50 protein-coding genes and 4 tRNA genes (2 of these 54 running past the window's edge) are annotated in these 57,671 nt (G+C 57.2%); 40 read left to right on the forward strand and 14 right to left on the reverse strand.

The annotated features are described in order from the left end of the window. Positions 1 to 456: the 5' portion of a 2-dehydro-3-deoxygluconokinase gene (gene kdgK / locus AC6I8V_RS00735; protein ID WP_497844050.1), read on the reverse strand. Its footprint begins 477 nt before the window's first position; only the first 456 of its 933 coding nucleotides appear in the window; its start codon is at positions 454 to 456; the stop codon falls past the left edge of the window. 282 nt (positions 457 to 738) lie between these two features. Here kdgK and pdeH point away from each other — a divergent pair, with 282 nt between their 5' ends. Beyond that, entirely contained in the window at positions 739 to 1,512 is a 774-nt protein-coding gene (pdeH, locus tag AC6I8V_RS00740) for a cyclic-guanylate-specific phosphodiesterase (protein ID WP_497844051.1), read from the forward strand. 62 nt (positions 1,513 to 1,574) lie between these two features. Further along, on the forward strand, positions 1,575 to 3,635 hold the full coding sequence (locus tag AC6I8V_RS00745) for an AsmA family protein (protein WP_497844052.1): 2,061 nt from the start codon (positions 1,575 to 1,577) through the stop codon (positions 3,633 to 3,635). Here the strand turns inward: AC6I8V_RS00745 and ppiC are convergent, their stop codons facing one another. After that, on the reverse strand, positions 3,636 to 3,917 hold the full coding sequence (gene ppiC, locus AC6I8V_RS00750; RefSeq protein ID WP_497844053.1) for a peptidylprolyl isomerase PpiC: 282 nt from the start codon (positions 3,915 to 3,917) through the stop codon (positions 3,636 to 3,638). It abuts the gene before it with no gap. Between the two features lie 146 nt (positions 3,918 to 4,063). Here ppiC and rep point away from each other — a divergent pair, with 146 nt between their 5' ends. Next, entirely contained in the window at positions 4,064 to 6,088 is a 2,025-nt protein-coding gene (rep, locus tag AC6I8V_RS00755) for a DNA helicase Rep (RefSeq protein WP_497844054.1), read from the forward strand. Positions 6,089 to 6,140: 52 nt separating this feature from the next. Here rep and ppx read toward each other — a convergent pair whose 3' ends face one another. Together ppx and rhlB are read right to left on the reverse strand one after the other, a co-directional pair. Next, positions 6,141 to 7,625 (reverse strand): exopolyphosphatase, encoded by a 1,485-nt coding sequence (gene ppx / locus AC6I8V_RS00760; RefSeq protein ID WP_497845738.1) that lies wholly within the window; start codon positions 7,623 to 7,625, stop codon positions 6,141 to 6,143. A 7-nt stretch (positions 7,626 to 7,632) separates the two neighbouring features. After that, positions 7,633 to 8,928: an ATP-dependent RNA helicase RhlB gene (rhlB, locus tag AC6I8V_RS00765; protein WP_497844055.1), complete on the reverse strand. Its 1,296-nt coding sequence runs from the start codon at positions 8,926 to 8,928 to the stop codon at positions 7,633 to 7,635. A 117-nt stretch (positions 8,929 to 9,045) separates the two neighbouring features. Between rhlB and trxA the strand changes: the two genes are divergently transcribed. The 18 genes from trxA to AC6I8V_RS00855 all read left to right on the forward strand — a co-directional run bounded on the left by trxA (position 9,046) and on the right by AC6I8V_RS00855 (position 24,636). Then, on the forward strand, positions 9,046 to 9,378 hold the full coding sequence (gene trxA, locus AC6I8V_RS00770) for a thioredoxin TrxA (RefSeq protein WP_021183775.1): 333 nt from the start codon (positions 9,046 to 9,048) through the stop codon (positions 9,376 to 9,378). A gap of 344 nt (positions 9,379 to 9,722) precedes the next feature. Continuing rightward, complete coding sequence (rho, locus tag AC6I8V_RS00775; RefSeq protein ID WP_497844056.1) at positions 9,723 to 10,982, forward strand: transcription termination factor Rho; 1,260 nt, start codon at positions 9,723 to 9,725, stop codon at positions 10,980 to 10,982. 275 nt (positions 10,983 to 11,257) lie between these two features. Then, positions 11,258 to 12,334: a UDP-N-acetylglucosamine--undecaprenyl-phosphate N-acetylglucosaminephosphotransferase gene (gene wecA, locus AC6I8V_RS00780; RefSeq protein WP_497844057.1), complete on the forward strand. Its 1,077-nt coding sequence runs from the start codon at positions 11,258 to 11,260 to the stop codon at positions 12,332 to 12,334. Positions 12,335 to 12,372: 38 nt separating this feature from the next. Further along, positions 12,373 to 13,422 carry an ECA polysaccharide chain length modulation protein gene (gene wzzE / locus AC6I8V_RS00785; protein WP_497844058.1) on the forward strand — a complete coding sequence of 350 codons (1,050 nt, stop codon included), beginning with the start codon at positions 12,373 to 12,375 and terminating at the stop codon, positions 13,420 to 13,422. Positions 13,423 to 13,432: 10 nt separating this feature from the next. After that, positions 13,433 to 14,557 carry a non-hydrolyzing UDP-N-acetylglucosamine 2-epimerase gene (gene wecB / locus AC6I8V_RS00790; protein WP_497844059.1) on the forward strand — a complete coding sequence of 375 codons (1,125 nt, stop codon included), beginning with the start codon at positions 13,433 to 13,435 and terminating at the stop codon, positions 14,555 to 14,557. 2 nt (positions 14,558 to 14,559) lie between these two features. Further along, positions 14,560 to 15,819 (forward strand): UDP-N-acetyl-D-mannosamine dehydrogenase, encoded by a 1,260-nt coding sequence (wecC, locus tag AC6I8V_RS00795; protein ID WP_497844060.1) that lies wholly within the window; start codon positions 14,560 to 14,562, stop codon positions 15,817 to 15,819. After that, a complete protein-coding gene (rffG, locus tag AC6I8V_RS00800; protein ID WP_497844061.1) occupies positions 15,816 to 16,892 on the forward strand; it encodes a dTDP-glucose 4,6-dehydratase in 1,077 nt (358 codons plus the stop codon). Before wecC ends, rffG begins: the two co-directional genes overlap by 4 nt. 19 nt (positions 16,893 to 16,911) lie before the next feature. Then, on the forward strand, positions 16,912 to 17,793 hold the full coding sequence (rfbA, locus tag AC6I8V_RS00805) for a glucose-1-phosphate thymidylyltransferase RfbA (protein WP_497844062.1): 882 nt from the start codon (positions 16,912 to 16,914) through the stop codon (positions 17,791 to 17,793). Continuing rightward, positions 17,771 to 18,478 carry a dTDP-4-amino-4,6-dideoxy-D-galactose acyltransferase gene (gene rffC, locus AC6I8V_RS00810; RefSeq protein WP_497844063.1) on the forward strand — a complete coding sequence of 236 codons (708 nt, stop codon included), beginning with the start codon at positions 17,771 to 17,773 and terminating at the stop codon, positions 18,476 to 18,478. The genes rfbA and rffC overlap by 23 nt, the downstream gene beginning before the upstream one ends. Beyond that, complete coding sequence (rffA, locus tag AC6I8V_RS00815; RefSeq protein ID WP_497844064.1) at positions 18,465 to 19,595, forward strand: dTDP-4-amino-4,6-dideoxygalactose transaminase; 1,131 nt, start codon at positions 18,465 to 18,467, stop codon at positions 19,593 to 19,595. The genes rffC and rffA overlap by 14 nt, the downstream gene beginning before the upstream one ends. Further along, complete coding sequence (gene wzxE / locus AC6I8V_RS00820) at positions 19,595 to 20,848, forward strand: lipid III flippase WzxE (protein WP_497844065.1); 1,254 nt, start codon at positions 19,595 to 19,597, stop codon at positions 20,846 to 20,848. The genes rffA and wzxE overlap by 1 nt, the downstream gene beginning before the upstream one ends. Next, entirely contained in the window at positions 20,845 to 21,912 is a 1,068-nt protein-coding gene (gene wecF / locus AC6I8V_RS00825) for a TDP-N-acetylfucosamine:lipid II N-acetylfucosaminyltransferase (RefSeq protein ID WP_497844066.1), read from the forward strand. The genes wzxE and wecF overlap by 4 nt, the downstream gene beginning before the upstream one ends. Then, positions 21,909 to 23,276, forward strand: coding sequence for an ECA oligosaccharide polymerase (wzyE, locus tag AC6I8V_RS00830; RefSeq protein ID WP_497844067.1), 1,368 nt, complete (start codon positions 21,909 to 21,911; stop codon positions 23,274 to 23,276). The genes wecF and wzyE overlap by 4 nt, the downstream gene beginning before the upstream one ends. Further along, entirely contained in the window at positions 23,273 to 24,022 is a 750-nt protein-coding gene (wecG, locus tag AC6I8V_RS00835; protein WP_497844068.1) for a lipopolysaccharide N-acetylmannosaminouronosyltransferase, read from the forward strand. Before wzyE ends, wecG begins: the two co-directional genes overlap by 4 nt. Positions 24,023 to 24,180: 158 nt before the next feature. Then, positions 24,181 to 24,257: transfer RNA gene (locus AC6I8V_RS00840), tRNA-Arg, on the forward strand. Between the two features lie 97 nt (positions 24,258 to 24,354). Beyond that, positions 24,355 to 24,430: transfer RNA gene (locus tag AC6I8V_RS00845), tRNA-His, on the forward strand. Between the two features lie 16 nt (positions 24,431 to 24,446). Continuing rightward, a tRNA-Leu gene (locus AC6I8V_RS00850) sits at positions 24,447 to 24,533 on the forward strand. Positions 24,534 to 24,559: 26 nt separating this feature from the next. Next, positions 24,560 to 24,636 (forward strand) — tRNA-Pro (locus AC6I8V_RS00855). Between the two features lie 559 nt (positions 24,637 to 25,195). Here AC6I8V_RS00855 and hemY read toward each other — a convergent pair. Genes hemY through hemC form a run of 4 tightly spaced genes read right to left on the reverse strand, consistent with a single transcriptional unit; the run spans position 25,196 to position 29,230 of the window. Further along, the gene (gene hemY / locus AC6I8V_RS00860) at positions 25,196 to 26,392 is read right to left on the reverse strand and encodes a protoheme IX biogenesis protein HemY (protein ID WP_497844069.1); all 1,197 of its coding nucleotides are present in this window, start codon (positions 26,390 to 26,392) and stop codon (positions 25,196 to 25,198) included. 2 nt (positions 26,393 to 26,394) lie between these two features. Further along, positions 26,395 to 27,528 (reverse strand): uroporphyrinogen-III C-methyltransferase, encoded by a 1,134-nt coding sequence (gene hemX, locus AC6I8V_RS00865; RefSeq protein WP_497844070.1) that lies wholly within the window; start codon positions 27,526 to 27,528, stop codon positions 26,395 to 26,397. 23 nt (positions 27,529 to 27,551) lie between these two features. Then, positions 27,552 to 28,292, reverse strand: coding sequence for a uroporphyrinogen-III synthase (gene hemD / locus AC6I8V_RS00870; RefSeq protein WP_497844071.1), 741 nt, complete (start codon positions 28,290 to 28,292; stop codon positions 27,552 to 27,554). Further along, positions 28,289 to 29,230, reverse strand: coding sequence for a hydroxymethylbilane synthase (hemC, locus tag AC6I8V_RS00875; RefSeq protein WP_497844072.1), 942 nt, complete (start codon positions 29,228 to 29,230; stop codon positions 28,289 to 28,291). Before hemC ends, hemD begins: the two co-directional genes overlap by 4 nt. Before the next feature lie 313 nt (positions 29,231 to 29,543). Between hemC and AC6I8V_RS00880 the strand changes: the two genes are divergently transcribed. From AC6I8V_RS00880 to AC6I8V_RS00920, 9 genes are all read left to right on the forward strand, one after another. Beyond that, positions 29,544 to 32,102: a class I adenylate cyclase gene (locus AC6I8V_RS00880; protein WP_497844073.1), complete on the forward strand. Its 2,559-nt coding sequence runs from the start codon at positions 29,544 to 29,546 to the stop codon at positions 32,100 to 32,102. Between the two features lie 121 nt (positions 32,103 to 32,223). Further along, positions 32,224 to 32,427, forward strand: a complete 204-nt coding sequence (gene lptM / locus AC6I8V_RS00885) for an LPS translocon maturation chaperone LptM (RefSeq protein WP_497844074.1) — start codon at positions 32,224 to 32,226, stop codon at positions 32,425 to 32,427. A gap of 30 nt (positions 32,428 to 32,457) precedes the next feature. After that, a complete protein-coding gene (dapF, locus tag AC6I8V_RS00890) occupies positions 32,458 to 33,282 on the forward strand; it encodes a diaminopimelate epimerase (protein WP_497844075.1) in 825 nt (274 codons plus the stop codon). After that, complete coding sequence (locus AC6I8V_RS00895; protein WP_497844076.1) at positions 33,279 to 33,983, forward strand: DUF484 domain-containing protein; 705 nt, start codon at positions 33,279 to 33,281, stop codon at positions 33,981 to 33,983. The genes dapF and AC6I8V_RS00895 overlap by 4 nt, the downstream gene beginning before the upstream one ends. Beyond that, positions 33,980 to 34,888, forward strand: a complete 909-nt coding sequence (gene xerC / locus AC6I8V_RS00900) for a tyrosine recombinase XerC (protein WP_497844077.1) — start codon at positions 33,980 to 33,982, stop codon at positions 34,886 to 34,888. Before AC6I8V_RS00895 ends, xerC begins: the two co-directional genes overlap by 4 nt. After that, the gene (yigB, locus tag AC6I8V_RS00905; RefSeq protein WP_497844078.1) at positions 34,888 to 35,604 is read left to right on the forward strand and encodes a 5-amino-6-(5-phospho-D-ribitylamino)uracil phosphatase YigB; all 717 of its coding nucleotides are present in this window, start codon (positions 34,888 to 34,890) and stop codon (positions 35,602 to 35,604) included. The genes xerC and yigB overlap by 1 nt, the downstream gene beginning before the upstream one ends. A gap of 53 nt (positions 35,605 to 35,657) precedes the next feature. Continuing rightward, positions 35,658 to 37,820, forward strand: a complete 2,163-nt coding sequence (gene uvrD / locus AC6I8V_RS00910; RefSeq protein WP_497844079.1) for a DNA helicase II — start codon at positions 35,658 to 35,660, stop codon at positions 37,818 to 37,820. A 314-nt stretch (positions 37,821 to 38,134) separates the two neighbouring features. Further along, positions 38,135 to 39,088: a magnesium/cobalt transporter CorA gene (corA, locus tag AC6I8V_RS00915; protein ID WP_497844080.1), complete on the forward strand. Its 954-nt coding sequence runs from the start codon at positions 38,135 to 38,137 to the stop codon at positions 39,086 to 39,088. A gap of 215 nt (positions 39,089 to 39,303) precedes the next feature. Beyond that, positions 39,304 to 40,356, forward strand: coding sequence for an AbrB family transcriptional regulator (locus AC6I8V_RS00920; protein ID WP_497844081.1), 1,053 nt, complete (start codon positions 39,304 to 39,306; stop codon positions 40,354 to 40,356). On the opposite strand, the gene rarD is transcribed toward AC6I8V_RS00920, so the two are convergent. Continuing rightward, the gene (gene rarD / locus AC6I8V_RS00925; RefSeq protein ID WP_497844082.1) at positions 40,327 to 41,226 is read right to left on the reverse strand and encodes an EamA family transporter RarD; all 900 of its coding nucleotides are present in this window, start codon (positions 41,224 to 41,226) and stop codon (positions 40,327 to 40,329) included. The genes AC6I8V_RS00920 and rarD overlap by 30 nt on opposite strands. Positions 41,227 to 41,235: 9 nt before the next feature. Then, positions 41,236 to 41,706, reverse strand: a complete 471-nt coding sequence (locus AC6I8V_RS00930; RefSeq protein ID WP_497844083.1) for a thioesterase family protein — start codon at positions 41,704 to 41,706, stop codon at positions 41,236 to 41,238. A 190-nt stretch (positions 41,707 to 41,896) separates the two neighbouring features. Between AC6I8V_RS00930 and pldA the strand changes: the two genes are divergently transcribed. The 3 genes from pldA to rhtC are packed head-to-tail and all read left to right on the forward strand — an operon-like array spanning position 41,897 to position 45,256. Further along, entirely contained in the window at positions 41,897 to 42,775 is an 879-nt protein-coding gene (pldA, locus tag AC6I8V_RS00935) for a phospholipase A (RefSeq protein WP_497844084.1), read from the forward strand. Between the two features lie 21 nt (positions 42,776 to 42,796). Then, positions 42,797 to 44,620: an ATP-dependent DNA helicase RecQ gene (gene recQ / locus AC6I8V_RS00940; RefSeq protein ID WP_497844085.1), complete on the forward strand. Its 1,824-nt coding sequence runs from the start codon at positions 42,797 to 42,799 to the stop codon at positions 44,618 to 44,620. A 12-nt stretch (positions 44,621 to 44,632) separates the two neighbouring features. Next, positions 44,633 to 45,256 carry a threonine export protein RhtC gene (gene rhtC, locus AC6I8V_RS00945; protein WP_497844086.1) on the forward strand — a complete coding sequence of 208 codons (624 nt, stop codon included), beginning with the start codon at positions 44,633 to 44,635 and terminating at the stop codon, positions 45,254 to 45,256. Positions 45,257 to 45,292: 36 nt separating this feature from the next. Here rhtC and rhtB read toward each other — a convergent pair whose 3' ends face one another. Continuing rightward, positions 45,293 to 45,916: a homoserine/homoserine lactone efflux protein gene (gene rhtB / locus AC6I8V_RS00950; RefSeq protein WP_497844087.1), complete on the reverse strand. Its 624-nt coding sequence runs from the start codon at positions 45,914 to 45,916 to the stop codon at positions 45,293 to 45,295. 104 nt (positions 45,917 to 46,020) lie between these two features. Here rhtB and pldB point away from each other — a divergent pair, with 104 nt between their 5' ends. From pldB to AC6I8V_RS00965, 3 genes are all read left to right on the forward strand, one after another. Then, positions 46,021 to 47,013, forward strand: a complete 993-nt coding sequence (pldB, locus tag AC6I8V_RS00955) for a lysophospholipase L2 (RefSeq protein ID WP_497844088.1) — start codon at positions 46,021 to 46,023, stop codon at positions 47,011 to 47,013. Between the two features lie 38 nt (positions 47,014 to 47,051). Beyond that, complete coding sequence (gene yigL, locus AC6I8V_RS00960; protein WP_497844089.1) at positions 47,052 to 47,852, forward strand: sugar/pyridoxal phosphate phosphatase YigL; 801 nt, start codon at positions 47,052 to 47,054, stop codon at positions 47,850 to 47,852. 199 nt (positions 47,853 to 48,051) lie between these two features. Continuing rightward, the gene (locus tag AC6I8V_RS00965) at positions 48,052 to 48,921 is read left to right on the forward strand and encodes a carboxylate/amino acid/amine transporter (RefSeq protein WP_497844090.1); all 870 of its coding nucleotides are present in this window, start codon (positions 48,052 to 48,054) and stop codon (positions 48,919 to 48,921) included. A gap of 70 nt (positions 48,922 to 48,991) precedes the next feature. Here AC6I8V_RS00965 and AC6I8V_RS00970 read toward each other — a convergent pair whose 3' ends face one another. Together AC6I8V_RS00970 and metR are read right to left on the reverse strand one after the other, a co-directional pair. Beyond that, a complete protein-coding gene (locus tag AC6I8V_RS00970; RefSeq protein ID WP_497844091.1) occupies positions 48,992 to 49,471 on the reverse strand; it encodes a YehS family protein in 480 nt (159 codons plus the stop codon). A 94-nt stretch (positions 49,472 to 49,565) separates the two neighbouring features. Further along, entirely contained in the window at positions 49,566 to 50,498 is a 933-nt protein-coding gene (metR, locus tag AC6I8V_RS00975; protein WP_497844092.1) for an HTH-type transcriptional regulator MetR, read from the reverse strand. Positions 50,499 to 50,723: 225 nt separating this feature from the next. Here metR and metE point away from each other — a divergent pair, with 225 nt between their 5' ends. Further along, a complete protein-coding gene (gene metE / locus AC6I8V_RS00980; RefSeq protein ID WP_497844093.1) occupies positions 50,724 to 52,994 on the forward strand; it encodes a 5-methyltetrahydropteroyltriglutamate--homocysteine S-methyltransferase in 2,271 nt (756 codons plus the stop codon). Positions 52,995 to 53,051: 57 nt separating this feature from the next. Here the strand turns inward: metE and AC6I8V_RS00985 are convergent, their stop codons facing one another. Next, positions 53,052 to 53,888, reverse strand: coding sequence for a dienelactone hydrolase family protein (locus AC6I8V_RS00985; RefSeq protein WP_497844094.1), 837 nt, complete (start codon positions 53,886 to 53,888; stop codon positions 53,052 to 53,054). 300 nt (positions 53,889 to 54,188) lie between these two features. Between AC6I8V_RS00985 and udp the strand changes: the two genes are divergently transcribed. From udp to rmuC, 3 genes are all read left to right on the forward strand, one after another. Next, the gene (gene udp / locus AC6I8V_RS00990; RefSeq protein WP_497844095.1) at positions 54,189 to 54,950 is read left to right on the forward strand and encodes a uridine phosphorylase; all 762 of its coding nucleotides are present in this window, start codon (positions 54,189 to 54,191) and stop codon (positions 54,948 to 54,950) included. 76 nt (positions 54,951 to 55,026) lie between these two features. Then, on the forward strand, positions 55,027 to 56,295 hold the full coding sequence (locus AC6I8V_RS00995) for a tetratricopeptide repeat protein (protein ID WP_497844096.1): 1,269 nt from the start codon (positions 55,027 to 55,029) through the stop codon (positions 56,293 to 56,295). A gap of 81 nt (positions 56,296 to 56,376) precedes the next feature. Continuing rightward, on the forward strand, positions 56,377 to 57,671 hold the 5' portion of the coding sequence (gene rmuC, locus AC6I8V_RS01000) for a DNA recombination protein RmuC (protein WP_497844097.1). 220 nt of this gene lie beyond the right edge of the window; only the first 1,295 of its 1,515 coding nucleotides appear in the window; its start codon is at positions 56,377 to 56,379; its stop codon lies beyond the right edge, outside the window.

Here is a 57,671-nt window from a genome sequence, read left to right on the forward strand (position 1 = left end):
CGCCATGAGTTTCTCGCGGCTGGCGGCGGGTAAAATCGCCAGGCTGATGCCGCTGAGATAGAGATAATCGTAGTGCGCCAGCTGCTGGCAAATGGCGTCCGACTGCGGGCTGTCCAGCCAGTAACGCGCCGCCGCGTCGCTGCGCCAGTACCAGAACGTACGCTCGCCGTGTTTGTCGGTTTCGATGAAGTACAGGCCGGGCATTTTATTGTCGAGCCGCTGGATTAAATCCGTCTGCACCTGTTCCTGCTGCCAGGCGGCGATCATCTGGTCACTGAAGCTGTCGGTGCCGAGTGCGGTAACGTAATCCACGCGCAGCTGCGATGCAGAGGACTGGCGCGCCAGATACACGGCGGTGTTTAGCGTATCGCCGCCAAAACCGCGTTTGATGTTCTCACCTTTTTCGGACAGCTCAATCATGCATTCGCCAATGATGGCGATTTTCTTCTGCGTCATGGTCTTCGGCCTGTAGTGAATTCTGCCCCTAGTCTCGCGTCTGGTATGGCAGTCGTCAATGTTTTTTAAAACGGTGTTTTAATTCGACTTAAGGCGCTAAAGTGGCCTTTCAGCGGCGATTTAGCGGCCAAACCCTGGCTTGTTTTGCCGATTAAGTGTGACATCCGCTGTTACACTCAAGGCCTCTTGTGGCTGCTCAGGTTATAAAGTTATCCAGGTGATAGCCGATACTTGCCGCTGAGATGCTATTTGCAGGCACTCACCACCAACCAGGAAAAAACCATGGTGATGAAGAATTTGAGTCATCGGCTGCCTTCTTCAATTGAACTGGAACAACAACAGGAAACGCGTCTCTTCTGGCAGCAGTGCCAACGATTCTATACTTTCCAGCCGATCTACCAGGTCTCGGGCCGCCTACTGGCTATTGAATTACTGACTGCGGTGACGCATCCGTCCGCACCAGAGAAACGACTTTCGCCGGAAATTTATTTTGACGCGCTGGAAATCCCGCAGCGTCTTGATGTGGTGCAGGAGCAGCTGGAGCTGCTGATGCAGTGGTCAGCGGTTTTTTGTCAGCGTCAGCTGGTGGCCTCAGTCAATATTGATGGTCCCACGCTGCTGGCGATCCAGCAGCATCCACAAATCCGCAGCCTGATTGCTCAGCTGCCCTGGGTGCGTTTTGAACTCACTGAACATCATGCATTGCCGCAGGAAGAGATGATTGCGCAGATGCCGGAACTCGGGCCGCTGTGGCTGGATGATTTTGGCTCCGGCATGGCAAACTTCTCCGCCCTGACCGAACTGCGCTACGACTACATCAAGCTATCGCGTGAATTGTTTATCCTGCTGCGTTCCAGCGATGAAGGCCGCACCCTGTTCTCCATGCTGCTGGCGCTGATTAACCGTTATTGCAACGGCGTGATTGTCGAAGGCGTGGAAACGGAAGAGGAGTGGCTACAGGTGCGCAGCTCGCCTGCGATGGCCGCGCAAGGCTACTTCTTCTCCCGCCCGGTCCCCTTTACCGAACTGGAAAACATGGCGCTGGCGCTTCCCTGATGCCGTTCCTGACCGTCTCGACTATCTTTAAGTGAGACGTGGAAGGGCAAGGAGGAAGCAGCATGTCACGTACAGGAAAAATCCTGAGTTGGGTAATTGGGATTTTTTTGTTGCTGGTTGTGGTGGTGGTGGTCCTGATTGCGACCTTTGACTGGAACCGCCTGAAACCAACCATCAACCAGAAAGTCTCGGCAGAATTGAATCGACCTTTCGCCATTCGTGGCGATCTTGGCGTGGCCTGGGTACGCAATCGTGCCGAACCTGGCTGGCGCAGTTGGGTGCCCTGGCCGCAGGTACATGCCGACGATGTGATGCTGGGTAACCCTCCGGCTATTCCTGATGTCACTATGGTGCACCTGCAGCGTGTGGAAGCGACTTTGTCGCCGCTGGCGCTGCTGCATAAGCAGGTTTATCTGCCGTGGATCAAGCTGCAACGCCCGGATGCCCGGCTGGTGCAGACCGCCGACAAACACAACAACTGGACCTTCAATCTCGCCAACAGCGGGAGCAGCGACGCCAGCGCGCCGCCGTCGGCCTGGTCTTTCCGCCTTGATAACATCCTGTTTGATCAGGGACAGATTCGCTATCGCGATGCCATCAACAAAGCTGACGTCAGCGTCACCATCAATCCGCTGGGCAAACCGGTACCCTATGCGCAGGTGGCGGGCGGCGATGATCAGCAGAAAGGGGCCGGTGACTTTGTGTTCGGCTGGCAGGCGAGCGGCACTTATAACAACCAGCGCTTAGACGGCGATGGCAAAATCGGCGGCATGTTGTCGCTGCGCAGCCAGACCACACCGTTCCCGCTGGCGCTGGATGTCCGCAACGGCACCACCCGGGTGCGCGTTAGCGGCACCCTACAGGACCCGCTGAATCTCGGCGGCCTGGATGTACGGCTGCGCTTCTCCGGCAACACGCTGGCCGATCTGTACGGCTTAACCGGCGTGCTGCTGCCAGATACGCCGCCGTATGAAACCGACGGGCATCTGATTGCGCGCTTTAACGACGGCAAAGGGCCGCTGTTTAACTACGAAAACTTTAACGGCCATATCGGCGACAGCGATATTCACGGTTCGCTCAGCTATCGGCAGGGTAAACCGCGTCCGACGCTGACCGGCGACCTTAGCTCGAATCAGCTGCGCATGGCCGATCTCGGGCCGTTAATCGGCGTCAATTCCGGCAAGGGCAGCGAGAAAACCCAGCAGGCGAAAGCGCAGCGGGGAGATGCCTCGACGCAGCCCGCCGATCGCGTGTTGCCGCATGACAAGTTCGATACCAAAAGCTGGAACGTGATGGATGCCGACGTGAAGTTCAGCGGCAAACGCATCGAACACAGCAATTCGCTGCCGTTAAGCGATCTTTATACCCATTTACAGCTGAATAATGGCGATCTGCGCCTCGACCCGCTGCGTTTTGGTATGGCGGGCGGCACGCTGAACTCCACCATCCATCTCGAAGGCGATCACAACCCGATGCGTGGCCGCGCTGATTTGCATGTGCGTAAGCTGAAGCTGCGCCAGCTGTTCCCCAATGTGCAGGCGATGCAGAACAGCCTCGGCCAGCTGAATGGCGACGCGACGCTGAGCGGCACCGGCAATTCGGTGGCGGATTTGCTCGCCACCAGCAACGGTGAGCTGAAGTTGCTGATGAACGACGGGTTGATCAGCCGCAGCCTGATGGAGATCGCCGGGCTGAATGTCGGAAATTATGTGGTGGGTAAGCTGTTTGGTGATGATGAGGTGCGTATCAACTGCGCTGCGACCGATCTCAACATTCGTCAGGGGCTGGCTACGCCGCAGCTGTTTGTGTTCGATACCGAGAATGCGGTGATTAACATCTCCGGCAGCGCCAACTTCGCCAATGAGCGGCTCGATTTGTCGATCGACCCTGAGAGCAAGGGGATTCGCATTATCACCCTGCGCTCGCCGCTTTACGTACGCGGCACCTTTAAGAACCCGGATGCCGGGGTGAAAGCCGGGCCGCTGATTGCCCGTGGTGCCGCTGCCGTGGCGCTGGGCGCGGTGGTCGCGCCAGCCGCAGCCCTGCTGGCGCTGATTTCGCCCAGCGATAACGAAAGCAATCAATGCAGCAACGTGTTGCAGCAGATGAAAAAGCAGAAGTGATCAGTTACGCCACAGCACCTTGATGATGTGGTAACCAAAGGCGGTTTTCACCGGTCCATAGGGTTGCAGTAACGGACAGCTGAAGACCGCCTTATCAAACGCCGGCACCATCTGGCCTTTGCGAAACTCGCCCAAATCGCCGCCGTTGCGCCCGGACGGGCAGGTGGAGTGTTTTTTTGCCAGCTGCTGGAAGCTCGCGCCTTTTTCCAGCTGCGCCAGCAGCGCTTTTGCCTTTGCTTCATCCTTCACCAGGATGTGTAAAGCCGCCGCGGTTTTCGCCATGATTCGGTCTCAATTGTGTATAATCGCCACGCATTATAGCCTGATACCTGCCTGCACGGATTCGTAGCGGCGCGTTTTATCGCGCTCTTTTCAAGTTAATCAAACACGCTGCTACAAACTGTGCCTTAACTGAGTGAAATCCCGTTATGCGTTTAAACCCCGGCCAACAACGTGCTGTCGAATTTGTCACCGGTCCCTGCCTGGTGCTGGCCGGTGCTGGCTCGGGTAAAACCCGTGTGATCACCAATAAAATTGCTCACCTGATCCGCGACTGCGGTTATCAGGCGCGCCATATCGCCGCCGTGACCTTTACCAACAAAGCCTCGCGTGAAATGAAAGAGCGCGTGGCGCAGACGCTGGGACGCAAAGAGGCGCGCGGCCTGATGATCTCGACGTTCCACACGCTGGGACTGGAGATTATCAAGCGGGAATATGCGGCGCTGGGGATGAAATCTACCTTTTCCCTGTTCGACGATCAGGATCAGCTGGCGCTGCTGAAAGACCTGACCAAGCAGTGGCTGGAAGAAGATAAGACGCTGGTGCAGCAGCTGATCTCCACCATATCCAACTGGAAAAACGACCTGATCGATCCGCAGGGCGCGGCAGGGCTGGCGAAATCGCAGCGTGACCAGATTTTCGCCCATTGCTACCAGTTGTACGATCAGCACCTTAAAGCCTGCAACGTGCTGGATTTTGACGATCTGATCCTGCTGCCGACCCTGTTGCTGAAACGCAACGAAGAGGTACGTGAACGCTGGCAACACCGTATCCGTTACCTGCTGGTGGATGAATATCAGGACACCAACACCAGCCAGTACGAGCTGGTAAAACTGCTGGTGGGCGCGCGGGCGCGCTTTACCGTGGTGGGTGATGATGACCAGTCGATCTACTCGTGGCGTGGCGCCCGGCCGCAAAACCTGGTGTTGCTGAAAGAGGATTTCCCGGCGCTGGAGGTGGTCAAGCTGGAGCAGAATTACCGTTCCTCGCAGCGTATCCTGAAAGCCGCCAACATTCTGATCGCCAATAACCCGCACGTATTTGAGAAGCGTCTGTTTTCTGAACTGGGCCTCGGCAGTGAACTCAAAGTGCTGACCGCGAACCATGAAGAGCATGAGGCGGAGCGCGTGGCCGGTGAACTGATTGCGCATCACTTTATCAATAAGACGCAGTACAAGGATTACGCCATTCTCTATCGCGGCAACCATCAGTCGCGCGTGTTTGAGAAGCTGCTGATGCAGAACCGTATCCCGTATCGTATCTCTGGCGGCACCTCGTTTTTCTCGCGGCCGGAGATTAAAGACCTGCTCGCCTATCTGCGCGTACTGACCAATCCGGCCGATGACAGCGCGTTCCTGCGCATTGTGAACACCCCGCGCCGCGAGATTGGCCCGGCCACGCTGCAAAAACTGGGTGAGTGGGCCAATGTGCGCAACAAGAGTTTGTTCAACGCCAGTTTTGATATGGGGCTGGGGCAAACCCTGACCGGACGCGGGCTGGAGCATCTGCAACGTTTTACCGGCTGGCTGAATGAGGTGATCCAGCTGGCTGAGCGCGAACCGATCAATGCGGTGCGCGATCTGATCCGCGGCATCGATTACGAAAGCTGGCTGTTTGAAACCTCACCCAGCCCGAAAGCGGCTGAAATGCGGATGAAAAACGTCAATTTGCTGTTCCAGTGGATGACCGAGATGCTGGAAGGGAGCGAGCTGGATGAGCCAATGACGCTGGCGCAGGTGGTGACGCGCTTTACCCTGCGCGACATGATGGAGCGCGGTGAAAGCGATGAAGACACGGACCAGGTACAGCTGATGACGCTGCACGCCTCGAAAGGACTGGAGTTCCCGTACGTTTATCTGGTGGGCATGGAAGAAGGTTTGTTGCCGCATCAGAGCAGCATCGATGAGAACAATATCGAGGAGGAGCGCCGTCTGGCATACGTGGGGATTACCCGTGCGCAGAAGGAGCTGACCTTCACGCTGTGTCGCGAACGTCGTCAGTATGGCGAGCTGGTGCGCCCGGAGCCGAGCCGTTTCCTGCTGGAGTTGCCGCAGGATGATGTGGTGTGGGAGCGCGAGAAAAAGGTGGTCAGCGCCGAAGAACGCATGAAAACCGGACAGACGCGCGTCGCCGGACTGCGCGCCATGCTGGAGAAGGCAAAAAAAGAGTCGTAGCGGCGCGATCTGCCGGGCGACAAATCGCGCTGTTAAAGGAGATAGGCGTCAATCAGGAGATGGTCAGCAACCAATGCACATACGACTGGTAATGGCTCTCCTGCTCCAGCAGCTCCGCGCGCAGCGGATGCGCCTCCAGCCAGCCGGCTGGCAACGTCAGATGCAGCGCATCATCGTCCGCCTGCAAACGCACTGCCGGTAAGGTGTCATCACGACGGCGGCTGGAGAAGATAATCGCCAGACGCAGCAGACGGCACAGACGCTCAGCCAGACGCGGCGGCACTGCATTTTGCTGGGTCAGTAACGCGAGATCGATGCTGCCGCTCTGGTTCTGCAACAGGCAGGCCAGCAGTTTTTTCTGGGCGGGGGTATAGCCGGGAAGATCGAGATGGCGAATCAGATAAGCGGCGTGCTGCGAGGCCTGACGAAAATCAACGCTCAGGCCAATTTCGTGAATCGAACAGGCGCTGAGCAGCAGATCGCGACATCGATGGTCCAGCTTCCAGCTGGCGCTTACCTGACGAAAAAAGCTTTCCGCCAGCTGACGAACGCGTCCCGCCTGATCGACATCGATGGTAAAACGACGCTGTACGTTTTGCAGCGTGCGGCTGCGAATATCGCGATCGATCGGCAGATGCAGCATACCGTAGACCAGTCCTTCGCGCAGTGCGCCGCCGGCCAGCGTCATGCTTTCGATATTGAGTTCCTGGAAAATCGCGATCAGGATCGACAGGCCGCTGGGGAAAACCAGCGCACGCTCTAAAGTCAGTCCTTCAATTTCCAGTTCTTCCAGTTTGCCGCACTGAATGGCGCGCTGTTTCAGCTGTTGCAGTTTGCTCAGGGTGATGCGTTCATCCATCCCCTGCGCCACCATAATTTCCTGTAGCGCCTGCACGGTGCCAGACGCACCGACACAAATCTGCCAGCCTTTTTCCTGCAAAGCCGCGACAACCGGACGGATCATTTCGCGCGCGGCCAGTTCGGCCTGAGCAAAATTCTCTTTCGCCAGATGGCGATCGCTGAAGTAACGCTCCAGCCAGGTAACGCAACCCATCGACAGGCTAAACAACGCGGTGGCATGGGAGCCTTCGCCCGTCACCAGCTCGGTGCTGCCGCCGCCAATATCCACCACCAGACGCTGATCGGAACCGCCCGTGGTGTGGGCCACGCCCTGATAAATCAGGCGCGCTTCTTCTTCGCCACTGATCACATTGATCGGGCAACCCAGAATCTGTTCAGCGGTGGCGAGGAAATCCTGCGCGTTTGCGGCAAGACGCAGAGTGGCAGTGGCAACCACGCGAATCTGCTCGGGGGGAATATCCTGTAACTGTTCGGAGAAAAGTTTCAGACACTGCCAGCCGCGCTGCATCGCTTCGGCTGAGAGCTGGCTTTCTTTATCCAGACCGGCAGCCAGGCGCACCTTACGTTTTATGCGCGCGACCGTCTGAATGCTGCCGGAGACTTCGCGCACCACCAACATATGGAAGCTGTTGGAACCCAGATCAATCGCAGCATAAAGTGACGATGCGCTCAGCATGGTGTGCTTAACCCGAACGTTTACGGTTGTTGTTACGTGGTGCGCCACTGCGACGGTTGGCATTGTTGCCACCACGACGCGGGCCATTACCGGAACGGTTACGGGTCAGACGTTTCGGCGGTGGCAGGTTATCCAGCAGCGCTTCGCTGTTGTATTTGCTCACCGGAATGCCGTGGCCGATATACTCTTCGATTGCAGGCAGATTCAGTGCGTACTCTTCACAGGCCAGGCTGATGGAGTGACCGCTGGCACCGGCGCGGCCGGTACGGCCAATACGGTGGACGTAATCTTCGCGATCGTCGGGCAGGTCGTAGTTGAATACGTGCGTTACCGCAGGAATATGCAGACCACGCGCGGCGACATCGGTTGCCACCAGGATATCCACATCACCTTTGGTGAAGTCGTCGAGAATACGCAGACGCTTCTTCTGCGCCACATCACCCGTCAGCAGACCCACGCGATGACCATCGGCAGCCAGGTGGCCCCAGATATCTTCACAACGATGCTTGGTGTTAGCGAAGACGATGGCGCGATCCGGCCACTCTTCTTCCAGCAGGGTTTGCAGCAGACGCATCTTCTCTTCGTTTGACGGATAGAAAAGTTCTTCTTTGATGCGGTGGCCGGTTTTCTGTTCCGGTTCCACTTCGACGTATTCGGCGTTGTTCATATGTTCGAACGCCAGTTCACGAACGCGGTAAGACAGCGTCGCGGAGAACAGCATACTCAGACGCTGTGTCGCAGGGGGAATACGGCGGAAGACCCAGCGAATATCTTTGATAAAGCCAAGGTCGAACATGCGGTCGGCTTCATCCAGCACCACCACCTGAATTGCGCCCAGGTTGATGTGGTTCTGTTTGGCGTAGTCGATCAGGCGTCCGGTGGTGCCCACCAGAATATCGACGCCTTGTTCCAGCACTTTCAGCTGTTTATCGTAGCCGTCGCCGCCGTAGGCCAGACCCAGCTTCAGGCCGGTGGCACGCGCCAGCGGTTCTGCATCGGCATGGATCTGCACCGCCAGCTCACGCGTTGGTGCCATGATTAAGGCGCGCGGCTGATTCACCTGACGGCCTTCAGCCGCAGGATGAGTAAGAAGATGATGAAACGTTGACGTCAGGAACGCCATCGTTTTGCCGGTACCGGTTTGCGCCTGACCCGCAACGTCACGCCCTGAAAGCGTAAGAGGTAACGCGAGCGCCTGAATCGGCGTGCAGTTATGAAAACCTTTAGTATCAAGGGCTTCCACTACCTGAGGGTGCAGGGCGAAGTCGGAAAACTTCTGTTCTGTTAAGTGTGTTTTGCTCATAGTGTGGTAGAATATCAGCTTACTATCGCTTTACGAAAGCGTATCCGATGAAATAAAGTCAACCTACGTTGGTAAATTTTACGCCAATTCGCCAGGCATAATCTTGTGGAGTAAAACATGAGCAGCGATAAAATCGTTCACCTGACCGATGACAGTTTCGACACCGATGTGCTGAAAGCAGACGGTGTGACACTGGTAGATTTCTGGGCTGAATGGTGTGGTCCTTGCAAAATGATCGCGCCGATCCTTGATGAAGTCGCAGAAGAGTACGACGGTAAGCTCACCATCGCCAAGTTGAACATTGACGACAACCCGGGCACCGCGCCGAAGTATGGCATTCGCGGCATTCCGACCCTGCTGCTGTTTAAGAACGGCGAGGTGGCGGCTACCAAAGTTGGCGCACTGTCAAAAGGCCAGCTGAAAGAGTTCCTGAACGCTAACCTGGGCTAAGCCCGGCGCGGTGTTTCGTCCGCAGTGGCGAATTTTTTCTCCACTGCTGGACGTCTCCGATTTAGCGTGATAAGTTGTCGATACTGCATTACGCACTTACCTTGTAGTTTGCATCTAAGATTTCCCTTGTCAGACCCTATTCGATTTGAACGTTTTCGTGGTTTGGCAATCTGACGGCTAGTACCCCTGGCATCATTCTCGACCGTCTCCTCGCTTCCTATCGCCATCCCTGACGATATTCGTCGAGCAGAGTCGAAAAGAGCCATTAAACAGGCATGGAATATTCGCCATACCATTCACGACAAACATTTCGAGAATTACCCCGAGTTTAAGAACCCATCACTATGAATCTTACCGAATTAAAGAATACGCCGGTTTCTGAGCTGATTACTCTCGGCGAAAATATGGGACTGGAAAACCTGGCGCGCTTGCGCAAACAGGACATTATTTTCGCCATTCTGAAGCAGCATGCGAAGAGTGGTGAAGACATCTTCGGTGATGGTGTGCTGGAGATTCTGCAGGATGGATTTGGTTTCCTCCGTTCTTCAGATAGCTCCTACCTCGCCGGTCCTGACGACATCTACGTTTCTCCCAGCCAAATCCGCCGCTTCAACCTCCGCACTGGTGATACCATCTCCGGTAAAATTCGTCCGCCGAAAGAAGGTGAGCGTTATTTTGCCCTGCTGAAGGTTAATGAAGTTAACTACGATAAGCCGGAAAACGCCCGTAGTAAGATTCTGTTCGAAAACCTCACGCCGCTGCACGCTAACAGTCGTCTGCGTATGGAGCGGGGTAATGGCTCAACTGAAGACCTGACTGCACGCGTGCTGGATCTGGCTTCACCGATTGGCCGTGGTCAGCGTGGTCTGATTGTCGCACCGCCGAAAGCCGGTAAAACCATGCTGCTGCAGAACATCGCGCAGAGCATTGCGTACAATCACCCGGATTGCGTGCTGATGGTGCTGCTGATCGACGAACGTCCGGAAGAAGTTACCGAGATGCAGCGTCTGGTCAAAGGTGAAGTTATCGCTTCTACCTTCGACGAACCGGCTTCCCGTCACGTACAGGTTGCTGAGATGGTGATCGAGAAGGCCAAGCGCCTGGTCGAGCACAAAAAAGACGTGATCATTCTGCTCGACTCCATCACCCGTCTGGCGCGTGCTTACAACACCGTGGTTCCGGCCTCAGGTAAAGTCCTGACCGGTGGTGTGGACGCCAACGCCCTGCATCGTCCGAAGCGTTTCTTCGGTGCGGCACGTAACGTGGAAGAGGGCGGCAGCCTGACCATCATCGCTACCGCGCTGGTTGATACCGGTTCGAAGATGGACGAAGTGATCTACGAAGAATTTAAAGGTACCGGCAACATGGAACTGCACCTTTCCCGTAAAATTGCGGAAAAACGTGTGTTCCCGGCGATTGACTACAACCGCTCTGGTACCCGTAAAGAAGAACTGCTCACCTCTTCTGAAGAGTTGCAGAAGATGTGGATCCTGCGCAAAATCATCCATCCGATGGGTGAAATCGATGCGATGGAGTTCCTCATCAACAAACTGGCCATGACCAAAACCAACGACGAATTCTTCGATATGATGAAGCGTTCCTGACGCGTTGGGTGCGAAAAGTTCCTCAGCAGCTCTTTTCGCACAAATTGCCAGGATTTCTTGCTAACGCCACGTCTTAACGTGGCGTTTTTCATTTGCGGGCATTAGGATTATGCCAGTCGGGAGTATTTATAATGACTGTGGCAGATGTGCTGATTTTTTCATCAATCGCGCACCTCTAAGGCAGAATTCGGACTCGGGATGAACGGCAAAGGCGGGAAATTTGCTTATTGTTATCCACGATTTTAGCTGAGAGCGTTAACGTGAATTTACTCACTATGAGTACTGAGCTTGGTTTAGTTTTTCTTTTTTCCTTAGCGTTCCTGTTTTTTGCTCGTAAAGCGGCTAAAAAAATCGGGTTGGTTGACACGCCTAATTCCAGAAAACGCCATCATGGCGCGATTCCGCTGGTAGGCGGTATTTCCGTCTACGCGGGTATCTGCTTCGCTTTTGCTATCTCCAATTACTATCTTCCCCATGCTCTGCTGTATATCTGCTGCGCCGGTGTGCTGGTGCTGGTGGGGGCGCTTGACGATCGTTTCGACATCAGCGTGAAGATTCGCGCCTCGGTACAGGCCGCGATTGCCGTGGTGATGATGGTTGGCGCCAAACTCTATTTGCTCAGCCTCGGTTTTATTATTGGCCCGGTCGAACTGATTGTTGGCCCGTTTGGTTACGTGCTGACGCTGTTTGCCGTCTGGGCGGCAATTAACGCCTTTAATATGGTCGACGGCATTGATGGCCTGCTCGGCGGCCTGTCCTGCGTCACCTTCGGTGCGATGGGCATCATCCTCTATTTTGACGGGCAAACCAGCCTGGCGATGTGGTGCTTCGCGATGATTGCCGCCACCATTCCTTATATTCTGCTCAACCTCGGTTTCCTTGGCCGTCGCTACAAAGTGTTTATGGGCGATGCCGGCAGCACCATGATCGGGTTCACCATTATCTGGATACTGCTGGAAACCACGCAGGGTCTGAGCCATCCGATTACGCCAGTCACCGCGCTGTGGCTGATTGCCATCCCGCTGATGGACATGGTTGCCATCATGTATCGTCGTCTGCGCAAAGGGATGAGTCCGTTTTCTGCCGATCGCCAGCACATTCATCATCTGATTATGCGTGCCGGTTTCACCTCACGGCAGGCGTTCCTGCTGATCACCATTGCCGCTGCGATCCTCGCGGGTATCGGCGTGTTGGGCGAATATCTGGCGTTCATCCCGGAGTGGGTGATGCTGATCCTGTTTATGGCGGCGTTTTCTCTTTATGGCTATTGCCTGAAGCACGCCTGGCGCGTTGCGCGCAAAGTCCGTCGTATCAAACGTCGCTGGCAAAGTGCTGGCGATGATAAAAAATAAATTACCCAGATAAGTACCCGGATAAGGACACTTTTGTTATGACCTCTGTCGTTGTGGAGAATGAACTGGATATACGCGGCCTGTGCTGTGCGTTATGGCGGGGTAAACGCTGGGTGGTCGGTCTGGCCTTGCTGTTCGCGCTGCTGGCATGGCTGGCGTCGATGCTGATGAAGCAGGCATGGAGCACCACGGCGATCACCGATCGGCCCACGGTTAACATGCTGGGGGACTATTTCGTCCAGCAGCAATTCCTGAATAATCTGGATGTGCGCAACAATACGCTGAGCCTGAACACCCCCGCGCCGACGGTGATGGATGAGGTCTATCAGGAGTTCACCATGCAGCTGGCCTCCTGGGATACGCGGCGGGATTTCTGGTTGCAGACCGACTACTACAAAAGTCGTAAAACCGGTAACGCACACAACGATGCGGCCTTGCTTGACGATATGATTACCAATATCCAGTTCACACCGGCTGACCCGGCGCACAACACGCTGGATAACATCAAGCTGGTGGCGGAAAGCGCCAGCGATGCCAACAACCTGCTGCGTCAGTATATCGCTTACGCCAGCCAGCGTGCGGCCAGCCATCTGAATGCTGAACTGAAAGGGGCCTGGCAGGCGCGAAGCGAGCAGTTGCAGGCCCAGGTGCAGCGTCAGGAGAACGTGGCGCAGGCGGTGTTTGAACGTCAGCGTCAGCGTATTCAGCAGGCGCTGAAAGTGGCCAGCCAGCAGGGAATCAAAGAGAACCGCGCACCGGCCAATAGCGAAGCGCTGCCGGACAGCGACCGTTTCCTGCTCGGGCAGCAAATGTTACAGGCCCAGCTCGATACCTTGCAGGCCAGCGGACCTGCGTACGATTTAAGCTATGATCAAAACAAAGCGATGCTGACTTCGCTGCAGGCGGGACCGCGTCTGGATAAACAGTTCCAGACTTATCGCTATCTGCGTACCCCGGAAGAACCGGTGACGCGCGATAGCCCACGTCGCCTGTTTATGATGATCATGTGGGGCGTCATCGGCGCGCTGGTGGGTGCGGGGGTAGCATTGGTGCGGCGCCCGCGTCCGACGTTACCAACGACTCATTAAGAGAAGCCGCGTGAAAGTTCTGACCGTATTTGGTACTCGTCCCGAGGCGATCAAAATGGCACCGCTGGTGCAGGCGCTGGCGCAGGACGCTGCGTTTGAGTCGCGTCTGTGCGTCACGGCACAGCATCGGGAAATGCTCGATCAGGTACTGCGTCTGTTCAACCTGCAACCTGATTATGATCTCAATATTATGCGTCCCGAGCAGGGACTGACTGAAATCACCTGCCGTATTTTGCAGGGCATGAAAACCGTACTGGCCGATTTCCAGCCCGATGTGGTGCTGGTGCACGGCGATACCACCACCACGCTGGCCGCCAGCCTGGCCGCGTTCTACCACCAGATCCCGGTCGGCCATGTCGAAGCGGGTCTGCGCACCGGCAACCTGATGTCGCCGTGGCCGGAGGAGGCGAACCGCACGCTGACCGGCCATCTGGCGAGTTATCACTTCACTCCCACCGAGAATTCGCGCCAGAATCTGTTGCGTGAAAATCTGCCGGAGTCGCGCATTTTCGTCACCGGCAACACGGTGATTGATGCGTTGCTGTGGGTACGCGATCGCGTGCTGGATGATGCCGATCTTAACGCCCGGCTGGCCGCACGCTATCCGTTCCTGGAAACGGATAAAAAGCTGATTCTGGTCACCGGCCATCGCCGCGAGAGTTTTGGCGGCGGTTTCGAGCGCATTTGCAGCGCCCTGGCGCAGATTGCGCGCCAGCATCCGCAGGTGCAAATTGTCTATCCGGTGCACCTTAATCCCAACGTCAGCGAGCCGGTGAACCGCATCCTGAGCGGCATCGAAAATATCGTGCTGATCGAACCGCAGGAGTATCTGCCGTTTGTCTGGCTGATGAACCGCGCCTGGCTGATCCTCACCGATTCCGGCGGCATCCAGGAAGAGGCGCCGTCGCTGGGCAAACCGGTGCTGGTGATGCGCGACACCACCGAGCGGCCTGAAGCGGTTGAAGCGGGCACGGTGAAGCTGGTGGGGACCGATATCGCCAAAATTCTTGCCGAAGTCAGCCTGCTGTTGCAGGACGATGATGCCTGGCACGCCATGAGCCATGCGCACAATCCTTATGGCGACGGCCAGGCCTGCGCGCGCATTTTGCAGGCCCTTAAAAATCACAGAGCATAATTATGAGTTTTCACACCATTTCCGTCATTGGACTGGGCTACATTGGGCTGCCAACGGCGGCCGTTTTTGCTTCTCGGGGAATTAACGTGGTGGGCGTCGATATCAACGCCCGCGCCGTCGACACCATTAATCGTGGTGAAATCCATATTGTCGAGCCGGAACTGGGCGACGTGGTGCGGGACGCGGTCAGCAGCGGCCATCTGCGCGCCACCACCCAGGCGGAAGCGGCCGATGCCTTTCTGATCGCCGTGCCGACGCCGTTTATTGACGATCATCAGCCAGACCTCAGTTATGTGCAGGCGGCCGCCAGCGCCATCGCCCCGGTATTAAAGACGGGCGACCTGGTGATCCTTGAATCGACCTCGCCGGTAGGAACCACGGAGCAGCTGGCGTCATGGCTGGCGACGGCGCGCCCGGATCTGCGCTTTCCGCAGCACGGCGATGCGGTGGATGTGGCTATCGCCTACTGCCCGGAACGCGTACTGCCCGGCAAAGTGATGGTGGAGCTGATTGAAAACGACCGCGTGATTGGCGGCATGACGCCAGCCTGTTCCGCGCGCGCCAGCGCGTTATATCGAATTTTCCTGCGCGGCGCCTGTGTGGAAACCAACGCGCGCACCGCCGAGATGTGCAAGCTGACGGAAAACAGCTTCCGTGACGTCAATATCGCGTTTGCCAATGAACTGTCGCTGATCTGCGCGGAACAGGGGATCAACGTCTGGGAACTGATCGCCCTCGCCAACCGTCATCCGCGCGTCAATATTCTGCAACCCGGTCCGGGCGTGGGCGGCCACTGCATCGCCGTCGATCCCTGGTTTATCGTGGCGCAAAATCCGCAGCAGGCGCGTCTGATCCGCACCGCGCGGGAAGTCAACGACGCCAAACCGCACTGGGTGCTGGATCAGGTGAAACAGGCGCTGGCCGAATGTCTGACCGCCAGCGGCAAGCGCGCCAGCGAGGTGACCATCGCCTGCTTTGGTCTGGCGTTTAAACCCAACATTGACGATCTGCGTGAAAGCCCGGCGATGACGGTCGCCCATCTGATTGCCGACTGGCACAGCGGCGCCACCTGGGTGGTGGAACCGCATATCAACGACATCCCTGCACGCCTCGCTCAGGTTGCCACGCTGGTTGACACTACAGAAGCGCTGCAACACGCCGATATCCTGGTGATGCTGGTCGATCACACACCGTTCCGCGCCATTGATGCCGCGCAGGTAACGCAGCCGTGGATCGTCGATACTAAAGGAGTCTGGCGATGAAACAATTTCTGGTTACCGGCGGCGCCGGTTTTATCGGGTCAGCGCTGGTGCGCTTCCTGATCCAACATACCGACCATCGCGTGGTGGTGGTGGATAAACTCAGCTATGCCGGCAATCTGGCATCGCTGGCCGCAGTGCAGCAGGATGCGCGTTTCGCCTTTGAACAGGTGGATATCTGCGATCGTGCGGCGCTGGATCGGGTACTGGCGCAGTATCAGCCGGATTGCATCATGCATCTGGCGGCGGAAAGCCATGTTGACCGCTCGATTGACGGGCCGATCGCGTTTATCGAGACCAATATCGTTGGCACCTATCAACTGCTGGAAGCGGCGCGTCATTACTGGAACGGCATGGCGGATGAGCGCAAGAAAGCCTTTATTCTGCACCATATCTCCACCGATGAAGTGTTTGGCGACCTGCACGGCAGCGACGATTTCTTTACCGAAACCACCCCATACGCGCCGAGCAGCCCCTATTCGGCCACCAAGGCCAGCAGCGATCACCTGGTGCGTGCCTGGCTGCGCACCTACGGCCTGCCGATTATCATTACCAACTGCTCCAACAACTATGGTCCCTGCCACTTCCCGGAGAAGCTGATCCCGCTCACCATCATCAATGCGCTGGCGGGGAAAGCGTTGCCGGTGTATGGCAACGGCAGCCAGATTCGTGACTGGCTCTACGTTGAAGACCATGCGCGTGCGCTTTATACCGTAGTGAGCAGCGGCAAAGTGGGGGAAACCTACAATATCGGCGGCCATAACGAGCGACGTAACCTCGACGTGGTGGAGACGTTGTGCGATCTGCTGGACGAACTGGCTCCGCAGCATAAAGCTGAGGGGCTGGCGCGCTATCGTGATCTGATCACCTTTGTTACCGATCGTCCCGGCCATGACCAGCGCTATGCTATCGACGCCAGTAAAATCGCGCGCGAGCTGGGCTGGACGCCGCAGGAAACCTTTGAGAGCGGCATTCGTAAAACCGTGCAGTGGTATCTCGACAACCCGCAATGGTGGCAGGCGATTCTCAATGGCAGCTATCGCGGTGAGCGACTGGGTTTAGCCACACCGCGTTAACCCCGCAGGAGGAGCAGCGATGAAAGGCATCATATTAGCCGGTGGATCGGGCACGCGTTTGCATCCGATTACCCGGGCGATCTCCAAGCAACTGTTGCCGATCTATGACAAGCCGATGATCTACTATCCGCTGTCGGTGCTGATGCTGGCCGGTATTCGCGAAATCCTGATTATCACCACCCCGGAAGATCGCAGCCACTTTGAGCGCCTGCTCGGTGACGGCAGCGAGTTTGGTCTGCAACTGCATTACGCCGAGCAGCCCAGCCCCGACGGTCTGGCGCAGGCGTTTATCATCGGTGAACGTTTTATTGGCGATGATAGTTGTTGTCTGGTGCTGGGCGATAACCTCTATTTCGGCCAGGGATTCAGTCCCAAGCTGAAAAAAGTGGCGGCCCGCCGCCAGGGCGCAACGGTATTCGCCTATCAGGTCATGGACCCGGAACGTTTCGGCGTGGTGGAGTTTGATGACGACTTCAATGCGCTGTCGATTGAGGAAAAACCGCAGCAGCCAAAATCGCGCTGGGCGGTGACCGGGTTGTATTTCTACGACAACCGGGTCGTGGAGTTTGCGAAGCAGGTGCAGCCTTCGGCGCGCGGCGAGCTGGAAATCACCGCCATCAACCAGATGTACCTCGACCAGGGAGAGCTGGCGGTAGAACTGCTCGGTCGTGGTTTTGCCTGGCTGGATACTGGCACCCACGACAGCCTGATTGAAGCCAGTATGTTCGTGCAAACGGTGGAGAAACGTCAGGGCTTTAAGATTGCCTGTCTGGAAGAGATTGCCTGGCGTAACGGCTGGCTGAGCGATGATCAGTTGCTGGCGGCCGCTCAGGCGTTAACCAAAACTGGCTACGGCCAGTATCTGCTGGATGTTCTGCATGCCCGTCCGCGTCAGTATTAACCCGTTGCCGTGGGAAAGCGGCTTCTTCGCCCGGCAAACTGCGCGTCTCGATGTGGATGGCGACACGCCGCTGACGCAGGCGTTGCAGCAACCCCTGGCGCTGTGGCAGATGAAGGTCGCGGCCGATCGCAATGACGTGATTGATGTCATCAGCCAGCACGGCTTTCAGCTGGTGGAAGGGGAAGCTGACCTCGCCATCAACATCAAACGCACCGAGCGGCAAACCGGCGTGCGTATCGCGCGCGAAGCGCAAATTCCGCAACTGCGGGCGGCGGCGGCGCAGGCCTTCCGGTTGAGTCGTTTCCGTGCCCCCTGGTTTGATGCCGATGACAGCAGCCGTTTCTATGCGCAGTGGATTGAAAACGCGGTGCGCGGCACCTTCGATAACCAATGCCTGATTGCCTGCGATGAGCAGGGCGCGTTGCAGGGGTTTGTCTCGATGCGCGAACAGGGGGAAGATGCGCGCATTGGCCTGCTGGCGGTGCTACCGGCGGCGCAGGGCAACGGTATTGGTCAGCGGCTGCTGCTGGCGGCGGCCGACTGGGGCCGGGTCCGTCAGCTTAATCGCCTGCGTGTTGCCACGCAGCTCAGCAATCTCACGGCGATGCGCCTCTATTTACGCAGCGGTGCGCGGCTGGAAAGCACCGCTTACTGGTTCTACAGGAACGCACATGATCCCATTTAATGCGCCCCCGGTTGTGGGCACCGAAGTTGAATATATGCAGTCGGCGATGGCCAGCGGCAAGCTGTGCGGCGACGGTGGCTTTACCCGCCGCTGCCAGCAGTGGATGGAGCAGCATTTCGGCAGCAAAAAAGTGCTGCTGACCCCCTCCTGTACCGCCTCGCTGGAGATGACCGCGCTGCTGATTGATATCCAGCCCGGTGATGAAGTGATTATGCCGAGCTACACCTTTGTCTCGACCGCCAACGCCTTTGTGCTGCGCGGCGCGACCATCGTGTTTGTTGATGTGCGGCCCGATACGCTGAATATCGACGAAACCCTGATTGAAGCGGCCATCACCGCCAAAACCCGCGCGATCGTGCCGGTTCACTACGCCGGGGTCGCCTGCGAAATGGACACCATCATGGCGCTGGCGGCGAAGCACAACCTGTACGTGATCGAAGACGCGGCGCAGGGCGTGATGGCGCAATACAAAGGGCGTGCGCTGGGCACCATCGGCCATATTGGCTGCTTCAGCTTCCATGAAACTAAGAACTACACCGCGGGCGGTGAAGGCGGCGCCACGCTGATTAACGAAGCGAAGCTGGTGGAACGTGCGGAGGTAATCCGCGAAAAAGGCACCAACCGCAGCCAGTTCTTCCGGGGGCAGGTGGATAAATATACCTGGCGCGATATCGGTTCCAGCTACCTGATGGCGGACCTGCAAGCGGCGTATCTCTGGGCGCAGCTGGAGGCGGCCGAACGTATCAACCAGCAGCGCTTGCGCCTGTGGAACCACTACTATGCCGCGCTGCAACCGCTGGCCGCCGCCGGACGTCTGGAACTGCCGGTGGTGCCAGGCGACTGCCGCCACAATGCGCATATGTTTTACATCAAACTGCGCGACAGCAACGATCGTCAGGCATTGATTAACTGGATGAAAGAAGCGGAAATTCTTACCGTGTTCCACTACATCCCGCTGCACTCCTCACCGGCCGGAGAGCGCTTTGGACGCTTCCACGGCACCGATGCGGTGACCACGCGTGAAAGCGAGCGCCTGCTGCGTCTGCCGCTGTTCTACAACCTGTCGGACAACAATCAGCGTACGGTAATCAGTTCGCTGCTGAGTTTCTTTGCCTGATGTCGCTGGCTAAAGCCTCGGTGTGGACCGCCTCGTCCACGCTGGTCAAAATTGTCGCGGGTCTGCTGGTGGTCAAATTGCTGGCCGTCAGCTTCGGACCGGAAGGGGTCGGCCAGGCCGGTAACTTTCGTCAGATGATCACCGTCCTTGGCGTGCTGGCCGGGGCGGGCATTTTCAACGGCGTGACCACTTATGTGGCGCAATTTCAGCAGCAACCGGCGTCGCTGCGGGCCGTCACCGGCACCGCGTCTGCAATGGTTCTGGGATTCTCTACGCTGCTGGCGCTGGTGTTTCTGCTGGCCGCCGGGCCGATCAGCCAGGCGCTGTTCGGTCATGGCGATTATCAGGGCGTGGTGCGCATCGTGGCGTTTTTGCAGCTCGGCATCGCCTGGGCCAATCTGACGCTGGCGTTGTTAAAAGGCTTTCGCGATGCGCGCGGCAATGCGCTGGCGCTGATCGCCGGAAGCCTGATCGGCGTGCTGGCCTATGTGCTGTGCTGGTGGATTGGCGGTTATGCCGGTGCGCTGGTTGGCCTGGCGCTGGTGCCTGCGCTGGTGGTATTCCCGGCGCTAGTGATGCTGCGTCGCCATCATCAGGTGCTGCCGCTACGCTGGCTGAAGCCGGTGTGGCAGCCGGAGCTGGCGCGCAATCTGGCGAAGTTCACCCTGATGGCCCTGATTACCTCGGTCACGCTACCGGTAGCCTGGGTGATGATGCGTAACCTGCTGGCGGCGCAACAGGGCTGGGCGCAGGTGGGCCTGTGGCAGGGCGTGACCAGTATCTCTGATGCCTATCTGCAATTTATTACCGCCACCTTTAGCGTCTGGCTGCTGCCGACGCTGGCGCGACTGGAGCATAAGCCGCAGATCGCGCGGGAAATCCTGCGGGCGCTGCGCTTTGTTCTGCCTGCGGTAGCCGCCGCCAGTTGCTGTGTCTGGCTGCTGCGCGATGTTGCCATCTGGCTGCTGTTTTCCCCGCAGTTTGCCGCCATGCGCGATCTGTTTATCTGGCAGCTATGCGGCGACGTGTTTAAAGTCGGCGCCTATGTTTTCGGATACCTGGTGATCGCCAAAGCTTCGCTGCGCTTCTATATTCTGACCGAAATCAGTCAGTTTATTCTGCTGATGGCCTTTTCTCACTGGCTGATTCCGCTGCACGGCACCGTCGGTGCGGCGCAGGCCTATATGGCGACCTATATCTGCTACTTCGCCCTTTGCTGTGGCGCTTTCACCCTTTATTGCCGGAAAAAATGACCTTAACTCATGTGCTGGGATCGGATATCCCTCATCACAACCAGACGGTGCTGCGCTTCTTTAATGAGGTGATGAGCACAGAACTGCCCGCTGCCGCGCCGCGCCGTTTTATGGTGGTGACGCAAAACCCGGCAGCGCTGACGGCGTATCAGGCGCTGCATATCGAAACCTTCCCGGACAAACGCGCGCTGGCGCAGGCGGTGACGGCGCGGGCGAGCGATCGTCGGCAGCGCTTCTTTTTCCACGGCCAGTTTAATCCGGGTCTCTGGCTGGCGCTGCTGAACGGCAAGCTGCGGCGTCATCAGGCGTTCTGGCATGTATGGGGCGCGGATTTGTATGAAGAGGGCCGTGGTCTGCGGTATCGGTTGTTCTATCTGTTGCGGCGTATGGCGCAGGGACGGGTGGCGCGGGTGTTCGCCACACGCGGCGATCTGCACCATTATCAGCAGCGCCATCCGCGTGTGCCGACCTCACTGCTTTATTTCCCAACGCGGATGCCGGAATGTGCCGTGCCGGTGGCGGAGCGTGGGGAGTTCACCGTGCTGTTGGGCAATTCGGGCGATCGCAGCAACCGTCATATCGCCGGTTTGCAGGCGATCCGCGCGCAGTTCGGCGAGCAGGTGAAGGTGGTGGTGCCGCTGGGCTATCCCACTGATAACGACGCTTATATTGATGAGATTGCCAGCGAGGCGAGCCGCCTGTTTCCGCACGGGCAGGTGACGCTGCTGCGCGATAAGATCGCGTTCGACGACTATCTGACGCTGCTAAGCCGCTGCCACCTGGGCTATTTTATGTTTGAACGCCAGCAGGGGATTGGTACCATCTGCCTGCTGATTCAGGCCGGTATTCCGTTTGTGCTGAATCGTAACAACCCTTTCTGGCGCGATCTTAGCGAGCAGGGGCTGCCGGTGTTGTTCAGCGACGATGCGCTGGATAGCGCGCGAGTGGCGGAAGCGCAGCGCCAGCTGGCGCAGTGTGATCCAGCCGCGATGGCTTTTTTGGCCCCTGGCTATCTGGCGGGGTGGCGTGATGCGCTCACTCTGAGTGACACGGAGACATTATGACCCTCATGCAGTTCAGCGGTCTGCTGGTGGTTTATCTGTTCTCGCTGGGGTTCATTCTGACCCTCACATGGCGGGAATTTAAACGGGTGCGGTTTAACTTCCACCTGTTCTTTACCATTCTGTTTTTGCTGACTTTTTATTTCGGCTTCCCGCTCACCAGCGTGCTGGTGTTCCGCTTTAATATGGCGGTGGTTCCGGCAGAGTATCTGTTGCAGGCGCTGCTGGCCGCGACCAGCTTTTATGCTATTTACTACGTCAGCTACAAAGTGCGTTTAAGCGCCGCCCGCGCCGCGCCGCGCAAGCCGTGGCTGCACATGAACCGGGTGGAGACCAATCTTACCTGCCTGCTGCTGGCGCTGGTGGCAATCGGCACGGTGACGGTGTTCTTTATGCACAACGGCCTGCTGCTGTTCCGGCTGACGGCGTACAACCAGATTTTCTCCAGTGAAGTTTCTGGCGTGGCGCTCAAGCGCTTCTTCTATTTCTTCATCCCGGCGATGCTGATCCGTTACTTCCTCAATCCGACGCAGCGCCAGTGGCTGCTGTTTTTGCTGGTGTCCGTCGCCTTTGGCCTGCTGACCTATGCCCTGGTGGGCGGTACGCGCGCCAATATCATCATCGCATTTGCCCTGTTCCTGTTTATTGGGATTACCCGTGGCTGGATCACGTTGTGGATGCTGGCGGGCGCCGGGGTAATGGCGATTGGCGGCATGTTCTGGCTGGCGCTGCGGCGTTACAACCTCGATGTGATGGGGGATGAGGCGTTTTACACCTTCCTTTATCTGACGCGCGACACCTTCTCGCCGTGGGAAAATCTGGGATTGCTCTTGCAGCATTACGACAAGATCGCGTTCCAGGGCCTGGCGCCGATGTGGCGTGACTTCTATGTCTTTATCCCCAGCTGGCTGTGGCCGGGACGTCCTTCGATGGTGCTGAACAGCGCCAACTACTTTACCTGGGAAGTGCTGAACAACCATTCCGGGCTGGCGATATCGCCGACGCTGATCGGCTCGCTGCTGGTGATGGGCGGCGTGTGGTTTATTCCGCTGGGCGCGGTTGCCGTTGGGATGCTGATGAAGGGCTTCGACAACCTGTACGCGCTGGGTCGCAACGAGACCAACCGCTACAGCGGCGCTATTCTGCAAAGTTTCTGTTTCGGTGCGGTGTTCAACATGATTGTGCTGGCGCGTGAAGGGCTGGATGCGTTTGGGTCACGCGTGGTGTTTTTCTGCATTATTTTTGCCGCCTGTTTGCTGGTGGCGAAGCTGTTGTACTGGTTGCTGGACCGTGCCGGGCTGATTCGTCCGCGCGGTGAGGCCGCAGCAACAGGCTCCTCTTTTCCTTCGGCACAGCGGGACGTTTGATTTTGGATACGATAAAAACAGAGCCGCTGCGTTATCCCCTGCGCGGTATTGAACTCTACGCCTTTCGCGACATGGCGGCCTTTCTGCAATTTCTGCTGCCGGATGACCAGCCGCGCAGCGGCACGCTGGTGGCGATCAACGCGGAAAAGATGCTGACGCTGGAAAGCGATGCGGAAGTGCGCGGATTGATTGAGCAGGCCGAATTCAAATATGCGGATGGCATCAGCATCGTGCGTTCGCTGCGCAAGAAGTATCCACAGTTAGAGGTAAACCGTATTGCCGGTGCCGATTTATGGGAAGCGCTGATGGCGCGTGCCGGGCGCAGCGGCATTCCGGTGTTTTTAATTGGCGGCCAGCAGGCGGTGTTGCAGGAGACCTGCGACAAACTGCGTCGTCAGTGGAATGTGAACATCGTCGGCAGCCAGGACGGCTATTTTGCGCCTGCGGAACGTGAGGCGCTGTTTGCCCGCATTGCCGCCAGCGGGGCACAGATTGTGACCGTGGCGCTGGGATCGCCGCGTCAGGAGCTGCTGATGCGTGATTGTCGCGCTCACTGGCCCCATGCGCTGTATATGGGGGTAGGAGGGACCTACGATGTCTTTACCGGTCGGGTGGCGCGCGCGCCGCGTTGCTGGCAAAAATTAGGGCTGGAGTGGCTATATCGCCTTATTCGTCAGCCATCACGCTGGCGTCGTCAGATAAAATTGCTGAAATATTTAGGCTATCACTGGCGTGGCGATCTCTGATGTTGCTGATTAATTCGTCAATTAATCGCTGCGCAAAGGGAAAAGTGCAGCATTTATCGACGGAATGCACAAAGCGTAATCAAACGCGTTTTTTTATGAAAAAAGCATTGGACAGCATGGTATCAAATCCGTAATATGCCCATCCGCAACGGCGCTACGCGCCCGTAGCTCAGCTGGATAGAGCGCTGCCCTCCGGAGGCAGAGGTCTCAGGTTCGAATCCTGTCGGGCGCGCCATTAAGTTTGTGCGCAAGAGCTTCGGTGGTTTTAGATACCGCGTTAGGCAGTAAAAAAGCAGTACGTAGGTGAGTTTCACTTACACACCAGATTTATGGTGGCTATAGCTCAGTTGGTAGAGCCCTGGATTGTGATTCCAGTTGTCGTGGGTTCGAGTCCCATTAGCCACCCCAGATTTTGCTGGGACATGCGAAGGTGGCGGAATTGGTAGACGCGCTAGCTTCAGGTGTTAGTGTCTTAACGGACGTGAGGGTTCAAGTCCCTCTCTTCGCACCAGGCAAAATATTAAGATAATAAAAAATCGGCGAGTAGCGCAGCTTGGTAGCGCAACTGGTTTGGGACCAGTGGGTCGGAGGTTCGAATCCTCTCTCGCCGACCATCTTAATATGAAAAACAACCTGCTAAGAGCAGGTTTTTTTTCGTCCAGAGAAAAGTGAAATGTGTGACATGTCTCTGTTTTGCGACGTTCATGTCATTGATTTATTAGATATTTACCTATCCTTGCACTGGCTGTCGCCCGACAGAGACACTCTTAAGCCCCCTTGTCGCGAATTCCCGACATTCTGCCCGCCTGGCAAAATCCCCTGTAATTTAACTCATTGATTTAAAATAATTTAATTGCCATCCTGCAATTGTGGCACGCCTTATGCAATAATCTCCCTGTAGATGCTCATTCCACCTCTTATGTCTGCTGATGCTGCATAAACCTGGGAATGATGCAGAGCCCCTTACGGTATCCGTTGTCCAGCCTGGCAGTATCGCGCAAGCCTTACCGCAGTTAGAAGGACATTACGTTGAGTCGGATACCATCAGTTGTCTTACCGACCTGATCTTACACCTGCTTATGGCAGGTGTTTTTTTATCTGCCTTCCGCCAGACGACAGGCAAAAAAAAGCCGGGCGAACCCGGCGTGCACAAAAGAACAACCATTAAAAAAATCAGGCGCTGGGATTGGTCTTCAGCGTCAGCAACAGACCTTCACGGCGCATTTTGGCCGCGTCTTCCGGGCGATGCAGACGATCATAAGCATCGGCCAGCCAGGCGTAATCAAAGGCGTCAGGACGCTGTGCCAGCGCCTGCTGGAAGGCTTCTGCCGCCTGCTGCCACTCGCCGTGGCGCATCAGCATCTGGCCCAGGGTGCTGTTCAGCAGAGGCGTCGCGCCATGCTGTTTGATTTGATTGCGCAGTGCTTTTTCCAGCGACTGCGGATCACCACTTTTAATCCGCGGCATCAGCAGCACCAGACGATCGTCATACTGACGCTTCAAACCGTCCAGCACGATGGCTTGCGCGGTATCCGGGTCATCGCACTCAATCAGGTGTTCCGCCATTGCCACCTGCAACGCGGTTTCCTGACGGGTTTTACGGCTCTGATTTTGCCACCAGCGCTTCAGGCCATCACTGCCCTGATCGGCCATTGCCTGGCTCATCAGACCCAGCCACGCCTGCTGCTGCAACGCGGTACGTTGCATGTCGTCGTTAATCTGCACTTTCTGCATCGACGGCAGGATATCCAGCAGCGCGCCCCAGGCACCGGTACGGATATACGCCTGCTCAGCCAGACGCAGCACTTCCGGGTGACGCGGCGCCACTTCCAGCAGACGATCGATGCCATGACGTGCGGCATGATCTTCATTGCGCGCCAGTTGCAGACGTACGCGGGTGATTTCCACCGGGATGGTGTTGTTTTGCGACAGCTCCGCTGCGCGCTCCAGATGCTGATTAGCGCGAATCTCGTCACCACGCTGCTGCGCTGCTTCCGCAGCCAGCAGATAGTTGGCAACCGGCTGGTCAGCGTGATCGGCATCTTTCGACAGCAGCTTCTCTGCCTGTTTGTAATCCCCTTCCGCCAGCTTCATCAGCGCGCTTTGCGTCTGACGCTGCGCACGACGACGCTTACGGCCGGTAAACCAGCCACGGGTTCGCACGCCGGTACGGAACAGGCGACGCAGCACCCACTCGACAAACAGGATCACCAGCAGGCTGAGGATCAGGATGATCACCAGCCCGGTCACGCTGGTTTCAATATTCCAGTTATCGGTCTGAATCAGCACGTAGCCCTGATGCCCGGCGATCATCGGACCGAGCACCACGCCAGCAATCAGCAGCAGAAAAAGTATCAATACCTTCAGCATACTCAGCCTCCCTGCTGGTCAGCCGCAACCGATGGCTGCGCCAACAGGTTACGCACGCGAGTCTGCATCAGCTTTTCCAGCAGCGGCTGGCTTTCCAGCGTGTCCGGCACATCCATCGATACGCTCTGCTGGCTCAGCTCATCCAGCTGTTCAAGGAAGGCTTTGGTGGCGGCATCGTTGGTGTCATACCAGGCGCGAACCCAGCTGGACACCGCATCAATCGACTGTTTATAGATTTCGTCCTGATGACGTGGCACCGCCTGCGCGGCAATCAGCAGACGCGAGCGAATGTTTTCCCGCAGGTAGACATCCTGGTTCGGCGCCAGCAGCGGCTGGGCAGTATTATCGCGGCGGCGGATGGTAATGAAGTCATCCATAAAGTTGTGCCAGCTTTTCACCAGGTTTTGACGCCACTCGTGCAGCGAACTGGACAGCTCGCCAGAGTCGGCATCCATCGGTGAGTCATCGCTGTCGTTATCGGCCAGACGCAGATTATCGACACCGTTAGACAGCTGGTTCAGCTTCAAAATGATGCCGTCGTAATCCACCTGGCTTACGGCGGAGAGGGTGCTGATGTCCTGGGTGAGCGCGCGGCGCACGTTCATCACGCTGGGATCGTTCATCTGAGCGAGGCTGGTATCGGCGCTTTTCAGCAGCGCGGCAGCGGTGGTGACATCCTGGTCGCTCCACAGTTTGCGACCGGCCAGTTTGACCAGATAATCGGCCTGCGCCAGCAGCCAGGTGCGGGTATCGTTACCGGAGATGGTCGCGACTTTTTCACGCAGCGCTTCCAGCGCTTTGGCACTGGCGTCCTGCTGGTTGCGCGCATCCTGCAAGGCGCTGTTGGCGCTCGCCAGTTGCTGCGTCAGCTGTTGTTTATCGCTGCCCAGTTGCTGTTGCAGAGCGCTTAACTGCTCGCTCAGGTTCTGATTAGTCTGAGCCTGTAAATCGGCCTGGTGTTTCCCATTCAGGTAAAGGCCCACGCCAATCGCCAGCGCAATCACAATCGCCACCGCGCTCAGTACCTTACCATCGCTTTTTTTATTGCGAGGGGGTTTCCCGGCTGGCGTTGTGGCGTTGTCTCCCGCTGGGCTGGTTTCTTCAACCATGGCGGAGGAGGCTTTTTGTTCCGTCATTGTGGCTCATCCCAATGTTAAGTTCAGCGAAACGCACGCATCAGCGCATCGTTATCGGCACCATCGGCTACCTCAATATCCTGCCAGCCCAGTTCTGCGGCCAGGGTAGCCAAACGTTCACTGACGACCACTAGCCGACAGTGTAATAGCCATTCCCGTCGATCGATTGGCGGAAACAGCGCAAAGAGTTGTTGTAACATTTCGCCGCTGGTGACCACCAGCGTGGTAATACCGCGATCGCGCCAGCGACGACCCTCAACGGCACCGTCATAGGGTTTTTCGCAGCGCTGGTAGCATTCGCAGTAGCGCACCTCGACACCGCGTTCCGTCAGGGTATCCGCCAGCAATTCGCGCCCGGGACTGCCGCGCAATATCAGGGCGCGTTTGCCGCTTACCCGTTGCAGGCGGTTCAGGCGCACCAGTTCTTCGCTGGTTTCCCGTGCATGAGGATAGTCTACGTCGAGATTGCTGACGGTGTGCAGCGCCAGTGCGGTGCTGCGACCAATGGCGTAATAGTCGAAATGCTGCGGCCAGGCGAACCCCTGACGTTGCAGCGCCGGATGGGCAAAGGTCACCACCTGCTGCGACAGCAGAAACACCAGGTCACCCGGTTCAAGTTCGGCAAGTTGTTGTGGCAGGTGATCAACATCGCGACCCGGCGTGAACTCAATCAGCGGCAGGCTCCACGCCAGTTTCCCCTGGGTTCGCAGACGCGCGACCAGTTCGCTGGCAGCAGGCTCGGGACGGGTCACGAGGATGGTCATGCGGGCGGCTGCCCCTGATAAACTTCACGCAGAATATCGCGCGCGCCGTTTGCCAGCAGTTCTTCCGCCAGAGAGATACCCATCTGCTCGGCCTGATCGCGGGGACCACGGCGCTCGCCGGTAATCATCTGGCTGCCATCTGGCGCGCCGACTAACCCACGCAGCCACAGCTGATCGCCTTCCAGTACGGCAAAGCTGCCAATCGGCACCTGACAGCCACCTTCCAGACGCGTGTTCATCGCGCGCTCGGCACGAACGCACACCGCGGTGTCGCCGTGATTCAGCGCCTGCAACAGGGTGATCAGTTCAGCGTCGTCGAGGCGGCACTCAATGCCCACCGCGCCCTGGCCCACTGCGGGTAAGGAGAACTCCGCCGGTAACGCAAGGCGGATGCGATCCTCCAGACCGAGGCGTTTCAGCCCGGCGGCGGCGAGGATAATGGCGTCATAGTCGCCCGCATCCAGTTTGCCGAGGCGAGTGCCGACGTTGCCGCGCAGCGAGCGAATCACCAGATCGGGACGGCGTGCGCTGAGCTGGCACTGACGACGCAAGCTGGAGGTGCCAACCATCGCGCCCTGCGGCAGCGCATCAATCGAGTCGTAATGATTGGAGACGAAGGCATCGCGCGGATCTTCGCGTTCGCAAATGGTCACCAGACCCAGCCCATCAGGGAAATCGACCGGCACATCTTTCATCGAATGCACGGCGAGGTCGGCGCGGTTTTCCAGCATCGCCAGTTCCAGTTCTTTGACGAAAAGCCCTTTACCGCCCACTTTTGCCAGCGGGGTATCGAGGATGACATCACCTTTGGTGACCATCGGAACCAGCTCGACGCGCAGGCCAGGATGCGCCGCCATCAGGCGTTGCTGGACATATTGTGCCTGCCAGAGCGCGAGGGGACTTTGTCTTGTAGCAATTCTGAAAATTTTGTCTAACATGCTGTTAACCGTTTTGATCGTTCATCGATTATCCTATCATTGATAGGGGAATGCTGTCAGTTTCAACGGATTGAAAAGGCTACGATGTCAGATTTGGCCGCTATCGGTGGGTAATAATCTGACGCCGTAGTCCGAAAAAACCGGGTAAAGTTCGGAACGTGCTAAACTGTTAAGTAGCGCAACTTTCTTTACGGTCAATCTGCCAGGTGATAGATTGATCACGTTTCCAGCAATAATTTGCCCGCCATCTTTACTATTAAGAGGCAAATTTTGGAAACAGGGTGCTTACACTGGGACAATCAGGCGAAACGTCTTGTACCTCTACATTGAGACACTGAAACAGAGACTGGATGCTATCAACCAGCTGCGCGTAGATCGTGCACTGGCTGCCATGGGACCTGCTTTCCAGCACGTCTACAGTCTGCTGCCAACATTACTGCATTATCATCATCCGCTGATGCCGGGTTACCTTGAAGGTAACGTACCCCATGGCATCAGCTTTTACACGCCTGATGAAAACCAACAGCAGCTGCTACATGAACTGGGCGGCAAACAACCGCTCAATCTGAGCACGCGCGCCAAAGGCGAAATGCCGATTACCGGCATCTATTCAATGGGCAGCACCTCGTCGGTCGGGCAAAACAGCGTCTCCGACCTCGACATCTGGGTGTGCCACCAATCCTGGCTGGATAATGAAGAACGCCTCAATCTGCAACGCAAATGCACGTTGTTGCAGAAGTGGTGCGTCTCCATGGGCGTTGAAGTCAGCTTCTTCCTGATCGATGAGAACCGTTTCCGTCATAACGAAAGCGGCAGCCTCGGTGCGGAAGATTGCGGCTCAACCCAACATATTTTGCTGCTGGATGAGTTTTACCGCACTGCCGTACGTATGGCGGGTAAACGCATCCTGTGGAACATGGTGCCCGGTGAGGAAGAACACCATTATGACGATTATGTCATGTCGCTTTATGCGCAGGGTGTCCTGACGCCAAACGAATGGCTCGATCTCGGCGGTCTCGGTACGCTGTCGGCGGAAGAGTACTTCGGCGCCAGCCTGTGGCAGCTGTATAAAAGCATCGACTCACCGTACAAAGCGGTGCTGAAAACTCTGCTGCTGGAAGCCTACAGCTGGGAGTACCCCAATACGCAGCTGCTGGCGATGGATATCAAACAACGCCTGCACGATGGCGAGATTGTCTGTTTCGGTCTCGATCCTTACTGCATGATGCTGGAACGCGTCACGCGTTATCTCACCAGCATCGACGATCTGGCGCGCCTCGATCTGGTACGTCGCTGCTTCTACCTCAAAGTGTGTGAAAAGCTCTCCAGCGAGGAAAACTCCCATCGCACAGGCTGGCGACGCGAGATTCTGTCGCAGCTGGTGAAAGAGTGGGGCTGGGACGACGAGAAGCTGGCGGTGCTGGATAACCGCGCGCAGTGGAAGATTGAACGCGTGCGTGAAGCGCACAATGAATTACTGGATGCGATGATGCAGAGTTATCGCAACCTGATCCGCTTTGCGCGTCGTAACAACCTCAGCGTCAGCGCCAGCCCGCAGGATATCGGGGTACTGACCCGCAAACTCTACGCCGCGTTTGAAGCGCTGCCAGGCAAAGTGACGCTGGTGAACCCGCAGATTTCTCCTGACCTGTCGGAAGAGAATCTCACCTTTATTCACGTACCGGCGGGCCGCGCCAATCGCGCCGGCTGGTATCTGTATAACCAGTCGCCGGACATGAGTTCCATCATCAGCCATCAGCCGCTGGAATATAACCGCTACCTGAACAAGCTGGTGGCGTGGGCGTGGTTCAATGGTTTGATGACCAGCAAAACGCGCCTGCATATTAAAGGTAATGAATTCTGCGATCTGCCGCGTTTGCAGGAGCTGGTGAATGATGTGTCGCATCATTTCCCACTGCGCCTGCCCGCGCCAACGCCGAAAGCGCTGTATAGCCCGTGCGAAATCCGCCATCTGGCGATTATCGTCAACCTCGAACACGATCCCACCTCGGCATTCCGCAATCAGGTGGTGCATTTTGATTTCCGCAAACTGGATGTGTTCAGTTTTGGTCAGCAGCAGCAATGCCTGATAGGCAGCATCGACCTGCTGTACCGCAACTCGTGGAACGAGGTGCGTACGCTGCACTTCAGCGGCGAGCAGGCGATGATTGAAGCGCTGAAAACCATTCTCGGTAAGATGCATCAGGATGCCGCGCCGCCAGATACCGTCGAGGTGTTCTGCTATAGCCAGCATCTGCGCGGTCTGATCCGTACCCGCGTGCAGCAGCTGGTATCCGAATGTATTGAACTGCGCCTCTCCAGCACACGCCAGGAGCCGGGCCGCTTCAAAGCGTTGCGTATGGCTGGACAAACCTGGGGCCTGTTCTTCGAGCGCATGAGCGTATCGGTGCAGAAACTGGAAAACGCGGTCGAGTTTTATGGCGCGATCTCCAACAACAAGCTGCATGGCTTGTCGATCAAAGTGGAAACCAACCAGACGCCGTTGCCGCCGGTAGTGAACGGCTACGCCAGCGAAGGCATCATTCAGTTCTTCTTTGAAGACACCACTAACGATCGCGGCTTCAACATTTATATCCTCGACGAAAGCAATCGCGTTGAGGTGTATCACCATTGCGAAGGCAGCAAAGAAGAACTGGTGCGCGATGTCAGCCGTTTCTACTCGTCATCGCATGACCGTTTCACCTACGGCTCCAGCTTTATCAACTTCAACCTGCCGCAGTTCTATCAGATTGTGAATACCGGCGATCGCTTCCAGGTGATTCCGTTCCGCAGCCAGACGCTCACCCAGCTTTGCGCCACCCAGCCCGACAACGACAACGGCGACTTCCAGCCACGCTATCAAATGCACTGATCCTGCCCGCGCCAGCGCGGCAGGTGTCAGACCGGTAACGCGATTACGGGTATTTCCTGTTGCTTTTACAACGTCAACTGCGATGATAAGCATCCAGGTAAGGACAGAAAGAGCAGACAGAATGAGACAATTGATAAGTCAGCTGGGTATGGTGCTGGCACTGGTCAGCTTGTCAGGCTGTGGCCTGAAAGGACCGCTGTATTTCCCGCCTCCGGAACAGCCGAAAAAGAACAACACTCAGGTGACAGAGCAGCAGAAAAAAGCAGCTACTGATACGGATGTGAGTGGTTTGGTGACCAGCAAACCGAGCGTGCAGGGGAACTAATCTCCTATGAGTAATCCGGCGGAGCAGAAAATGCAGTTCTCAAAAATGCACGGTCTCGGCAACGATTTCATGGTTGTTGACGCCGTAACGCAAAACGTCTTTTTTTCGCCGGAGCTGATTCGCCGCCTGGCGGATCGCCATCTGGGGATCGGTTTCGATCAGATGCTGATCGTCGAACCGCCTTACGATCCGGATCTTGATTTCCACTATCGAATTTTCAACGCCGACGGCAGTGAAGTGGCGCAGTGCGGCAATGGCGCGCGCTGCTTCGCACGTTTCGTGCGTCTGAAAGGATTGACCAACAAAAGCGATATTCGCGTCAGCACGCAAACCGGACGCATGGTACTGAGCGTCACCAATGACGAGCTGGTGCGCGTCAACATGGGCGAGCCGAACTTTGAGCCGCAGCATGTGCCGTTCCGCGCCAACAAAGCCGAAAACCTCTACCTGCTGCGCGTAGCCGAGCAGACCGTGATGTTCGGTGCGGTCTCGATGGGCAATCCGCACTGCGTTATTCAGGTCGAAAACGTCAAAACCGCTGCGGTCGAGACGCTTGGACCCATCCTCGAAAGCCATGAGCGTTTCCCGGAACGGGTCAACGTCGGCTTTATGGAAGTGGTCAATCCGGAACACATTCGCCTGCGCGTCTATGAACGCGGCGCAGGTGAAACCCAGGCGTGCGGCAGTGGCGCTTGTGCCGCCGTTGCCTGCGGCATTCAGCAGGGCATTTTGTCGGAGAAAGTCCGCGTCGATTTGCCCGGCGGAACGCTGCATATCGCCTGGAAAGGGGCCGGTCAGCCGCTGTTTATGACCGGGCCAGCCACACACGTCTACGATGGGTTTATTCATCTATGAAAAATGTCGAGGAGCAGACCGACAGCGCGGTGCTGCTGGACGATCAGGCGGTCAGCGCATACCTGCGTCAGAACCCCGATTTCTTTATTCGCAATGCGCGCCAGGTCGAACAGATGATGGTGCCGCATCCGGTGCGCGGCAGCGTGTCGCTGGTGGAGTGGCATATGGCGCGTCAGCGCAACCATATCCAGCAGCTGGAAGAGGAGATCACCCTGTTGATGGAGCAGGCCACGGCCAACCATCAGCTGTTTGATCGCCTGCTGTCGTTGCAGGGCTATCTGGCTACCGCCGACAGCTTGCAGGAGATGCTGACGCGTCTGCACCGCTGGGCGCGCGAGCTGGGCCTGGCCGGGGCCAATGTGCGGTTGTTCAGCGACAAATGGCACATCGGCGCGCCATCCGACTTTACCCAGCTTGGTCTGTCGCGTCAGGCGTTCGAGCCGCTGCGTATTCAGCGCTTTGGCGATGAGCACCACTATCTCGGCAGCCTGAATGGCCCGGAACTGCTGCTGTTGCTGCCGCAGGCGAAAGCCATCGGTTCGGTGGCGATGTCGCTGATGGGCGATCATGGCGAACTGGGCGTGCTGATCTTCAGCAGCCGTGACAACCAGCATTATCAGGCGGGCATGGGCACCTTGCTGTTGCAGCATCTGGCGCTGATGCTGCCGGAGCTGCTGTCGCGTTGGGTTGAACGTGCATGAGCAGCGACAGCCCGCTGCTCGCTGCCGTTGAGGGCTTCCTGCGGTACCTGAAAGTCGAGCGTCAGCTCAGCCCGTTGACGCAGAAAAACTATGCGCGTCAGCTACAGGCGATTATCGCGCTGGCCGATGCGATGAGCATCAACGCCTGGAGTCAGCTGGAACCGGCGCAGGTGCGCAATATCGCCGCCCGCAGCCGCCGTGGTGGATTAGGGGCCAGCAGCCTGGCGCTGCGGCTCTCCGCGTTACGCAGTTTTCTCGACTGGCAGGTCAGCCAGGGCATGTTAAGCGCCAATCCCGCCAAAGGTATCTCCACCCCGCGCAATGGTCGCCATCTGCCGAAAAATATGGATGTTGATGAGGTTAACCAGCTACTGGAAATCGACCTCAACGATCCGCTGGCGGTACGCGATCGCGCGATGCTGGAAACCATGTACGGCGGCGGCCTGCGCCTGTCGGAGCTGGTGAATATGGATTGCCGCCATCTCGATCTGGAAGCCGGTGAAGTCTGGGTGTTGGGTAAAGGCAGCAAAGAGCGCCGGGTGCCGATTGGCGGTACCGCCGTGACCTGGCTACAGCACTGGCTGCCGCTACGCGCCAGCTTTGCCCCCCAGGATGACGCGGTGTTCGTTTCCAGTCGCGGCAGCCGTATTTCGGCGCGTAACGTGCAAAAACGCTTCGCCGAATGGGGCATCAAACAGGGCGTTGCCAGCCACATCCACCCGCATAAATTGCGCCACTCCTTTGCGACTCACTTGCTGGAATCGAGCGGCGATCTGCGCGCGGTGCAGGAATTGCTCGGCCACGCCAATCTCTCGACCACGCAAATCTACACCCATCTTGATTTCCAGCATCTGGCATCGGTGTATGATTCGGCACATCCGCGTGCCAAACGAGGAAAGTCTTAATGAAGTTTTATCGCCCGCTGGGCCAGATCAAAGCGATCACCTTTGATCTCGACGACACCTTATATGACAACCATCCGGTAATCCGCAAAACCACCGCCGAGTCCCATGCTGCGTTGCAGGCGTACCATCCGGCGCTGTGTGACTTCTCCGTGGCCGATTATCAGGCGCTGCGTGATGAATTACTGGCGCGCGAGCCGGAGATTTATCACGACGTGTCCGAGTGGCGACGTCGCTCGGTGGAGCTGGCGCTGATCAACGTCGGTTTATCCGCCGCCGCGGCCACGGCTGGAGCCAGCGAAGTGATGGGCGTGTTCCATCACTGGCGCAGTGAGGTGGCGATGCCGGAAGAGACGCACCAGACGTTGCAGGCGCTGGGCGAACGCGTGCCGCTGGTGGCGATCACCAACGGCAATGCCGATCCGGAAAAGCTCGGCATCGCCCACTATTTCCAGTTCGCGCTGCGCGCCGGCCCGCATGGTCGCGCCAAGCCGTGGCAGGATATGTATCACCTGGCGTCAGAGCGTTTAGGCATCGCGCCGCAACATATCCTGCATGTGGGTGACGATCTCACCACCGATGTCGCCGGATCGCTGCGCGCCGGAATGCAGGCATGCTGGATCAACCTGCGCGACGGTGATCTGATGAAGATTGATGATGCGCGGCTGCTGCCGCACGTTGAAATTTCGCAGTTGGCATCACTCACCTCGCTGCTATAATGGCTGTAAATTCATCCAGTATCTGGATGTTCTCTCTTTGCTAAACGGTGCTTATGGACGTTTCTGATCTGCTTAACGGCTTGAATGACAAACAGCGCGAGGCGGTCGCCGCACCGCGCAGCAACCTGCTGGTGCTGGCCGGAGCAGGCAGTGGCAAAACCCGTGTGCTGGTGCATCGCATTGCCTGGCTGCTGTCGGTGGAGAACTGCTCGCCGTATTCCATTATGGCGGTCACCTTTACCAACAAAGCGGCGGCGGAGATGCGCCATCGTATCGATCAACTGATCGGCACCAGCCAGGGCGGCATGTGGATTGGTACTTTCCACGGCCTGGCGCACCGTTTATTGCGCGCGCATCATCTCGATGCGGGCCTGCCGCAGGATTTCCAGATCCTCGACAGCGAAGATCAGCTGCGTCTGCTGAAGCGTCTGATCAAAGCGATGAACCTTGATGAGAAACAATGGCCGGCACGTCAGGGCATGTGGTACATCAACGGCAAAAAAGATGAAGGTCTGCGTCCTAAGCATATCGAAAGCTACGGCAATCCCGTGGAGCAAACCTGGCTGCGGATTTATCAGGCTTATCAGGAAGCCTGCGATCGCGCCGGGCTGGTGGATTTCGCCGAACTGCTGCTGCGCGCGCATGAGCTGTGGCTCAACAAGCCGCAGATCCTGAACCACTATCGCGAGCGTTTCAGCAACGTGCTGGTGGACGAATTCCAGGATACCAACAACATCCAGTACGCGTGGATCCGGATGCTGGCGGGCGACACCGGTCGGGTGATTATCGTCGGCGATGATGACCAGTCGATCTACGGCTGGCGCGGCGCGCAGGTGGAGAACATCCAGCGTTTTTTGCAGGATTTCCCCGGCGCGGAAACCATCCGTCTGGAGCAGAACTACCGCTCCACCAGCAATATCCTGAAAGCGGCTAACGCCCTGATTGCTAACAACAACGGCCGACTCGGTAAAGAGTTATGGACCGATGGCAGCGACGGTGAGCCGATTTCACTCTACTGCGCCTTTAACGAGCTGGACGAAGCGCGCTTCGTGGTCAATCGCATCAAAGCCTGGCATGAGAACGGCAATGCGCTGGCGGATTGCGCGATCCTCTATCGCAGCAACGCCCAGTCGCGCGTGCTGGAAGAGGCGTTGTTGCAGGGCAGTATGCCGTACCGTATCTACGGCGGTATGCGCTTCTTCGAACGTCAGGAAATCAAAGATGCGCTGGCGTATCTGCGTCTGATGGCTAACCGTAATGACGACGCCGCCTTTGAGCGCGTGGTTAACACGCCGGTGCGCGGCGTCGGCGATCGTACCCTCGACGTGGTACGCCAGACGGCGCGCGAACAGCAACTGACCCTGTGGCAGGCGACGCGTGAGCTGCTGCAAAACAAGGTGCTGGCAGGCCGCGCCGCCTCCGCCCTGCAACGTTTCTGCGAACTGGTGGACTCGCTGGCGAGCGAAACCGCCGAACTGCCGCTGCACGTACAAACCGACCGGGTAATCAAAGATTCCGGGCTGTGGCTGATGTACGAGCAGGAAAAGGGCGAGAAAGGCCAGGCGCGTATCGAAAACCTTGAAGAACTGGTGACGGCAACGCGTCAGTTCAGCTATCAGGACGAAGACGAAGATTTGATGCCGTTGCAGGCGTTTCTGTCTCATGCGGCGCTGGAAGCGGGCGAAGGCCAGGCTGACAAATGGCAGGACGCGGTGCAGCTGATGACGCTGCACTCGGCAAAAGGGCTGGAGTTCAGCCAGGTGTTTATCGTCGGTATGGAAGAGGGCATGTTCCCCAGCCAGATGTCACTCGACGAAGGGGGGCGGCTCGAAGAGGAGCGTCGTCTGGCCTATGTCGGGGTGACGCGTGCGATGGAAAAACTGACGCTGACCTACGCGGAGACGCGTCGGCTTTATGGTAAGGAAGTGTATCACCGGCCGTCGCGTTTTATCGGCGAGCTGCCGGAAGATTGCGTGGAAGAGGTGCGTTTGCGCGCCAGCGTCAGTCGTCCGGTCAGCCATCAGCGTATGGGCACGCCGGTGACGAAAAGCGATAGCGGCTTCGCTCTCGGCCAGCGTGTGCGCCATGCCAAATTTGGTGAAGGCACCATTATCAACCTCGAAGGTAGCGGCGAACACAGCCGTTTGCAGGTAGCGTTTCAGGGCCAGGGCATCAAATGGCTGGTCGCTGCGTATGCCCGCCTGGAAACGGTGTAGCGCGGTTGCGCTACCTTGACGACTTTTTCGTCTCAGCGTAACATGCGCGCACTATTATCATGAGAGGACAACGCCTTGGACGCGCCCAGTCGATGCTGGCTCAACCACCTGGTTCACAGGAATAACATCTAAGGCTACCTCTTTGCTGGTAGCCTTATCGGTTATCAGCGACCTCCCTTTATATCCCGTCGCATGAGTCAGCACTGATTTACCCTTGAAGCGAAAGTTTCCGTGTTCAGGCTTTGCCGTGCCCGTTTTTCTAACGAAACGGTTCACAGCCCTGTCCCATTTAGTCTGCAATGGGGAGTATTGCTATGCTGAGCGCATTTAAACTGGATCGCAGCCGCCTGACGCGCCTCGAACTGGAAGACCATAACGACAAGCTCAACACCTCGGTGTGGGTCGATCTGGTAGAACCGGATGAAGCCGAGCGCGATCGTGTCCAGAGCGAGCTGGGCCAGAGCCTGGCGACCCGTCCTGAACTGGAAGATATCGAAGCCTCGGCGCGTTTCTTCGAAGATGAAGACGGTTTGCACATCCACTCATTCTTCTTCTATGAAGATGCCGAAGACCATGCCGGTAACTCGACGGTGGCGTTTACCATCCGCGAAGATCGCCTGTACACGCTGCGCGAACGAGAGCTGCCCGCGTTTCGCCTGTACCGTATGCGTGCGCGCAACCAGACGCTGATCGACGGCAACGCGTTTGAGTTGTTGCTGGACCTGTTTGAAACCAAAATCGAACAGCTGGCGGATGAGATTGAAAACATCTATAGCGCGCTGGAAAAACTCAGCCGCGTGATCATGGAAGGCCAGCAGGGCGAAGAGTACGACGAAGCGCTGTCTCGCCTGGCGGAACTGGAAGATATCGGCTGGAAAGTTCGTCTGTGTCTGATGGATACCCAGCGCGCGCTGAACTTCCTGGTGCGCAAAGCCCGTTTGCCGGGCAATCAGCTGGAGCAGGCGCGTGAGATCCTGCGCGATATCGAATCGCTGCTGCCGCACAACGAATCGCTGTTCCAGAAGGTTAACTTCCTGATGCAGGCGGCGATGGGCTTTATCAACATCGAACAGAACCGCATCATCAAGATCTTCTCGGTGGTGTCCGTGGTGTTCCTGCCGCCGACGCTGGTGGCTTCCAGCTACGGGATGAACTTCGAGTTTATGCCAGAACTGAAATGGAGCTTTGGCTACCCGGCAGCGATTGGTCTGATGATCCTCGCGGGTCTTGCTCCTTACCTCTACTTCAAGCGTAAAAACTGGCTGTAATATTTTCCGTAACCACTGCCCTGGGCATCAATTGTTGTGGTGCGAATGTATTCGCACCCGACGAAACGCTCAGGGTCGGCATTTATGCCAGCCAGCAGTGTGCAAGCATTATGTAACAATTGCCGGGCCGTCTACACGGCCTGTGAAACTGGCACTGCGTCACATTTCTGCGTAATCTGTTCCCTCATTTTTATTAACATTTACTCTTCCACCTTATGGCGCGTTTCTCTTTGCGACAGCAGTGGACCATCCTGCTGATTGCTTCACTTGTTCTGGGAATTATCTTCCAGCTGTTTCACCTGCCTGCGGCGCTGCTACTGGGTCCGATGATTGTCGGAACGGTCATGGGGCTGTCTGGCGCATCGGTGCGTATCGATAAACGTTTCTTTGTGCTGGCGCAGGCGGTATTGGGCTGCATGATCGGACAAACGCTGTCACCGGCAATTCTGCCGCCGCTATTGCAGGACTGGCCGGTCGTACTGGCGGTGTTGGCACTGACGCTGGCGGCCAGCGGGCTATCCGGTTTTCTGCTGGTGCGCTTCAGTAATCTGCCCGGACCGACCGGCGCCTGGGGATCGTCGCCGGGCGGTGCATCAGCAATGGTGGCGATGGCGGGGGATTTTGGCGCCGACGTACGGCTGGTGGCGTTTATGCAGTATTTGCGCGTGCTGTTTGTGGCGACGGCCGCGGCGGTGGTGGCGCGTATCGGACTCGGCACCAACGGCGGCGCTGCCGAGCTGGTGTGGTTTCCCGCCCTGCAAAGCAGCTTTGCCCTGACGCTGGTGGTGATGGTGGCGGGCGCCTGGCTCGGACAGAAACTCCGCATTCCGTCTGGCGCGCTGTTGCTGCCCGCGCTGATTGGCGCGACCCTACAGGGCACCAACGTTGCCACTTTACAAGTGCCGGAATGGTTGCTGGCGGTGGCATATGCGCTGATTGGCTGGAGCGTCGGCCTGCGTTTTACCCGGCCGATTTTTATGCTGGCGCTGCGCACGCTGCCGCAAATGGTGGTTTCGATTATCGGGCTGATGCTGTTGTGTGGCGGGCTGGCATGGATGCTGACGCGCGTGCTGCACGTCGACCTGATGACCGCTTATCTGGCAACCAGCCCCGGCGGGCTGGATACGGTAGCGATTATTGCGGCGGGCAGCCGGGTCGATATTGCCTTTGTGATGGCGTTGCAGACCTTACGTCTGTTCACCATCATTCTTACCGGCCCGGCGCTGGCGCGCTTTATTTCACGCTACGCGCACGCGCGTGCGGGCTGAAGCGGCCACCGCATCCAGAATAAAGATGATCAGCGCCAGCCAGATAAAGCCAAAGGTGACCATTTTGTCTGGCGTCACGGTCTCGCCATAAAACAGCACCGCCAGCAGGAACATCAGCGTCGGACCGAGGTACTGGAAGAAACCCACGGTCGATAAACGCAACCGGGTACAGGCGGCGGCAAACAGCATCAGGGGAATGGTGGTGACGATGCCGGCGGCGACCAGTTCCAGGTTGAGGCTCATCGGATTGGCGCTGAGATGGCTGGTGGCGCTGTCGGCAAAACCAAACAGGTAAATCGCCGCCAGCGGAAACAGCCACAGCGTCTCAATCAACATGCCGCTCTGCGCATCAACCTGAATCTTCTTACGCATCAGGCCATAGAAGGCAAAACTCACCGCCAGTCCCAGCGCGATTATCGGCAACGAACCAAACTCCCACAGCTGTACCAGCACGCCGGTAGTGGCCAGCAGCACCGCCAGCCATTGCAGACGGCGGAAGCGCTCGCGCATAAACAGCATACCCAGCACCACGTTAATCAACGGGTTGATAAAGTAACCCAGACTGGCCTCCAGCATATGCTGATTATTCACCGCCCAGATATACAGCAGCCAGTTACCGGCGACGGTGACGGCTGAGATCGCCAGCAGCAGCACCTTTTTCGGCTGGCGCAGCACGCTGTGTACCTGGCGCCAGCTGCGGGTCAGGGTGATCAGCAGCAGCATAAATAGCGCGGACCAAATCACACGGTGAGTCATGATTTCGGTGGCGGGCACCTGCTTTACCAGCTTGAAGTAGGCAGGCGCGATGCCCCAGATAAAGTAGGCGCCGAGTGCATAGCCAATACCCTGGCGTGTCTGCTGCGTATCCATCGTCGTTTCCTAACCAATCAGATAAGTTGCGGTTGCCGTGGCGATATAATCGCCCTGCTGGTTATGCAGCTCAACGCGCGCCACCGCCACTTTATTCCCGGCACGCAGCAGGCTGCTGGTGGCCACGAAACGCTCGCCGCGTCCCGGACGCAGATAATCGACGCGCATATCGATGGTACCCATGCGCGACAGCCGCTGACGCAGCTCCTCTTCGCTGATGTTCTCCTGGCGTGTCAGCGAGTGGCTGACGCAAACCAGTCCGGCGGCGACGTCCAGCACCGACGCAATCACGCCGCCGTGCAAAATACTCTGCGCCGCATTCCCGACCAGCATGGTTTTATTGGCAAAGCCCAGCTCGGCATAATCCGGCTCCAGTCGATCCAGTTCCAGCCCAAGCGCCTGATTGAACGGCATATGATAAACAAAAATTTCGCCAATCAGACGGCGTGCTTCCTGCGGGGTCAGCATTGGTGATGACATGGTGATGGCCTTAAAACGCACCCACGCGGGGCGATAGATGTTAAAGAGTTGTGTATATTATGCCGCGTTGGCGCCGCTTTCCAGTTTCAGAAATCGTCGCTAATCAAGCGCTAAGTTTGTGTGTAGAATGACCTGCTTTTTTAAACCGTTCCCAAACGATTTTGACACGCAGCGCTCACTGGAGAATTTTATGCGTAAGCATCGCGCCTTGGTGGCAGCGGCTCTGTTACTTCCTGCACTGGCGCAGGCGGATGAAGCCACGATTAAAGAGGTTCACGATGCCCCGGCAGTAAAGGGCAGTATTATTGCCAATCTGCTGGAGAAACACGATAACCCGTTCGTGCTTTATCCCTACGAAAATAACTATCTGCTTTACACCTATACCAGCGACATGAATAAAGAGGCGATTTCCTCTTACAACTGGGCAGACAAAGCGAAAAAGGATGAAGTAAAATTCCAGCTCAGTCTGGCCTTTCCGCTGTGGCGCGGTATTCTGGGCGACAACTCGGTGCTGGCGGCGTCTTATACCCAGCGATCCTGGTGGCAGCTATCGAACCGTGGCGCTTCCTCACCGTTCCGTGAAACCAACTACGAGCCGCAGATTTTCGTCGGCTGGGCCACGGATTATACCCTCGGTGGCTGGACGTTGCGTGATGTGGAGACCGGTCTGAACCATGAGTCGAACGGGCGTAGCGATCCGACGTCGCGCAGCTGGAACCGCGTGTATGCGCGTCTGATGGCGGAGAACGGCAATTTCCTCGCCGAGATCAAACCCTGGTATCGTCTGCCGGAAAATGCCAACAACGACGACAACCCGGACATCACCAAATACATGGGCTATTACCGCGCGAAGCTGGGCTACATGCTCGGCGAAAGCATTTTCAGCGTGGAAGGCAATTACAACTGGAACAGTGGCTACGGCGGTGCAACCTTCGCCTGGAGCTATCCGATTAACGAACACGTACGTTTTTACACGCAGCTGTTTAGCGGTTACGGTGAATCACTCATCGACTACAACCACCGCCAGACGCGTGTCGGCGTCGGCGTGACGCTCAACGATCTGTTCTGATACGCAAAAAACAGGATTACCGTGGCAACATCGGCAGTGCTCAATCAGGAAACGCTGGCGCATCAGGTATTGCAGGATACCTTTGGCTACCAGCAATTTCGTCCCGGCCAGCAAACCATAATCGAAACGGCGCTGGCAGGGCGCGATTGCCTGGTGGTTATGCCAACCGGCGGTGGCAAATCGCTGTGTTATCAAATCCCGGCACTGGTGCGGGAAGGGTTAACGTTGGTGGTGTCGCCGCTGATCTCACTGATGAAGGATCAGGTCGATCAGCTGCTGGCGAACGGCGTAGCGGCGGCCTGTCTCAACTCGACGCAGACGCGTGAAGAACAGCAGCAGGTGTTGGCCGATTGTCGTACCGGCCGTCTGAAGCTGCTGTACATCGCGCCTGAACGCCTGATGATGGATAACTTCCTCGACAGCCTGCACCACTGGAATCCGGTGATGCTGGCGGTGGATGAAGCGCACTGCATCTCGCAATGGGGTCACGATTTCCGCCCGGAATACGGCCTGCTTGGTCAGCTGCGTCAGCGCTTCCCGGATCTGCCGGTGATGGCGCTGACCGCCACCGCCGACGAAACCACGCGTAATGACATCGCGCATCTGTTGCAGATGCACGATCCGCTGATTCAGATCAGCAGCTTCGACCGTCCCAACATCCGTTATACGCTGGTGGAGAAGTTTAAGCCGACCGAACAGCTGCTGCGCTACGTGCAGGATCAGCGCGGTAAAAGCGGCATTATCTACTGCAACAGCCGCGCCAAAGTGGAAGACACCGCCGCGCGTCTGCAAAGCCGTGGTCTGAGCGTCGGGGCTTATCATGCGGGCATCGACAGCGCGCAGCGTGCGCGGGTGCAGGAAGCCTTTCAGCGCGACGATCTGCAAATCGTGGTGGCGACCGTGGCGTTCGGCATGGGGATCAACAAACCCAACGTGCGCTTCGTGGTGCACTTTGATATCCCGCGCAATATCGAATCCTACTATCAGGAAACCGGCCGCGCCGGGCGTGATGGCCTGCCTGCGGAAGCGATGATGCTCTACGACCCGGCCGATATGGCGTGGCTGCGTAAATGTCTCGAAGAGAAAGCGCCAGGGCCATTGCAGGATATCGAACGTCATAAACTCAACGCGATGGGCGCGTTTGCCGAAGCGCAGACCTGCCGCCGTCTGGTGCTGCTCAACTATTTTGGCGAAGGTCGCCAGCAGCAGTGCGATAACTGCGACATCTGCCTCGACCCGCCGCGTCGCTACGATGGCTTAGTGGAGGCGCAAAAAGCGCTGTCCGGCATTTATCGTACCGGGCAACGCTTTGGTATGGGCTATATTGTTGAAGTTTTGCGCGGTGCCAGTAACCAGCGTATTCGCGACAATGGTCACGATAAACTGCCGGTGTACGGCATTGGTCGTGACCAGAGCACCGAACATTGGGTCAGCGTGCTGCGTCAGCTGATCCATCTCGGTATGGTGACGCAAAACATCGCGATGCATTCCGCGTTACAACTCACCGAAGCGGCGCGCCCGGTCTTACGTGCTGAGGTGCCGCTGATGCTGGCGGTGCCGCGTATCGTTACGGTGAAAACACGCAGTAGCTCGCCGAAAGTGTATGGCGGCAATTACGATCGCAAGCTGTTCGCCAAGCTGCGTAAGTTGCGTAAGGCGATTGCCGATGAAGAGAACATTCCGCCATACGTGGTGTTTAACGATGCGACGTTGATTGAAATGGCGGAACAAATGCCGGTGAGCGCGTCAGAAATGCTAAGCGTAAACGGTGTCGGTCATCGCAAGCTGGAGCGCTTTGGTAAGCCGTTCCTGGTGATGATCAAAGAACATCTTGATGAAGAGTAAAGGAACCAAACCATGTTGATTTTATTCGCCACTGTCGCGCTGGTGCATCTGGTGGCGCTGATGAGCCCAGGCCCCGATTTCTTTTTTGTCTCGCAGACGGCAGCCAGCCGCTCGCGCAAAGAAGCGATGATGGGGGTGCTCGGTATCACGCTGGGTATCGTGATTTGGGCGGGTGTGGCGCTGATGGGCCTGCATCTGATCCTGCAAAAAATGGCGTGGCTGCATCAAATCATTATGGTCGGCGGTGGTCTGTATCTGCTGTGGATGGGCTGGCAGCTGATGCGCTCGGCGCGCCAGCGTCATAAGCAACCGCAGAGCGATGCGCCGGTGGTGGCGCTGCCGAAGAAGGGCCGAAGTTTCCTGAAAGGCTTCCTTACCAACCTCTCCAACCCGAAAGCGATCATCTACTTTGGTAGCGTGTTCTCACTGTTTGTGGGTAACGATGTCGGTGCGATTGAGCGCTGGGGATTGTTCCTGCTGATCGTCGGCGAGACCTTTGTCTGGTTCTCCGTGGTGGCCGCGATTTTTGCTCTGCCGTGGATTCGCGATAAGTATCAGCGTCTGGCGAAGTGGGTGGATGGGATGGCGGGTGTGTTGTTTGCCGGGTTTGGCATCCATCTGATTATTTCCCGTTAATCATCAAGGTCGCCATTAATGGCGACCTTACGAGGTTCAGGCGATTCTGCGTGCGCTGGCTAACAGCGCGCCGACGGCCATAAACAATCCGCCGAAGGTGCGGTTCATCGCCTTCATCTGCTTTGGCCCCTTAATCCAGCCCGCGATACGGGTAGCCAGCGTGGCGTAACCAATCATCACGATAATATCGACCACCACGGTGGTGACGCCGAGCACCAGATATTGCATCAGCTGCGGCTGGTGCGGCTGAATAAACTGCGGGAACAGCGCGGCGAGAAACACGATGCTTTTCGGGTTGGTGAGATTCACCAGCACCGCGCGCTTAAACAGGCGGCGACGTGGCATCGCTTTGGCAACAGCATTGAGATCGAGCGCGCCACCGGAGCGCCATTGCTGGATGCCGAGCCACACCAGATACGCCGCACCGGCCCACTTCAGGATTTCGAACGCCAGCAGCGACTGGGAAAACAGCGCGCCGAGGCCTACGCCAACCAGCACGATATGAATGGATAAACCAATCTGCAGGCCGGAGATCGACGCCACTGCACCGCGATAGCCGTGGCTGATGCCGGTACTCATGGTGTTAATTGCGCCGGAACCGGGTGAAAGGCTGAGGATGGTTGTGGTGAGCAGATAGGTTAACCACCATTCTATGGTCATGTGTGACATTCCCTGAAGTAAGCGAAGTGTGACACAATACGCCAGAAAATCGCGGCACGCTACGGAGCTGACGTGTGGCATTGACGTTTTTTTCAGGGGGGCGGATGCAGCATTTTAAACATAGCTGGCTCAGGCGTGAAAAGGCCTTCGCTGCCTTTGCCACCGGCCCATTGCTCGACTTCTGGCAGCGTCGTGAAGAGTGCGAATTCACTGGCGTGGGCAATCTCACCATTCGCTACGTCCGTTTCACTTCGCCGCAACATCAACGTGTCATTCTGATTGTTCCCGGACGTATCGAAAGCTATATCAAATACCCGGAACTGGCCTATGACCTGTTTCATTGTGGCTTTGATGTGGTGATTATCGACCACCGTGGTCAGGGACGTTCCGATCGCCTGCTGGAAGATTCCCATCGCGGTCATGTGGTGGAGTTCAACGATTATGTCGACGATCTGGAAACCCTCTACCTGAAAGAGATCGTCAGTGGTCATTACCGGCAGCGTTATGCGCTGGCGCACTCAATGGGCGGGGCGATCCTCGCGCTGTTTCTGGCGCGTCAGCCACGGGCATTTCACGCGGTGGCGCTGGCTGCGCCGATGTTTGGCATCACTCTGCCGCTGCCGCCTTTTCTCGCGCACCGCATTCTCGACTGGGCGGAGAAAATGCCCGCGCTGCGCGATGGCTACGCCCTGGGCACCGGGCGCTGGCGGGCGCATCCGTTCGGCATTAACCAGCTGACGCACAGTCGCGAGCGCTATCGGCGTAATTTACGCTTTTATGCCGACGATCCGGCGCTTCGCGTCGGCGGCCCTACTTACCATTGGGTACGTGAAGGGGTGCAGGCCGGGCGCAGCATTATCAGCCAGGTGGATAAGATCATCACGCCGATGCTGCTGATGCAGGCGAGTGAAGATCGGGTGGTGGACAACCGCTCGCAGGATTTGTTTTGTGAGGCGATGGCGGCGGCGGGGCATCCCTGCGCAGGCGTCACGCCTTATGTGATTGAGGGTGCGCGTCATGAGATCCTGTTCGAAACAGACGCAATGCGCGCCCAGGCGCTGAACGCGGTGGTCGATTTTTTTGAGCGTCACGTTTAATTCATTATTAATTACCGACATCAATACCAGAGGTTTACATGTACCACATCGTCGCATCCGACCTGGATGGCACGCTGCTTTCCCCGGAACATCGCCTGACGCCGTTCGCACGCACCACTTTGCAGGAACTGGTTGCACGCGATCTTCACTTTATCTTTGCCACCGGTCGTCACTATATCGATGTGGGCCAGATGCGCGATAAGCTCGGCATCCCGGCTTATATGATTACCTCCAACGGCGCGCGCGTACACAATGCCGACGGCGAGCTGATCTTCAGCCATAACCTCGATGCCGATATCGCGCAGGATTTGTTTAGTCTGAAGTATCAGGATGAAGAGGTGCTGACCCACGTTTATCGTGATGATGAATGGTTTATCAGCCGCCACCGTCCGGCCGAGCAGGATTATTTCCGCGAATCGGTATTTAATTATCAGGTCTATCAGCCCGGTATGCTGCCAACCGATGGCGTCAGCAAAGTGTTCTTTACCTGTGATGACCCGCAGCATCTGATTCCGATGGAGCAGGCGATTGAAGCCCGCTGGGGCGATCGGGTGAATGTCAGCTTCTCGCTGCCGACCTGTCTGGAAGTGATGGCGGGGGGCGTGTCAAAAGGTCACGCGCTGGAGGCGGTGTCGAAGCAGCTCGGCTATTCCCTGAAGGAGTGCATCGCCTTTGGTGACGGCATGAACGACGTTGAAATGCTGACCATGGCGGGTAAAGGCTGCATCATGCGTAACGCGCATCAGCGCCTGAAGGATACCTTGCCTACCCTTGAAGTCATTGGCAGCAACGCCGAAGACGCGGTGCCACATACGCTGCGCAAGTTGCTGCTGGCGTAAACTCCCTGGTGCGCATAAATGCGCACCCTACAATGTAGGGTCGCCATTAATGGCGACCGTTTTAAAAGCGTAATCATGTTTTAATGGCGACCGAAGCGTAATGCGTGGTTGTTTATTGATCGCTTGTAAACCAGATAATCCTGCCTGTGTCCGACACTTTGTTTACACTAGCCCCACTGTTCATTTTGGGGTCGTTACCGTGCTGTTATTGATCGTTACCACCATTCTGTGGGCTTTTTCCTTTAGTTTAATCGGGGAATACCTGGCAGGTCAGGTGGATTCCTGGTTCTCCGTACTGATCCGCCTGGGACTGGCGGCGATTGTGTTTCTGCCGTTCCTGCGCTGGCGTGGCTACCGTGCCTCGACCATTCTGCTGTATATGCTGGTGGGGATGCTGCAACTCGGCATCATGTATCTGCTGAGCTTTGAAGCCTACCTCTACCTGAGCGTGCCGGAATTCCTGCTGTTCACCGTGATGACGCCGCTGTACGTGACGCTGATTTACGATCTGCTGAGCAAACGTCCGCTACGTATCGGCTATGCCTTCAGCGCGCTGCTGGCGGTGGCCGGTGCGGCTATCATTCGCTATGACAAAGTCAGTGATCATTTCTGGTTTGGGCTGATGCTGGTACAGGCGGCAAATATCTGTTTTGCCATCGGCATGGTGGGCTACAAACGGCTTCAGGAAACGCGTCCGATGCCGCAGCATACGGCGTTTTCCTGGTTCTATCTCGGCGCGGTGATCATCGCAATAATTGCCTGGTTCCTGTGGGGTAATCCCAACAAGCTGCCGACGACCTCGCTGCAATGGGGCATTCTGGTGTGGCTGGGAGTGGCGGCGTCCGGGCTGGGTTACTTTATGTGGAACTACGGCGCCACTCAGGTGGATGCCGGTACGCTGGGCATTATGAACAACATGCATGTCCCGGCAGGGTTGCTGGTGAATCTGGCGATCTGGCAGGAAAAACCGCACTGGCCGAGCTTTATTGCCGGGGCCATCGTGATTTTTGCTTCACTTTACGTGCATAAACGCTGGGTGTTGGGAAAGACGTCTCACAGCAACGCCTGAGTCTGAAAGGGAAGGGATAACCAGGCCGATCCACAGGGAAGTGATCGGATGCGTTATCCCGAACCCGCTATCAGGCCTTCTTCACCGGCGCAGGACGTTGCACCAGCGTCAATCCTTTCAAAAAGTTACGCAAAATCTGGTCACCGCATTCGCGATAATTCTTATGATCCGGATTACGGAAAATCGCGCCGATCTCCGCCTGAGAAACCTGGAAGTTCGCCTTCAGCAGCACCTCAGGAATATCGGTGGTTTTCAGTGCAAACGCGATGCGCAGCTTCTTCAGGAAAATATTGTTATTCATCCGGCGCTCAATGGACGGCGCAGGCGCATCCTCGCTCTTACCGCGACGATGGAAAATCAAACCGTTGAGGAAATAGCCCATCAGCACATCCGGGCAGGGGCGAAACGCGGCATCATCGTCTTTCTTCAGCCACGCCTGCACATCTTCCAGCGTTACATCGCAACCCGTCAGGGCAAAAATCTCCACCACTTTGCTGTCGCTCAAATCAAGCATATAGCGCACGCTGCGCAGCACATCGTTATTCGTCATGGTGAAATTCTCCTGGTCACGGGTTGAGGCGGCGCATTATAGAGCAGGCGAGGCAGGGATGACAGCGCAGGGCGACGATTGTCGCCCTGCTGGATCAGGAAGAGAGGGGCTGCAACGAACCGGGGCGCGACGCATCGCGCACAAAGGGCAGGTGTTCACAGGCATGTTGGCGGGCAAAACGCACAAACGCCTCCAGTACCGGCTGACGCTGCTCGCCATCGCGCATCGCCGCATACAAGCGGCTCCACAGACCATCGCCGAGGGTCTTGGTCACGACCAGTCCCTGATGTTCAAAACTCTCCACCACCCAGTGCGGCAGGGCGGCAATCCCCATGCGCGCCGACACCATCTGAATTAACAACAGGGTATTATCGACACTCTTCAGGGCCGGACTCACCCCAGCCGGTTGCAGGAAATTGCGCCACACATCCAGTCGCTGACGCTGTACCGGATAAATCATCAGCACCTCGTCGGCCAAATCTTCCGGCGAAATATGTTCAGATTGCGCCAGCGGATGATCCGGTGCCAGCACCAGGCGCACCTCAAAATCAAACATCGGCGAATAAAACAAACCGCTGCGCGGCAAAATATCCGAGGTCAATACCACGTCCAGTTCACCCTGCTGCAATGCGGGTTGGGGATCAAAGGTCACGCCGGATTTGAAATCCATCACCACCTGCGGCCAGCTCTGGCGGAAATTGGTCAATGCTGGCGTCAGCCACTGAATACAGCTGTGGCACTCAATCGCGATGCGCAATGTTGTCTGATGCGGCTCATGACATGCCTGCAACGCCTGCTGAATCTGCGGCAGGATCTGCTCAGCCAGCTGCAACAGAATCTCCCCCTGCGGCGTAAAACGTAGCGGCTGGCTCTTACGCACAAACAGGCGAAAGCCCAGCCGCTGCTCCAGATCGCTGAACTGGTGAGACAACGCGGATTGCGTTTGATGGAGCTGAGCGGCAGCGGCGGCCAGAGAGCCGGTATTCCGTAACGCTTGCAGCGTCCGCAGGTGTTTGAGTTCGATCATGAGAATCCTTCACATCGAGTTTGAGCAAATTGCGCTTGAGGAACATACAGTACCCGCAGAATATAGCGGTGTAAACATCTGGACGGCTAAACATCCTCGCAAACGTTACGGCCACTTTACTTTTATCCAGTGATGAAGCACAGCGGCGCCTTCGGTTGCCTGCTGGATGAACGTAAATTTGTTGTAGCGCGTGCTGCACAGTGAAGAATATCTGGAGAGCATCAAATGACTATTCTGAACCATACACTCGGTTTCCCTCGCGTTGGTCTGCGCCGTGAACTGAAAAAAGCACAGGAAAGTTACTGGGCAGGCAACAGCTCACAGGAAGAACTGCTGGCTGTTGGCCGCGAACTGCGCGCCCGTCACTGGCAACAACAGAAAGACGCCGGGGTGAACCTGCTGCCGGTGGGCGATTTCGCCTGGTACGATCACGTACTCACCACCAGCCTGCTGCTGGGCAACGTCCCGGCGCGTCATCAGAACAAAGATGGCTCTGTCGATCTCGACACCCTGTTCCGCCTTGGCCGCGGTCGTGCGCCCACTGGCGAACCAGCCGCCGCGGCAGAAATGACCAAATGGTTTAACACCAACTACCACTACATGGTGCCGGAATTCACCCAAGGTCAGCAGTTTAAACTGACCTGGACCCAGCTGCTGGACGAAGTCGACGAAGCGCTGGCCCTCGGCCATAAAGTGAAGCCGGTTCTGCTCGGCCCGGTCACTTACCTGTGGCTGGGCAAAGTGAAAGGCGAACAGTTCGACCGTCTGTCTCTGCTGAAAGACATCCTGCCGGTGTACAGGCAGGTTCTGGCGGAACTGAAAAAACGCGACATCGAATGGGTGCAGATCGATGAACCTGCGCTGGCGCTGGAACTGCCGCAGGAATGGCGTGCGGCCTTCCAGCCGGCGTATGACGCATTGCAGGGTGAAACCAAACTGCTGCTGACCACCTACTTCGACAGTATCGGTCAGAACCTTGCGGTGATCAAAGCGCTGCCGGTTCAGGGTCTGCACGTTGACCTGGTTCACGGCAAAGATGATATCCAGCAGCTGAATCAGCAGATCCCGGCGGCATGGCTGCTGTCTGTCGGCGTCATCAACGGCCGTAACGTATGGCGTGCTGACCTCAGCAGCTGGTTTGAGCGCCTGCAACCGCTGATTGGCAAACGTCAGCAGCTGTGGATTGGCTCCTCGTGCTCGTTGCTGCACAGCCCGATTGACCTGAGCGTGGAAACCCGCCTCGATGAAGAGGTGAAAAGCTGGTTCGCCTTTGCCCTGCAGAAATGTGCCGAACTTGCACTGCTGAGCAACGCCCTGAACAACAACGATGCGCAATCGCTGGAAGCCTGGAGCGCGCCAATCCGCGCCCGCGCCCACTCCAGCCGTGTGCACAATGCGGCCGTCGCACAGCGTCTGGCAAAAATTCAGGCCAAAGACACTGAGCGTCCGGGCATCTACACCGAACGCGCCAAAGCACAACGCGCCCGTTTCAACCTGCCAGCATGGCCGACCACTACCATCGGTTCATTCCCGCAGACCACGGAAATCCGCGGCCTGCGCCTCGACTTCAAAAAAGGCAACATTGATGGCGGTCACTACCGCACCGGCATCGCCGAACACATCAAACAGGCGATTGTCGAGCAGGAACGTCTGGGCCTCGACGTGCTGGTGCACGGCGAAGCTGAGCGCAACGACATGGTGGAATATTTCGGTGAAAACCTCGACGGTTTCGTTTTCACGCAGAACGGCTGGGTACAGAGCTACGGTTCACGCTGCGTTAAGCCGCCGGTCATCATCGGTGACGTCAGCCGCCCGCAAGCTATCACCGTTGAGTGGGCGAAATACGCGCAGTCGCTGACGGACAAACCGGTGAAAGGGATGCTTACCGGCCCGGTCACCATCCTGTGCTGGTCCTTCCCGCGTGAAGATGTGACCCGTGCAACCATCGCCAAACAGATCGCGCTGGCGCTGCGTGATGAAGTGGAAGATCTGGAAAAAGCCGGTATCGGTATTATCCAGATTGACGAACCGGCACTGCGTGAAGGCCTGCCGCTGCACCAGTCTGACTGGGCTGCCTACCTGACCTGGGCCGTTGACGCCTTCCGCCTGAATGCGGCGGTGGCGCAGAATGATACCCAGATCCACACCCACATGTGTTACTGCGAGTTCAACGACATCATGGACTCCATCGCAGCGCTGGATGCGGACGTGATCACCATCGAAACGTCACGTTCAGATATGGACCTGCTGGATTCGTTTAAAGAGTTCGAATACCCGAACGAAATCGGTCCAGGCGTGTACGACATTCACTCGCCGAACGTGCCGAGCGTCGAGTGGATGGAAGAGCTGCTGCGTAAAGCGGCGCTGAGCATCCCGGAAGAACGTCTGTGGGTTAACCCGGATTGTGGCCTGAAAACCCGCGGCTGGACGGAGACCCGTGCTGCGCTGGCGAACATGGTTAAAGCGGCGAAGAAACTGCGCGGTGAAACTGCCTGATAGCGGTAAAAAGTGTTGTGTTGTACGTTGTTGGGGCGCGCGAGCGCCCCTTTTTTATTACGCGTTCGGCGCCACGCCATACTGTTTAAACCAATCCAGCATCCGCGCCCAGCCATCTTTGGCGGACTCGGCGTGATAGCTCGGACGGTAATCGGCATGGAAGGCATGACCGGCATCGGGATAGACCACGATCTCCGCTTTGGCATTGGCGGCACGCAGCGCCTGACGCATCTGCTCCACGCTCTCCAGCGGAATGCCCTCATCCTGACCACCGTATAAACCCAGCACCGGTGCATTCAAATCCACCGCGATATCAATCGGATGCTTCTGCTGTTTCAGGGTTTTATCGCCAATCAGACGGCCATACCAGGCCACTGCTGCCCGCACCTGTGGATTGTGCGCCGCGAACAGCCAGCTAATGCGGCCACCCCAGCAGAAACCGGTAATCGCCAGACGACGGATATCGCCGCCGTTGCGGGCCGCCCAGTTGGCGACGTGGTCGAGATCCGACAGCACCTGCGAATCCGGCACTTTACTTACCAGCTCTTTGAACAGGGTCGGGATATCGTGATATTCGCTGGGATCGCCCTCGCGGAAATACAGCTCTGGCGCGACCGCCAGATAGCCCTCCAGCGCCAGCCGACGACAGACATCACGGATGTGTTCATGCACACCGAAAATCTCCTGCACCACCAGAACCACTGGCAGCGCGCCATTGTGATCTTTTGGCCGGGCATAATATGCCGGCAGGTTTTCCCCCTGGCTGGGGACCGAGGTCTCCCCGGCATGGATCGCCTCGCTGTGCGTGATAATCGTGGTGCTGGCGGTCGGCTGTACCGCCGGAGCAAAGCCGCTGTTTGCAGATTTCTGTGCCATATTGTCTTCGGTTTTCATTGTTCTCTCCGTGCTAACAATCGCGCAATCACGTAACTATAGCCTGGCCGCAGGTGCGAGGCTGGTGTAGGTTTCAGAGGGGTTACGCATGGGTTCTTCTCTTCTATTAACATTGCCGTCAGAACTTACACAGCACCGCTTGTAGCAATTCAGAATGGCAGACGATTGTTATGTGATCAAAGTCACACTATGTTTTTCGTATAATGTAATTCTCATTATTTATAGTGAAATTAATCACATATTTCTGGCGCCTGCTGACGTAAAGTGGCGCGCACATCCCTTAGCTATCAGGAGTCTGATATGGCCCAGTCCGACGTTTTCCACCTTGGCATCACCAAAGCCGATTTGCAGGGAGCCACGCTTGCCATCGTTCCCGGCGATCCGGAGCGCGTGAAGAAAATTGCCGGTCTGATGCAGAACCCGCAGCATCTGGCATCGCACCGTGAATTTACCAGCTATCTGGCTGAGCTGGATGGCAAGCCGGTGGTGGTGTGCTCAACCGGCATCGGTGGCCCGTCAACCTCCATCGCCGTTGAAGAACTGGCGCAGCTTGGCGTCCGTACCTTCCTGCGCGTTGGCACCACCGGCGCCATTCAGCCGCATATTAATGTCGGCGATGTGCTGGTCACCACCGCCGCCGTGCGCCTCGATGGCGCCAGCCTGCACTTCGCCCCGCTGGAGTTCCCGGCTGTGGCGGATTTCAGCTGCACCACCGCGCTGGTTGCCGCGGCCGAAGCCTGTGGCGCGCAAACCCATATCGGCGTTACCGCCTCGTCGGACACCTTCTATCCCGGCCAGGAGCGCTATGACACCTTCTCCGGTCGCGTTGTCAGCCGTTTCCAGGGGTCGATGAAAGAGTGGCAGCAGATGGGCGTCCTCAACTATGAGATGGAATCCGCTACACTGTTAACCATGTGCGCCAGTCAGGGACTGCGAGCCGGTATGGTGGCGGGCGTCATCGTGAATCGCACGCAGAAAGAGATCCCGGATGCGGCGACCATGAAACAGACCGAAAGCGACGCGGTGAAGATTGTTGTCGAAGCGGCGCGTCGGTTAATTTAGCGCACCCGGCAGCTGGCGCCTCCGCCAGCTGCCTGAAAAGAATGCGCGCACTTTCAGCTGGATACTGAGAATTTTTATGCGCAAAACTGTTCCTGTTCAACGTCCTGCCTTTATGGCCAATCCTGTTGCGACGCAAACCCGCGTTGAAGGCGCTGCGGCGCGTTTTCGCCAGGCCATGGCTGCCTCTGATTTCCCGACTGCCCGTCAAAGCTGTGAAGAAGTGCTGCGCGTGATGCCCGGCAATATGCAGGTGCTGAGCGATTATGCGCTGGCGCTGATGCGGGTAGGTGAATATCAAAAATCGTACAAGACCTATCAGAAAATCTATCAGGCGCCGGCCGCTAAGCGCGCGCAGGCGTCTGACACCTGGCTCGATGGCCTGACCGAAGTGTGCGGCTGGCTGCATAAGCCGGACGAAGTGGCGCGCTACGGGCGGGAGTCACTCGAACAATCTGATGCAAAATTCAGCCAGGGTCAGCAGTACGCCTTTCCGGCCGGGACGCCACCTGCTTTTGATGCCTCCCGGCCGCAGGAAAACGTTATCGCTTTTAGCCTGTATGGCGGCCAGCCGCGCTATTGCGAAACCCTGATTAAAAACGTCGAGGTGGCGCGGGAGCTGTATCCGGCGTGGACCTGCCGTATCTATCTGGATGACAGCGTGCCGCAGCATGTCTGGCAGCGCCTGGCGCAGCCGAATGTTCAGCTGGTGGATATGTCGCAGGAGAAAACGCTGTTCCCGACGCTGTGGCGTTTTCTGGTGATGGACGATGCCAGCGTTAAACGTTACATCGTACGTGACGCCGATTCGCTGCTCTCGGAGCGAGAAGTGGCGGCGGTGGAAGCCTGGCTGCAATCACCGTACTGGTTCCACCATATGCGCGACTACTTCACCCATACCGAACTGCTGCTGGCAGGGATGTGGGGCGGCTGTCATGGCGTGTTCAGCAATGTTGAACAGCAGATGCGTGATTTTATTCACCAGTACCAGGGCAGCGAACGCTTTACCGACCAGTACTTTCTCAAACTGGCGCTGTGGCCGACGGTGCGCGCCAGCATCCTTAATCACGACGATATTTTTGCCTTCCACCATGCTCAGCCGTGGCCGGCACATCAACCCATTCGCTGGCAAACGGACAGCTTCCACGTTGGCAGCAACGCCGGATTCTCCAGTATGGCAGGAGCGGCAAACAGCCCGGATGCCGAATGGCAGCAGGTTGAACTGACCTATGCCGGACAGAGCTGGCGCTATGCGGCCAGAATCCGCGATGGCCAGTGGGTATTGCCGATGCCGTTCTTCCTGATCGATGCCTGGAAAGCGGGTGAGTTGCAGGTGACGGCGTTATAGCCCGCGGGCGGCAAAATTGTCTGGACATTCATACAGTGCGCCTCTACCTTTTCCCTCAGCGAGACGATCCGCGGGGGAATTATGGATCAGCAACTTATCATCATCAGTGGCGCACTGGCGCTGGCCGGTTTCGGTATCGGCTGGATTGTGGCAAACCTGCGCGCCGGTCATCAACATGCCAGCTTCTTAACCGAACGCCGCTTAGCAGAAGAGGCGCAGCAGCGTCAGCAGCAGCAGCTGGAACTGACGCAGCAGCAGGTGCAGCAGCGCGAGCAGGAGCTGCGTCAGCTGCATGGCGCGTTAAGCGCGGCCCAGGAGCGTCTGCAACAACTCGACTACTGGCGCGGTGAAAGCGAACAGCTGAGCCGCGAACTGCGCAATCAGCTGGAAGTGAACAGCGCGCAGGAAGCTGAACTGCGTGAAGTCACCATCCGCCTGGAAGAGACGCGCTTCGCCGCCGAGGAGAAGCAGCGTCTGCTGACCAACAGCGAACAGCGCCTGAGCGCGCAGTTTGAAAACCTTGCCAATCGCATCTTCGAAAATAGCGGCCGTCGCGTCGATGAGCAGAACCGCCAAAGCCTGAATGGCCTGATTGGCCCGTTGCGTGAACAGCTGGATGGTTTTCGTCGTCAGGTCACTGACAGTTTTGGGCAGGAAGCGCGCGAACGTCACACCCTGGCGCATGAAATCCGCCAGCTGCAACAGCTGAATGCGCAGATGGCGCAGGAGGCGGTTAACCTGACTAAGGCGCTGAAAGGCGACAATAAAATTCAGGGCAACTGGGGTGAAGTGGTGCTCAGCCGGGTGCTGGAAGCTTCGGGGCTGCGCGAAGGCCATGAGTATCAAACGCAGGTCAGCGTGCAGCTGGAGCAGCAGGGCAGGATGCAACCGGATGTGATCGTGCGTCTGCCGCAGGGCAAAGACGTGGTGATTGACGCCAAAATGACGCTCGTCGCCTATGAACGCTACTTCAACGCCGACGATGAAGCCACGCGTGAACAGGCGATTCAGGAACATGTCAACGCGGTGCGCGGCCATATTCGTCTGCTGGGACGAAAAGATTATCAACAATTGCCCGGTTTACGCTCCCTGGATTATGTGTTGATGTTTATCCCGGTTGAACCGGCCTTCCTGCTGGCGATTGATCGTCAGCCGGAACTGATCAGCGAAGCGCTGCAACAGAACATCATGCTGGTCAGCCCCACCACCTTGCTGGTGGCGCTGCGTACCATCAACAATCTGTGGCGTTACGAGCATCAGAGCCGCAACGCCCAACGCATCGCTGACCGTGCTGCAAGGCTGTATGACAAAATGCGGCTGTTTGTCGATGATATGAGCGGCATTGGCCACAACCTCGATAAAGCGCAGCAGAGCTA

The organism is Pantoea sp. X-Soil-TKNS-1207, from assembly GCF_059730485.1.

Bases quoted from the DNA above. Each gene is read 5' to 3' on its own strand.
- pdeH (WP_497844051.1), top strand. From the start codon at position 739: ATGGTGATGAAGAATTTGAGTCATCGGCTGCCTTCTTCAATTGAACTG.
- AC6I8V_RS00745 (WP_497844052.1), top strand. From the start codon at position 1,575: ATGTCACGTACAGGAAAAATCCTGAGTTGGGTAATTGGGATTTTTTTG.
- ppiC (WP_497844053.1), bottom strand. From the start codon at position 3,917: ATGGCGAAAACCGCGGCGGCTTTACACATCCTGGTGAAGGATGAAGCA.
- rep (WP_497844054.1), top strand. From the start codon at position 4,064: ATGCGTTTAAACCCCGGCCAACAACGTGCTGTCGAATTTGTCACCGGT.
- ppx (WP_497845738.1), bottom strand. From the start codon at position 7,625: ATGCTGAGCGCATCGTCACTTTATGCTGCGATTGATCTGGGTTCCAAC.
- rhlB (WP_497844055.1), bottom strand. From the start codon at position 8,928: ATGAGCAAAACACACTTAACAGAACAGAAGTTTTCCGACTTCGCCCTG.
- trxA (WP_021183775.1), top strand. From the start codon at position 9,046: ATGAGCAGCGATAAAATCGTTCACCTGACCGATGACAGTTTCGACACC.
- rho (WP_497844056.1), top strand. From the start codon at position 9,723: ATGAATCTTACCGAATTAAAGAATACGCCGGTTTCTGAGCTGATTACT.
- wecA (WP_497844057.1), top strand. From the start codon at position 11,258: ATGAGTACTGAGCTTGGTTTAGTTTTTCTTTTTTCCTTAGCGTTCCTG.
- wzzE (WP_497844058.1), top strand. From the start codon at position 12,373: ATGACCTCTGTCGTTGTGGAGAATGAACTGGATATACGCGGCCTGTGC.
- wecC (WP_497844060.1), top strand. From the start codon at position 14,560: ATGAGTTTTCACACCATTTCCGTCATTGGACTGGGCTACATTGGGCTG.
- rffG (WP_497844061.1), top strand. From the start codon at position 15,816: ATGAAACAATTTCTGGTTACCGGCGGCGCCGGTTTTATCGGGTCAGCG.
- rfbA (WP_497844062.1), top strand. From the start codon at position 16,912: ATGAAAGGCATCATATTAGCCGGTGGATCGGGCACGCGTTTGCATCCG.
- rffC (WP_497844063.1), top strand. From the start codon at position 17,771: ATGCCCGTCCGCGTCAGTATTAACCCGTTGCCGTGGGAAAGCGGCTTC.
- rffA (WP_497844064.1), top strand. From the start codon at position 18,465: ATGATCCCATTTAATGCGCCCCCGGTTGTGGGCACCGAAGTTGAATAT.
- wzxE (WP_497844065.1), top strand. From the start codon at position 19,595: ATGTCGCTGGCTAAAGCCTCGGTGTGGACCGCCTCGTCCACGCTGGTC.
- wecF (WP_497844066.1), top strand. From the start codon at position 20,845: ATGACCTTAACTCATGTGCTGGGATCGGATATCCCTCATCACAACCAG.
- wzyE (WP_497844067.1), top strand. From the start codon at position 21,909: ATGACCCTCATGCAGTTCAGCGGTCTGCTGGTGGTTTATCTGTTCTCG.
- hemY (WP_497844069.1), bottom strand. From the start codon at position 26,392: ATGCTGAAGGTATTGATACTTTTTCTGCTGCTGATTGCTGGCGTGGTG.
- hemX (WP_497844070.1), bottom strand. From the start codon at position 27,528: ATGACGGAACAAAAAGCCTCCTCCGCCATGGTTGAAGAAACCAGCCCA.
- hemD (WP_497844071.1), bottom strand. From the start codon at position 28,292: ATGACCATCCTCGTGACCCGTCCCGAGCCTGCTGCCAGCGAACTGGTC.
- hemC (WP_497844072.1), bottom strand. From the start codon at position 29,230: ATGTTAGACAAAATTTTCAGAATTGCTACAAGACAAAGTCCCCTCGCG.
- lptM (WP_497844074.1), top strand. From the start codon at position 32,224: ATGAGACAATTGATAAGTCAGCTGGGTATGGTGCTGGCACTGGTCAGC.
- dapF (WP_497844075.1), top strand. From the start codon at position 32,458: ATGCAGTTCTCAAAAATGCACGGTCTCGGCAACGATTTCATGGTTGTT.
- AC6I8V_RS00895 (WP_497844076.1), top strand. From the start codon at position 33,279: ATGAAAAATGTCGAGGAGCAGACCGACAGCGCGGTGCTGCTGGACGAT.
- xerC (WP_497844077.1), top strand. From the start codon at position 33,980: ATGAGCAGCGACAGCCCGCTGCTCGCTGCCGTTGAGGGCTTCCTGCGG.
- yigB (WP_497844078.1), top strand. From the start codon at position 34,888: ATGAAGTTTTATCGCCCGCTGGGCCAGATCAAAGCGATCACCTTTGAT.
- uvrD (WP_497844079.1), top strand. From the start codon at position 35,658: ATGGACGTTTCTGATCTGCTTAACGGCTTGAATGACAAACAGCGCGAG.
- corA (WP_497844080.1), top strand. From the start codon at position 38,135: ATGCTGAGCGCATTTAAACTGGATCGCAGCCGCCTGACGCGCCTCGAA.
- AC6I8V_RS00920 (WP_497844081.1), top strand. From the start codon at position 39,304: ATGGCGCGTTTCTCTTTGCGACAGCAGTGGACCATCCTGCTGATTGCT.
- rarD (WP_497844082.1), bottom strand. From the start codon at position 41,226: ATGGATACGCAGCAGACACGCCAGGGTATTGGCTATGCACTCGGCGCC.
- AC6I8V_RS00930 (WP_497844083.1), bottom strand. From the start codon at position 41,706: ATGTCATCACCAATGCTGACCCCGCAGGAAGCACGCCGTCTGATTGGC.
- pldA (WP_497844084.1), top strand. From the start codon at position 41,897: ATGCGTAAGCATCGCGCCTTGGTGGCAGCGGCTCTGTTACTTCCTGCA.
- rhtC (WP_497844086.1), top strand. From the start codon at position 44,633: ATGTTGATTTTATTCGCCACTGTCGCGCTGGTGCATCTGGTGGCGCTG.
- rhtB (WP_497844087.1), bottom strand. From the start codon at position 45,916: ATGACCATAGAATGGTGGTTAACCTATCTGCTCACCACAACCATCCTC.
- pldB (WP_497844088.1), top strand. From the start codon at position 46,021: ATGCAGCATTTTAAACATAGCTGGCTCAGGCGTGAAAAGGCCTTCGCT.
- yigL (WP_497844089.1), top strand. From the start codon at position 47,052: ATGTACCACATCGTCGCATCCGACCTGGATGGCACGCTGCTTTCCCCG.
- AC6I8V_RS00970 (WP_497844091.1), bottom strand. From the start codon at position 49,471: ATGACGAATAACGATGTGCTGCGCAGCGTGCGCTATATGCTTGATTTG.
- metR (WP_497844092.1), bottom strand. From the start codon at position 50,498: ATGATCGAACTCAAACACCTGCGGACGCTGCAAGCGTTACGGAATACC.
- metE (WP_497844093.1), top strand. From the start codon at position 50,724: ATGACTATTCTGAACCATACACTCGGTTTCCCTCGCGTTGGTCTGCGC.
- AC6I8V_RS00985 (WP_497844094.1), bottom strand. From the start codon at position 53,888: ATGAAAACCGAAGACAATATGGCACAGAAATCTGCAAACAGCGGCTTT.
- udp (WP_497844095.1), top strand. From the start codon at position 54,189: ATGGCCCAGTCCGACGTTTTCCACCTTGGCATCACCAAAGCCGATTTG.
- AC6I8V_RS00995 (WP_497844096.1), top strand. From the start codon at position 55,027: ATGCGCAAAACTGTTCCTGTTCAACGTCCTGCCTTTATGGCCAATCCT.